Consider the following 57,671-nt stretch of genomic DNA (forward strand, 5'->3'; position numbering starts at 1 on the left):
GGTACCGAGGGCAAGTTGGGTGGTCAGGCCCAGGTGAAGGGCGTTTCCGGTACCTGGCGGGACCTGACCGACAACGTGAACTCGATGGCCTCGAACCTGACCTCGCAGGTGCGGAACATCGCCTCGGTGACCACCGCCGTGGCGAAGGGTGACCTGTCGCAGAAGATCACGGTGGACGCGCGGGGCGAGATCCTGGAACTCAAGTCCACCGTGAACACGATGGTGGACCAGTTGTCGTCGTTCGCGGACGAGGTGACCCGGGTGGCCCGCGAGGTGGGCACCGAGGGCAAGCTCGGCGGCCAGGCCCAGGTACGCGGCGTGGCGGGCACCTGGCGGGACCTCACCGACAACGTCAACTCGATGGCCTCGAACCTCACCGCGCAGGTCCGCAACATCGCCCAGGTCTCCACCGCCGTGGCGAAGGGTGACCTGTCGCAGAAGATCACCGTGGACGCCCGGGGCGAGATCCTGGAACTGAAGAACACCGTGAACACGATGGTGGACCAGCTGTCGTCGTTCGCCGACGAGGTGACCCGGGTGGCCCGCGAGGTCGGTACCGAGGGCAAGCTCGGCGGCCAGGCCCAGGTCAAGGGGGTCTCCGGTACCTGGCGGGACCTGACCGACAACGTCAACTCGATGGGGTCGAACCTGACCTCGCAGGTGCGGAACATCGCCTCGGTCACCACCGCCGTCGCCCGGGGCGACCTGAGCCAGAAGATCACCGTCGACGCGCAGGGCGAGATCCTGGAGCTGAAGAACACCATCAACACGATGGTCGACCAGCTCTCCTCGTTCGCCGACGAGGTGACCCGGGTCGGCCGCGAGGTGGGCATCGAGGGCAAGCTGGGCGGTCAGGCCCAGGTGAAGGGGGTCTCCGGCACCTGGCGGGACCTCACCGAGAACGTCAACCAGCTCGCCTCCACCCTCACCACCCAGCTCCGGGCGATCTCCCAGGTCTCCACCTCGGTGACCCGGGGCGACCTGACCCAGCGGATCTCGGTCAAGGCGCAGGGCGAGGTCGCCGAGCTGAAGGACAACATCAACCAGATGATCGTCACCCTCCGGGAGACGACGAAGAAGAACGCCGAGCAGGGCTGGCTGGACTCCAACCAGGCCCGGATCAGCGGTCTGCTCCAGGGGCAGCGCGACCTGGGCGAGGTCTGCCGCATGATCATGATGGAGGTCACGCCGCTGGTCGACGCCCAGCTCGGCGCGTTCTTCCTGGCCGACAACTCCGACGCGGTGATGCGGCTGCGGCTGACCGCCTCCTACGGGTACGTGGCCCGTGGTCACGACGTCACCTTCGGGCCCGGCGAGGGGCTGGTCGGGCAGGCCGCGCTGTCCCGCCGCACCATCCGGGTCAGTGCGGTACCGGACGGCACGATCACGCTGCGCTCCGGGCTGGCCGAGACCAACCCGGCCGACCTGGTCGTCCTTCCCGTCCTGTTCGAGGGGGAACTGCTCGGGGTGATCGAGTTCGCCAGCGTGGCGACCTTCTCCGAGCTGCACCTGAGCTTCCTGGAACGGCTGGTGCTGACCATCGGCATCGCGGTCAACACCATCCAGGCCAACCGGCGTACCGAGGAACTGCTCGCCCAGTCGCAGCGGCTCGCCCACGAACTTCAGGAACAGTCGGCGGAGTTGCAGCGCACCAACGCCGAACTGGAGGACAAGGCGCAACTGCTGTCGGAGCAGAAGGGCAACATCGAGACCAAGAACCGGGAGATCGAACTGGCCCGGCTCGGCCTGGAGGAGAAGGCCCAGCAGCTCACCCGGGCCTCGGCGTACAAGTCGGAGTTCCTGGCGAACATGAGCCACGAGCTGCGTACGCCGCTGAACTCGCTGCTGCTGCTGGCCCGGCTGCTGGCCGAGAACTCCGAGCAGAACCTCTCCCCGAAGCAGATCGAGTTCGCCCGGACGATCCACAGCGCCGGCTCCGACCTGCTCTCCCTGATCGACGACATCCTCGACCTGTCGAAGATCGAGGCGGGCCGGATGGACATCCAGCCGGTCGAGGTGCGCTTCTCCGACATCCGGGGGTACGTCGAGCAGGCGTTCGCGCCGCAGGCCGAGGAGAAGGGCCTCCAGTTCCAGGTGGAGATCGCCCGGGACCTGCCGCCGGCCCTGGTCACCGATGCCCAGCGGTTGCAGCAGATCCTGCGCAACCTGCTCTCCAACGCGGTCAAGTTCACCGACGGCGGTACGGTCACGCTGCGTATCGCGCCGGCCGCCGAGAACGTGGTCTTCGACGTGCCGGCGTTGACCAACGCCCAGCAGGTCGTCGCCTTCACGGTCACCGACACCGGCATCGGCATCCCGGACGACAAGCTGTCGCTGATCTTCGAGGCGTTCCAGCAGGCCGACGGCACCACCAGCCGGCGGTACGGCGGCACCGGCCTCGGCCTGTCCATCAGCCGGGACCTGGCCCGACTGCTCGGCGGCAGCATCACCGTCAGTTCCACCCCCGGGCAGGGCTCCACGTTCACCCTCTTCGTCCCGGACGTGCTGGCCCCGGACGCGGTGGTCGCGCCGCTGCCGCCGTCCCCGGCGCGGGCCGGGCTGCCGTCGTCCCTGCTGATGCCCCCGCCGGAGCTGCCGAAGCCGCCGGAGACCCCGGCCACCCGCCGGCTGGAGGGTGCCACCGTGCTGATCGTCGACGACGACGTACGCAACGTCTTCGCCCTGACCAGCGCGTTGGAACTGCACGGGATGACCGTGCTGTACTCGGACAATGGCGCAGACGGGGTACGGCAGCTCGCCGAACACCCGGAGGTGGACATCGTGCTGATGGACGCGATGATGCCCGACCAGGACGGTTACGAGACGACCCGGTCGATCCGTCGCAACCACCGCTTCGCCGACCTGCCGATCGTCTTCCTCACCGCCAAGGCGATGCCCGGGGACCGGGAGTCCGCCCTCGCGGCGGGCGGCAGCGACTACATCACCAAGCCGGTCGACCTGGACGAGTTGATCGAGTTGATGGCGTCGTGGATCAGCGGCGGCCGACGGGAGGAGAACCGGTGACCCAGGTGGCCAAGGCGCTGCTGGTGGACGACCGACGGGAGAACCTGATGGCCCTGGAGGCGATCCTCCAGGGTCTCCAGGTGCAGTCCGTCGCCGTCGAGAGCGGTGAGGCGGCGCTGAAGCAGCTCCTGGTGGACGACTTCGCGGTGATCCTGCTCGACGCGCAGATGCCGGACATGGACGGGTTCGAGACGGCCAGCCACATCAAGCGCCGGGAACGGACCCGGCACATCCCGATCATCTTCCTCACCGCCGCCGACCGGGACGCCCAGCTCGCGCTCCGGGGGTACGCGGTCGGCGCGGTCGACTACCTGACCAAGCCGTTCGACCCGTGGGTGCTGCGGGCCAAGGTGTCGGTCTTCGTGGACCTGTGGTCGAAGACCCGGCAGCTCGCCGCCCAGTCCGAGGTGGTCCGCGAGCGGGAGGCGCAGTGGCGGGTGCTCACCGACGCGGTCGACGAGGCCACCACCCTGCTCCGCTCGGACGACCCGGACGGCCGCGACCGCGCGGTGGAGCTCCTCGAACAGGCCCGCTGGGGCAACCCGCTGTAGCCCCGGCGCCCAAGCCGACCGACCGGTCAGGTCCCGGCTGACAGGAGGCCGCCGGTCAGGTGACGGCTGACGGGGCCGCTCAGGGCAGGGACTGGTTGTTGCGGATCATCAGGGCCGAGCGCAGGCCGGTGATGTCCAGCACGCGGAGCAGGAAGTCACCGACCTGGGTGAGGACGAGCAGGCTCTGCGAGTGGCTCGCCTTGCGGCTCAGCACGACGAGCGTGCCGAGCCCCTGCGAGTCGCAGAAGGTGACACCGCCGAGATCGAGGACGATGCGGGGCGGTGGATCGCCGAGGACCTCGTTCACCGTGCTGGAGAGCTGGGCGGCGGTGAGCATGTCGATCTCACCGGCCAGGCGCAACACCACTTCGTCGGCCGTCCGGTGTACCGTGATGGACAGTTCGGCACGATCCACCCGGCCAGCCTAGCGCGATCCGCCCAACCTGGCCCGCCGAGGCCGCACCCGACGGTCCGCCGGTGTCGCCCGCGACGTCCGGACCGGTCGCCCGAGATGGTCGGCCAGGGTCAGCCGCGAGGGTCCGCCGGGGTCCCGCACCACCCGCCGACGCGGCCGGGCAGCGGTCGGTCGAGGGTGAGCCGGGTAACCCCGATCAGGGGTGGTTGTCGATCAGGCCCCCGACGCTGACACAATGGCCCCATCGTGACGGATACGTACCCCGCCGGATCCGGCCGTTACCCGGCCGACGCACCGGCCTCCGAGGCCCTGTTCGACCGCGCCCGTGCCCTGGTGCCGGGCGGGGTGAACTCCCCTGTGCGCGCGTTCCGTGCCGTCGGTGGCACCCCGCGCTTCATGGTCCGGGGGGAGGGTCCCTGGCTGTACGACGCGGACGACCGGCGCTACGTCGACCTGGTCTGCTCGTGGGGGCCGCTGCTGCTCGGGCACGCCCATCCGGAGGTGGTCGCGGCGGTGCAGGCCGCCGCCGCGAAGGGCACCAGCTTCGGCACCCCCACCCCGGGTGAGGTCGAGCTGGCCGCCGAGCTGGTCGACCGGACCCCGGTCGAGCAGATCCGGCTGGTCAACTCCGGTACCGAGGCCACCATGTCGGCGATCCGGCTGGCCCGGGGCTTCACCGGCCGTTCCAAGATCGTCAAGTTCGCCGGCTGCTACCACGGGCACGTCGACGCGCTGCTGGCCGCCGCCGGCTCCGGCGTGGCCACCCTCGGTCTGCCCGACTCGCCCGGCGTCACCGGCGCGGCGGCGAGCGAGACCATCGTGCTGCCGTACAACGACCTGACCGCCGTCGAGGAGGCGTTCGCCGCCGAGGGGCAGCACATCGCCGCGGTCATCACCGAGGCCGCCCCCGGCAACATGGGCGTGGTGGCCCCCCGGGACGGCTTCAACCAGCACCTCGCCCGGATCGCCCACGCGAACGGCGCGCTGCTCATCGTCGACGAGGTGATGACCGGGTTCCGGGTGTCCCGCGCCGGCTGGCACGGGCTCGACCCGGCCGACGCCGACCTGTGGACGTACGGGAAGGTCATGGGCGGTGGGCTGCCGGCCGCGGCGTTCGGCGGGCGCGCGGAGATCATGGCCCGACTGGCCCCGGCCGGCCCGGTCTACCAGGCCGGCACGCTCTCCGGTAACCCGCTCGCCTGCGCCGCCGGCCTGGCCACCCTGCGGCTGGCCGACGAGGCCGTCTACCGCCGGCTCGACGAGACCGCCGCCACCGTGGGCAAGCTGGCGTCCGACGCGCTGGCCGCCGCCGGGGTGCCGCACCGGCTGTCGTACGCGGGCAGCATGTTCTCGATCTTCTTCACCGACGCCGACGTGGTCGACTACGACAGCGCCCGCACCCAGCAGGTGCCCGCGTTCAAGGCGTTCTTCCACGCGATGCTGGCCGGTGGGGTCTACCTCCCGCCGAGCGCGTTCGAGGCGTGGTTCGTGTCGGCGGCGCTGGACGACGCCGCTCTCGATCAGATCGCCGCCGCCCTGCCGACGGCGGCGAACGCGGCGGCAGCGGCAGACCACGGGGGGTAGCGGTGAGCGCGAGGAGTGCGCCGGGTTTGCGAGCCCCGCAGTCGCGAACGAAGGGGGCGGCGGTGAGCGCGAGGAGTGCGCCGGGTCTGCGAGCCCCGCAGTCGCGAACGGAGGGAACACAGCGGTGAGCGGCAAGACGGTGGTCCACGTGCTGCGGCACGGCGAGGTGCACAACCCTGACCAGATCCTGTACGGCCGGCTGCCCGGTTTCCGTCTCTCCGAGCTGGGCGTGCAGATGGCCAAGGCCGCCGCGCAGGGCCTCGCCGACCGGCAGGTCGTGCACGTGGTGGCGAGCCCGCTGGAACGCGCCCAGCAGACCGCCGAGCCGATCGCCGCGCAGTTCGGGCTGCCGGTGGGGGTGGACGAGCGCCTGATCGAGAGCGCCAACTGGTTCGAGGGCAAGAAGGTCAGCCCCGGTGACGGTTCGTTCCGCGACCCGCGTAACTGGTGGGTGCTGCGGGACCCGGTCACCCCGTCCTGGGGCGAGGCGTACCGGACCATCGCCGAGCGGATGTTCGCCGCGCTGCACGCCGCCCGGGTCGCCGCCGAGGGCCGCGAGGCGGTCCTGGTCTCCCACCAGCTGCCGATCTGGACGCTGCGCCGGTACGTCGAGCGCAAGCGGCTCTGGCACGACCCGCGTCGTCGGCAGTGCGGCCTGGCCAGCCTCACCTCGTTCCACTTCGAGGGGGCGAAGGTGGTCGGGATCGGCTACTCCGAGCCGGCCGCGCACCTGATCGCCATGTCGCCGACCGCCAGGACAGCCAAGGGGGCCTGATGAACGCCCGGAGGTGGACCGCCGGTCTGCTCGCCCGCCGGTCCGCCGGTCCGGGGAGCCCGGTCGCGGTTGTGCCCGTCCGCCCGGGACGACCGTCCGCCGGCCCGCCGGTCCGCCGGTCCGCCGGGCCGGGTCGACGGGCGGTGGCCGTGCTCGCCGCCGTCGCGGCGGTGGCGCTGGCCGGTTGTACCGCTGCCGAGGGCGGCGAGCAGCGCTGCACCACCCGGGACGGTTTCCTGGAGTGCGCCCCCGACCAGCGCGGCACCGCACCGAAGATCGCGGGGGAACTCCTCAACGGCGGCAGCTACGACCTCACCCAGGACCGGGGCAAGGTCGTGGTGATCAACTTCTGGGGCTCCTGGTGCAACCCGTGCCGGGCCGAGGCCGACGACCTGGAGAACACCTACCAGGCCACCAAGGGCTCCGGGGTGACCTTCCTCGGCATCAACGTGACCGACAGCCGGGACAAGGCGAAGGCGTTCGAGAAGAGCTACGGGGTCACATACCCGAGCCTGTTCGACCCGCCCGGCCGCACCGCCCTGGACTTCGACATCGCGCCGAACGCCATCCCGGCCACCGTCGTCCTCGACCGGGAGGGCCGGATCGCGGTGGTACGTCGCGGCGCGGTCCTCCAGGACGCGCTCCAGCCGGTCGTCGAGCGGGTCGCCGCCGAAGGCAACCCCTGATGGGCGAGACCTTCCGGACCCTCGCCGAGAGCGGCCCGATCTGGCTGGCCGTCGGCGCGGCGGCCCTCGCCGGCCTGGTCAGCTTCCTCTCGCCCTGCGTGCTTCCGCTGGTCCCCGGCTACCTGTCGTACGTCACCGGCCTGGCCGGGGCCGACCTGGAAGGCCGCCGGCCGGAGCCGACACCGGGTCCGGAGCAGGAGCCTCCGGCCGACAGCGGCAGCAGCGGCGGAACGACGCTCGCGGTACGCCAGCGACGGGCGGCGACCGTCGCGGTGAAGGGCCGGGTACTCGCCGGGACGCTGCTGTTCATCGCCGGGTTCACCGCCGTCTTCACCGCCACCGCGATCCTCTTCGCCAGCATCGGCAAGGTCCTCTTCCGGTACGAGCGGGTGCTGGAAATGGTCATCGGGGCGCTGGTCATCGTGCTGGGCCTCGCCTTCGTCGGCGTGCTACCCGGACTCCAGCGCGAGTTCCGGATCCAGCGGCTCCCGTCGGCCGGCCTGCTCGGCGCGCCGGTCTTCGGCGCGGTGTTCGCGTTGAGCTGGATGCCGTGCACCGGGCCGACCCTGGGGGCGGTGCTCGGGATGGCCACCGCCGGCGGGCAGACCGACCGGGCGGTGCTGCTCGCGGTGGCGTACTGCCTGGGGCTGGGCCTGCCGTTCGTGGTGTTCGGGCTGGCCTTCCAGCGGCTGCTCGGAGTGTTCCGGCTGATCCGGCGCAACAGCCGCTGGGTGACCCGGGTCGGTGGGGTGCTGATGGTGCTGATCGGCCTGGCCCTGCTCACCGGGGGCTGGCGGGGCTTCGTGATCTGGTTGCAGACCACCTTCGGGCTGGGCGAGGTGAGCATCTGATGACCGCCGTCGACGACCGCCCGGCCGCGCCGTCCGCGCCGGCTCCGCGTCGCCGCCCCAATCCGGTACTGGCCCTGCTGCGCAACTCGTGGCGGCAGCTCACCAGCATGCGTACCGCGCTGATCCTGCTCTTCCTGCTCGCGGTCGCCGCGGTGCCCGGTTCGGTGCTGCCGCAGCGCGGGGTCAACCCGGAGGACGTGGACGACTTCTTCGTCGAGTACCCCGACCTGGCCCCGACGCTGGACCGGATCGGCGGGTTCGAGGTGTTCGGCTCGGTCTGGTTCTCCGCGATCTACCTGCTGCTGTTCACCTCGCTGGTCGGCTGCATCGTGCCCCGGCTGCGCGACCACGTGCGCGCGCTGCGCTCGGTACCGCCGGCCGCGCCGCGCCGGTTGGACCGGTTGCCGCAGCACGCGACGGTGACCGGCCACGACGGCGGCCCGGAGGCCATCGCCGCGGTGCTGCGCCGCCGCCGCTGGCGGGTGGTGGTCCGGGGCAACGAGGTGTCCGCCGAGAAGGGGTACCTCAAGGAGACCGGCAACCTGCTCTTCCACACGTCGCTGATCGCGGTGCTGATCGGCGTGGCGGTCGGTTCGTGGTACGGCTGGAGCGGCAACCGGCTGCTGGTGGCCGGCGACGACAAGGGTTTCTGCAACACCCAGTTCCAGTACGCGGAGTCGAAGTTCGGTGCCCGGGTGCAGAGCCCGGACCTGCCGCCGTTCTGCCTGACCCTGGAGGAGTTCCAGGCCCGGTTCCTGGAGTCCGGCCAGCCGGAGTTCTACAACGCCACGGTGACGGTGACCGAGGACGGCAAGGCGGCCCGGCGGGCGGACTTCTCGGTGAACTCGCCGCTGCGGCTGGACGGGGCGAACGTCTACCTGCTCGGGCACGGGTACGCGCCGGTCCTCCGGTACACCGACCGCAACGGTGTCACCCAGACGAGCGCCGAGCCGTTCCTGACCATCGACGGGACCCTCACCGGTGAGGGCGTGGCGATGTTCCCGGACGTCAACGTCGACCCGGCCACCGGGAAGCGGGACCCCGACCTCCAGATCGCGTTCGAGGGGCTGTACCTGCCCACCGCCCCGGACTCGCCGCCGTACGTGCGGTCGGAGCACCCGACCGAGCGGAACCCGGCGGTCTTCCTGGTCGCGTACCGGGGGAACCTCGGGGTGGACGCCGGCATCCCCGGTTCGGTGTACCGCCTCGACCAGCGGCAGGTCGCCAACGGCAAGCTCAAGCAGCTCGGGGAGGCCAAGCTGCTCCGGCCGGGCGAGAAGTGGACCCTGGACGACGGCAGCAGCCTGGAGTTCCTCGGCACCCGGCCGTTCATCACGCTCTCCGTCCGGTACGACCCGGGCTCGACGGTGCTGCTGGTGAGCTGCGGAGTGCTGCTGGTCGGGCTGATGGGGTCGCTGTTCGGCCGCCGTCGCCGGGTCTGGTTCCGGGTGCTGCCGGCCGGCGCCGACGTGCCGGCCGGTGCTCCGGCCGGGGTGGTCGACGTGCCGGCCGGGGCTCCGGCTGACGTTCCGGCGGGTGCGGCTGATGGTGCCGCCGACCCGGACGGAAGATCAACTACGGGCGGTAGTAGCGTGGTGCAGGCCGGTGGGCTGCCGCGCACCGAGTATCCCGGCTTCGCCGCCGAGTTCAGCCAACTCGTGGAGGCGGTGCGGGGTGCCGACCGGGCCACCGAGGGCCCGCGAGAAGGGACCGAGTGATGTCCGCGCTCTCCGATCAGTTGGTGACCTTCGCGACCCTGGCGTACCTGGTCGCGATGATCTGCCACGCCGTCGAGTACGCCCTCGGCAACGCCCGGCCCCGGGTCGCCGCGCCGCCGGCCCGCGAGCTGGTCGGCGCAGGTGTCGGCGGTACGGGCGGCGGTGCCGGCACCGACCCGGCCGAGCCGCCGGCGGTCGGGGCGAAGCGTCCGGCCCACCCGGCCGGACGGGCCCGGCTCGCCGGCCGGATCGCCGTCGTCGCCACCGTGGTCGCCGCGCTGCTGCACCTCGGCGGGCTGATCTCCCGGGGGGTGGCCGCCGACCGGATGCCCTGGGGCAACATGTACGAGTTCGTGCTGACGGTCTCGTTCATCGGGGTGGTCGGCTGGCTGACGGTGCTCTGGAAGCGGCCGTCGCTGCGCCGGCTCGGGCTGTTCCTCACCCTGGTCATGGTGCTGCTGCTGGCCACCGCCGAGCTGGTGCTCTACGTGCCGGTGGTGCCGCTGGTGCCGGCGCTCAACTCGTACTGGTTCGTCATCCACGTCTCCACCGTGGTCTTCGCCTCGGGCATCTTCCTGCTCGGCGCGGTCCCGGCGGTCACCTTCCTGATGCGCAACGGGTACGAGCAGGGCCGGCGGAGCTTCCCGTACACCCTCGCCAAGCGGATGCCGGCGGCGGAGAGCCTGGAGCGGCTCACCTTCGTGCTGCACGCCTTCGCCTTCCCGGTCTTCACCTTCGCGGTGATCGCCGGGGCGATCTGGGCCGAGGCCTCCTGGGGCCGGCCGTGGGGCTGGGACCCGAAGGAGACCTGGTCGTTCATCTCCTGGGTGATCTACGCCGGGTACCTGCACGCCCGTGCCACGCCGAGCGTGAAGCGCAACGTCGCCACCTGGATCGCCGTGCTGGGCTTCCTCACCGTGCTGATGAACCTGTTCGGCGTGAACATCTTCTTCGAGGGCCTGCACTCGTACGGCGGCCTCGACTGATCACCGCTCCGCAGGATGTATAACTACACTTATAAGAAGTGTAGTTATACATCCTGGGGTGGACGATGCTCAGCAAGCCGGCGGAGATCTTCGACCGGGACGTCGAGTGGGCCGAGCTGACCCGGTTCGCCACCGACGACCGGCCGGGAGCAACCCTCGGCGTGGTCAGCGGTCGTCGCCGGCAGGGTAAGACCCTCCTCCTCTACGAGCTGACCCGGGCTACCGGAGGTTTCTACTTCGGCGCCACCGAGGCGACCCCGACGGAGTCGCTGCGCCGGCTCGGCGAGGCCCTCGGCCTGTACACCGACGCCGCCGGGCCGGTGCACCTCACCGACTGGGCGGCGGCCGTGGACGCGCTGCTCGCGCTCGGCCGGCGGCGTCCGGTGACAGTCGTGATCGACGAGTTCCCGTACCTGGCCCGCGCCAGCCGGGACCTGCCGTCGATCATCCAGCACGCACTCACGCCGGGGCGGGCCGAGCGGACCGAGTCCCGTACCCGGCTGTTGCTCTGCGGCTCCGCATTGTCGTTCATGGGCGGGCTGCTCGCCGGTTCGGCCCCGCTCCGCGGACGCGCCGGCCTGGAGTTGCCGGTCGCGCCGCTGGACTACCGGGCGGCGGCGGCATTCTGGGGGATCGACGATCCACTCCTGGCCGCCCGGCTGTTCGCCATCGTCGGGGGCACGCCGGCCTACCGCCGCGAGTACGTCCAGGACGACGCGCCCAGTGGCCCGGACGACTTCGACGACTGGGTGGTACGGGCGGTGCTGAACCCGGCCCGGCCGCTGTTCCGCGAGGCCCGGTACCTGCTCGCCGAGGACCCGGACCTCCGCGATGCCGCGCTCTACCACTCGGTGCTGGCGGCGGTCGCCGAGGGCAACGGCACCCGGGGCGGGATCGCCGGTTACATCGGTCGCAAGGCCACCGACCTCCAGCACCCGCTGACCGTTCTGGAGGACGCCGGACTGCTGGCCCGCGAACCGGACCCGCTGCGCAGCGGTCGGAGCCGCTACCGGATCACCGAGCCGCTGATCACCTTCTACCAGGCGGTGATGCGACCAGCCTGGACCGCCCTCGAACGGCGGCGTGGGACCGACGTCTGGCGACGGTCCCAGCGTCGGTACGCCAGCGCCGTCCTCGGGCCGGGCTTCGAGGAGACCGTCCGGCAGTGGGCGCTCCGGTTCGCCGCCCCGGAGACCTTCGCTGGGATCGTCGCCGAAGCGAGCGCGGCAACCCTCACCGATCCGGCCAGCCGGACCAGCCACGAGCTGGATCTCGTCGCGCTCGGTGAGCCACCACCGGGCGACGGTCCCCGTCCCCTGCTGGCGATCAGCGAGGTCAAGTGGGGCCGTACCCTCGGCCGGCCGGACCTGGACCGGCTGGAACGGGCCCGGGATCTGCTGTCCCGTCGACCCGGGGTGGAGGCTTCCGCCACCCGGCTGCTGCTGGCCAGCGGCGACGGGTTCACCGAGGACCTCCGGGAATCGGCAGCCGGCCGCGACGATGTCGTGCTCGTCGACCCGGAGCGGCTCTACCGGGGCCACTGACGGTGGGTCAGGACCCGCTCGACCTGGCGGGTGATCTGGTACGCCACCTCGGGTACGGCGTCCAGCTCGATCCGCTCAGCGCGTAGCGCGAGCTGGGCGTAAAGCTCGCGGGAGACGGCGTCCCGCAGCTCGACCAGCAGCGGCGACAGCCCGTCCGGATCACCGACCACGTACGCGTCCGACATGTTCCTCAGCCTGCCGCCCGGACACCGGCTCCGGCCAGCGGAAGTGAGATACCCCCGGCGCCCTTGCCGGAACCGCCCACGTCGGACGGCTGACGACCGCACGACGCGGGCTGACTTTCCCGGGGAGGGTCAATGGCAGGTGCCGCTGCCGGAGTCGGTGAAGGTCGCGCCGGCCACCGGCAGGAACTGCCAGGTGTAGCTGCTCGGCGAGAGGGTCAGCTTCAGCACCCCGAAGGTGGTGCCGTTGCGGACCTCGCTGTTCGCCGCCGGCTCCGGGAAGGAGCTCTGGAGCGGACGCCCACCGGTGCCCACCACGAACTCCCGGATGCCCCGGGCCGGGTCGGCGACCCCGCTCGGGTTCTGCGGGGCGAACCGTTCGTACTGGTGGTTGTGGCCGTTGATGACGATCTCGGCCCCGGCGTCGTACAGCGCCTGGAACAGCGGGCGGACGTTCGACGACTCCCGGCCGCCGGAGCTGAACAGCGGATGGTGGTACTGCGCCAGGGTGCAGCGGTTCGGGTGGGCGGCCAGGTCCGCGCGCAGCCACCGCTCCTGGGCCGAGCCCGCCTGGCAGCCGCCCACCTGGGAGCAGTTGGTGTTCAGCACGACGATGTGCCAGCCGGCCTGGTCGAAGGAGTAGTAGCCCTTGCCGGGCGGCAGCACCGGGCCGAAGTAGTCGAAGGTGGGCTTGGCTGCGGCGGTCAGATAGTCGTGGTTGCCGAGGATGGGCTTGGTGCGGTCCTTGAACTTGCCCCAGGTCGGGCCGTAGCAGTTGGCGAGCTGCGCCGCCGTCCCACTGTCGGTGAGGTCCCCGCCGGCCATCACGGTGCCGGGCTCCCGGGCGATGATCGCTGCGGTCTGCGCCGCCCCGGTGGTGGCGCAGGCGGAAATGTCACCGCCGTTGAGCAGCACGTTGTCGCCGGTGCCGGAGCTGCCGGTCAGGACGACCAGCCGGGGGGCGAACGTGCCGGACTCGCGGCTGTCGTAGTACGCGCCGTCGGGGTTGTCGGACGCGACCGAGAACGCGTACGTGCCGTTGCCGTTCACCGCCGAGGTGACGTCGATCTCGTACCAGGTGTTCGGGAGCACCTTGCCCAGCGAGCCGAGGGTGCCGCCGACCGACGCGGGCCGGTTGGCGTAGGTCAGGGTGCTCTCCGCCCAGCCGGTGCCGACCTGCTGCGCGGTACCGCCGGCGGGGCTGGCGGCGTTGCTGACGTTCTGGGTGTGCAGCCGCAGGTGGACGGAGATGACCGGGTCGGTCAGCGTGGTGACGGTGAACTTCAGGTACGAGACCCGGGTGGGTGTCGCGGCGACGGCGAGTGTGTTGGTGCTGTTGTAGTTGGTGGCCGGGCTGCCCGCGTTGACGTAGCTGTCCGCGCTGGCGAGGAAGGCGGTGGTGGTCTGGGCCACCGCCGGAGGTGGACCGACGAGCAGGCTCGCCGTGACGGTGAGGGCGACCAGCGCCGCCCGGGTCGCGCGTCCGCTCATGGGGACCTCCCTCGCGGTGGTCCGCCCGTCGCGGCCCAGCCATCGGGGCAGTGGACACCGGGGCCTGTCAACCGCGCGTCAACGGCAGGGGCAGGCCCGGTGACAGGGGACGTACCTGACGCGGACCGGCTGCGGACATCAGGAGCCGATCCGGGACGGCGATCATGTGGAGAACCGGCTGCGGGTCGACAAGGTGTTCCGGATCTCCGAGTGGCCGACGCATCGGTGCGATCATCTGGTCCGTTGGGCGCTCTGGAGCGGCGGTGCGGGTGTGGTGAGTCGCGCCAGCGCCTCTCCCGGCAGCTCGCCGTACTCGTTGGTCCGGCTCGTCCTTCCGGGGCCGGAGTGCGGATCGACGGGTACGAGCGGAGCGACGCCACGGCGCGGCGAATCCAGTGGGCCGGGCTCCGGCTTGCGCTGCAATCCGCCGTTCCCAGGTAGCCGGGGACCGGGTGGGAAGGTGCTCAGGTTGGTGCGGGAGACTGGGGACATGGCGCGTGGCTTCCCGTACACCGATCTCAAGGACTTCCTCACGGCGCTGGAGCGCGCGGGCGAGCTGCGCCGCGTCGGCGTGCCGGTGGACCCGACGCTGGAGATCAGCGAGGTGGTCACCCGGACGGTCCGGGCCGGCGGGCCGGCGCTGCTGTTCGAGCGGCCGACCCGGGGCGAGATGCCGGTGGCGATCAACCTGTTCGGCACCGAGAAGCGGACCGCGATGGCGCTCGGCGTCGAGTCGCTGAACGAGATCGGCGACCGGATCGGCGCGATGGTCAAGCCGGAGCTGCCGGTCGGCTGGTCCGGCATCCGCGAGGGGCTGGGCAAGGTCATGCAGCTCAAGTCCGTCCCGCCGCGCAAGGTCAAGACCGCGCCCTGCCAGCAGGTCGTCTACCGGGGTGACGACGTCGACCTGAACCGGCTGCCCGGCCTCCAGGTGTGGCCCGGCGACGGTGGGATCTTCCACAACTACGGGCTGACCCACACCAAGCACCCGGAGACCGGCAAGCGCAACCTCGGGCTGTACCGGCTTCAGCAGCACAGCCACAACACGCTCGGCATGCACTGGCAGATCCACAAGGACTCCACCGCGCACCACGCGGTCGCCGAGCGGCTGGGGCAGCGGTTGCCGGTGGCGGTGGCGATCGGCTGCGATCCGGTGGTCAGCTACTCGGCCAGCGCGCCGCTCCCCGGTGACATCGACGAGTACCTGTTCGCCGGGTTCCTGCGCGGGGAGCGGGTGGAGATGGTCGACTGCCTGACCGTCCCGCTCCAGGTGCCGGCGCACGCCCAGGTCGTCCTGGAGGGCTACCTGGAGCCCGGCGAGCGGCTGCCGGAGGGCCCGTTCGGTGACCACACCGGCTTCTACACCCCGGTCGAACCGTTCCCGGTGCTGCACATCGAGGCGATGACCATGCAGCGCGACCCGGTGTACCACTCGATCGTCACCTCGAAGCCGCCGCAGGAGGACCACGGCCTCGGCAAGGCCACCGAGCGGATCTTCCTGCCGCTGCTGCGGCTGCTGATCCCGGACATCGTGGACTACGACCTGCCCGCCGCCGGGGTGTTCCACAACTGCGTGATCGTCTCCATCCGCAAGCGGTACCCCAAGCACGCCCAGAAGATCATGAACGCGATCTGGGGCGCGCACCTGCTGTCGCTGTCCAAGCTGATCGTCGTGGTGGACGACGACTGCGACGTGCACGACTACCACGAGGTCGCGTTCCGGGCCTTCGGCAACGTCGACTACGCCCGCGACCTGCTGCTCACCGAAGGCCCGGTCGACCACCTCGACCACTCCTCGTACCAGCAGTTCTGGGGTGGCAAGGCGGGCATCGACGCCACCCGCAAGCTCCCCACCGAGGGCTACACCCGGGGCTGGCCGGAGGAGATGACCATGTCACCCGAGGTGGTCGCCCTGGTCGACAAGCGCTGGAAGGAGTACGGGATCAGATGACCACGGTCGGCGAGCGGCCCGGCCGGGTCAAGTCCTTCCTCCGGCTCGTCGCCATCGAGCACTCGGTCTTCGCGCTGCCCTTCGCGTACCTGTCCGCGCTGACCGCGATGCAGGTCAACGGCGGTCGGGTCCGCTGGGGCGACCTGCTGCTGATCACCGTGGCGATGGTCGGGGCGCGGACGTTCGCGATGGCCGCCAACCGGATCCTCGACCGGCGGATCGACGCCCGGAACCCGCGTACCGCCGGACGGGAGCTGGTCACCGGGGCGGTCAGCGTGCGCACGGCCTGGACCGGCGCGGCCGTCGCCCTGGTGGTGTTCCTCGCCGCCGCCGCCCTGCTCAACCCGCTCTGCCTGATGCTCGCGCCGCTCGCCGTGGTGCCGCTGGTCGTCTACCCGTACGGCAAGCGGTTCACCGACTGGCCGCACGGCATCCTGGCGGTGGCCCAGGCGGTCGGCCCGGTCGGCGCGTGGCTCGCGGTCACCGGCACCTTCGCCGGCTCCTGGCCGGCCTGGCTGCTCGGTGCCGCCGTCGGCCTGTGGATCGGCGGCTTCGACCTGATCTACGCCTGCCAGGACGCCGAGGTGGACCGCCAGATCGGGGTACGCAGCGTGCCCGCCCGGTACGGGCTGCGGTTCGCGCTGCACGCCTCCACCGTGGCGCACGTGGTGACGTTCGCGTTGTTCGTCTGGTTCGGCGCGCTGGTCGGCTTCGGGTGGCCGTTCTGGATCGGGCTGGCGCTGACCGCGCTCGCCTTCGGCTACCAGCACGTGGTGGTCAGCCCGACCGACCTGAGCAAGGTCAACCGGGCGTTCTTCACCGCCAACGGCTTCGTCGGCATCGCGCTGTTCCTTTTCGCCCTGCTCGACCTGGTGCTCCGACTGGGCCTGCGCGCCTGATCACCGGCCCGCCCCGGGCCGGTCGTGCCGGGCGGCTCGGGCCGGGGCGGTGCCGGATGGCGCAGGCCGGGTCGCTGGGATCGCGCGGCCGGTGATCGGCAGGCGCGGCGGGTCAGGTGGGGTAGCGGGCGGACTCCAGGGACCAGTCGATGGTCCCCCGGACGGAGTTCGCCACGCCGGCCAGGTGCACGGCGACCGCCTCGTCCAGCCCCGGCCCGAACGACGGCACCGCCGCGCACAACTCCATGAAGCGCGCCATCGTCGCCTGCCACTCGTCGACCACCAGGGCCACCGCCGCCTCCGGCGACACCGCGCGCTCGTGGGCCGTCACCAGCACCAGGTTGTGCCCGCCCGAGCCGGCCCGGTCGCGGTCCAGCGAGACCACGTCGTTGAACCAGGAGAGCAGGTCGTTGGCGGTCTCCGCGACCCGGACCAGCAGCGGATGATGGTAGACCGCGTCCGGCAGCACCCGACCGGTGGCGAACTCGATCAACGCGTACGACACGTACGCCGCCGAGGTGGCCCGGCGCAGCGGCACGTACTCGGCGCGGGTCGGCAATCGGCCGGCGGCCTTGTTGGCCGCCTCCCGGCGTACCCCCGACAGGTGGTGGGCCACCGCGTCGCTGAACCGGACCCGCCACCGCTGCGGCATCCGCTGCCGGGGGACGTGCCAGGCGTCGACCAGGATCCGGCGCAGCCGGCCGGTGAGGCCCGGATGGCGGGACGCCGGGCCGACCCGCAGCAGCCGCAGCACCCCCTCCCGCAGCGCGTGGACGTCCTCCGGTGTCGAGCGGCTGTCACAGTGGTCGTCGACCAGGAAGAACCAGGTGAAGAGCGCTGCCAGCGTCCGCAGGTCGGCCTCGGTGGCGTCCGGGTAGAGCCGGCCGGCGTACCGGGCGAAACCGGCCCGGTGCAGCCGGTCCAGGGTGCCCCGCTCCAGCGTCGGGTCGACCCGGGCGAGCCGGTCGGTCAGCCACTCCTGGACGGCATCGGCGTGCGGCGACAGCCGGGGCGGGATCGGGCAGTCGAACCGTTTCGATCCGCCGGTCATCACCGAATCCCTTTGGCAGGTGTACGTTGCGCGGCCACAGCATGCCAGAGGGAAGCGCTCTCCCGGCACCCGGGCCGACCCGGCCGCGACCCCGCCCGGCTGACCAGGCAGTCTTGTCGGATGCGGGAACCATGGGTGGTCGGCGTCTCGGGCGCATCAGGTACGCCGTACGCGGCGGCGGTGCTGCGCGCGCTCCTCGACGCCGGGGCGGCCGTCGACCTGATCGTCTCCCGGGCGGCCCGGCTGACCATCCTCGACGAGACCGGCCGACCGTTCCGGGACGGCCACTGGTCCGACGATCTGGCGGCCTGGCTCGGCCGTGACCTGACCGGAGACGACCTGCGGTACTGGGCGGCCGGTGACCTGGCTGCCGGCCCCAGCAGCGGTTCCTACCGGGCGCGGGGCATGACGGTGGTGCCGGCCAGCACCGCGGCCTGTGCGGGCATCGCCATCGGCCTCTCCAAGGACCTGTTGCAGCGGGCCGCGGAGGTCAACCTCAAGGAGCGCCGACCGGTGGTCGTGGTGCCCCGGGAGACCCCGGTCACCCGGAGCCATCTGGAGCACCTGATCGCGCTGCACGACGCCGGTGCGGTGGTCCTGCCGGCCAATCCGGGTTTCTATGGCGCGGGCGCGTCCGCCTCCGCCCAGCAACTGGTCGACTTCGTGGCCGGCAAGGTGCTGGACGCGATGGGCGTACCGCACACCCTGTTCCACCGCTGGTCCGGAAAGCTCGGCGCGGACCGGCCCTGACGGTCGCGTTGGTGCATACGCCTGCCTGGCGCGGACCGGGTCCACGCCAGGCAGCACGCTCGGATCAGTACATTCCGGCGTTGGCCGGACCAGGCCCGGTGGAGGCAGTCGGACCGGCGTTGCGTGGTCGACCCACGTCCTCCGCCTCGTCGAGCATGCCTTCCCCCTCGAGTAGCGCTCGCACCTCGGATTCCCGAAACCGGCGATGCCCGCCTGGAGTCCGAATGCTGCCGATCCGGCCGGCGGCGGCCCATCTCGTCACAGTTTTCGGGTCCACCCGAAACAGCGCGGCCACCTCGCCCGGTGTCAGCAGGCGATCTCCAGTGTCCACAGCCCCCTCCTCGCATCGACGAAGCCCCCGGCTGAACACACTGCCCCCGGCCGGTGCGAGCCCAGAGCCGTCATGAGGGACGTAGGGCAATTACAGCACCGGCCAACTGGCCTGTCCGCCAAACGCGAAAAAAGCACGGACTGGGAGGTTAGGAATGGTGGCCCGAAGCGCCCTCGACCTGTCCGATATCGCATGGAGACGTGACGTCCGGGTCAATGTGCGACCGTCAATCCGTGTCGTCGCCGTACCGAACTGGACGAACGCTCAGCCGGAGGGCATCACTCCTCGGGGCGGTCGTCGACCGGGGGAAGCGGCGGCAGTTCGCCCGACTGGCTCAAGAGTCGGCGGTCCACCCGACCCGACCGGTACCGCCGACCGACGCGGCACCGGCCGCCCGGCCACCGTTGGCAGAGGGAATCCAGCGTCGGCGCCCGGACGACTAGGGTCTACAGGCCGTGGACGCCATCGACCTGAGACTCGTGGAGTTGCTGCGCGGCAACGCCCGGCTGTCGTACGCCGAGCTGGCCCGCCAGGTGGGCCTTTCCGCACCCGCCGTGCACGAGCGGGTGGGGAAACTGGAGTCGGGCGGGGTCATCCGGGCGTACCGGGCCGAGGTGGAGCCGGAGGCGATCGGGCTCGCCGTCACCGCCCTGATCGGGATCATCGAGGACTCCAGCGCCGACACCGACGAGGTGCTGGAGGCGTTCCGGCAGATGCCGGAGATCGAGTCCTGCTACTTCATGGCCGGCGTGGAGTCCTTTCTGCTCAAGGCCAGGGTCGGCACCATCGCCCAGCTGGAACAGCTCATCGTCCGGCTCAACCGCACCCCGGGGGTGGCTTCCACCCGTACCGGCATCGCCCTGTCGACCAAGTGGGAGAACCGCCCCCAGCCCGGCACCCCGCCCACCCCCTGAACGCCGGTACCCCCGGCCGACCGGACGGGCGCGGTACGGTGCGGCGGTGAGCGGTGTGGTGACTCCGGCGGCCCGTCCCGTGGCGGTGGTGACCGGTGCGGCCGGTGGGCTCGGCCATGCCATCGCCGCCGCGCTGCACGCCGACGGCTGGCAGGTACTCCTCACCGACCTTGACGGTGCCGCGGTGGCCGAAGTCGCCGCGCCGCTCGGCGGCTGGTCGCGCGCCCTCGACGTACGCGACGCGGCGGCCTGCGCGGCCGTCGCTGCCGAGGCCGACGGTGCGGCGGTCGCCATCGAGGCCGACGGTGCGGCGGTCGCCGCCGAAGCTGACCGTGCGGCGGTCGCCATCGAGGCCGGCGGGCGCGGCGACGGGTCCGGTGGCGCCGGCGAGCCGGGTGGCCGGCTCGGGCTGTGGGTGAACAACGCCGGCATCCTGGTCACCGGCCCCTCCTGGGAGCAGGACGAGGCCACCCGGCGGCGGGTGATCGAGGTGAACGCCCTCGGCGCGATGAACGGCACCCTCGCCGCGCTGGAGATCATGCGCGGCCAGGGCCGGGGCCACGTGCTCAACGTCGTCTCGCTCGCCGGGCTGGTTGCCCCGCCCGGCGAGACGGTCTACGCGGCCAGCAAGCACGCCCTGCTCGCCTTCAGCCTCGGCACCCTCGCCGACCTGCGGTCGGCCGGGTACCGGGACGTCCACGTCTCGTGTCTCTGCCCGGACGGCATCTGGACGCCGATGCTGCACGACCGGCTGGACGACCCGGGCGCGGTGGCGTCCTTCACCGGGACGCTGCTGACCCCGCAGCGGGTGGCCCGGCGGGCCGTCCGGCTCGCCCGGCGGCCCCGGCCGGTGGTCACCCTGCCGCGCTGGCGCGGGGCGCAGGTCCGACTGCTCGACGCGCTGCCGGGGCTGGCGCTCCGGCTGGGGCCGCTGGTCCGCGCCGTCGGCCGGGCCGGACAACGCCGCCAACGCCGCCGCACCGCGGGCACCTGAGCCGGTACCGGCTCCCGACGTCGCCGCACCGCAGGTACCTGACCCGGTACCGGCTCCCGACGCCGGCGGGCCGGGTGTCCGCGCCGGCTGACCCGGTACCGGCCGGAGGCGAGGGTTGCTAGCGTGCCGGGGTGACTCATCTCGACCGGTGCGACGAGGCTGTCCGGGCGTGGGTGACCGAGGCGATCGCGGCCGTGGAGGCCGACGCGAACCGGTCCGCGGACACCCACCTGTTGCCGTTCCCGCTGCCCAGGGCATGGGGCGTGGACCTCTACCTCAAGGACGAGTCGGTGCACCCCACCGGCTCGCTGAAGCACCGGTTGGCCCGCTCGCTGTTCCTGTACGGGCTCTGCAACGGCTGGATCGGCCCGGAGACCACGATCGTCGAGGCGTCCTCCGGCTCGACCGCCGTGTCGGAGGCGTACTTCGCCCGGATGCTGGGGCTGCCGTTCATCGCGGTGATGCCCGCCTCCACCTCCCCGGAGAAGATCACCCAGATCGAGTTCCAGGGCGGCCGCTGCCACCTGGTCGACGACCCGGCCAAGGTGGTGGTCGAGGCACGCTGGCTGGCCGAGGACACCGGGGGGCACTTCATGGACCAGTTCACCTACGCCGAACGGGCCACCGACTGGCGGGGCAACAACAACATCGCCGAGTCGATCTACGCGCAGCTCGCCCTGGAGCGGCACCCGGTGCCGGCCTGGGTCGTGGTGGGCGCGGGCACCGGCGGCACCAGCGCCACCATCGGCCGGTACGCCCGGTACCGCCGGCTCTGCACCAAGCTCTGCGTGGTGGACCCGGAGAACTCCGCGTTCTACCCCGCCTGGCTGGCCGCCGACTGGTCGGTACGCACCGGCCGGGGCTCCCGGATCGAGGGGATCGGCCGACCCACCGTCGAGGCGTCCTTCCTGCCCTCGGTGGTCGACCGGATGGTGCAGGTGCCGGACGCCGCCTCACTGGCCGCCATGCGGGCCGGCTCGGCGGTGCTCGGCCGCCGGGTGGGCGGGTCCACCGGCACCAACCTGTGGGGCGCCTTCGGGCTGATCGCCGAGATGCGCGCGGCCGGGCGTACCGGCTCGGTGGTGACCCTGATCTGCGACGCCGGTGACCGGTACGCCGACACGTACTACGCGGACGACTGGGTGGCCGCCCAGGGGCTCGACCTCGCCCCGCACCTCGCCACCATCGAACGGTTCCTGACCACCGGCGACTGGCCCGTCGGTTAGCCGCGCGGCGGGAAGATCCGGTCGGCCAGCCCCGGATAGTGCGTCACGTACCCGTCGGCGTCCACCTCGACCTCGGCCCGGAAGGTGTCGCTGGCGAAGCCGACCCGTCCCGGCCCGAGCGCCGTGTACGTCTGCTCGGCCGGCACCACCATCAGGCTCGGTAGCAACACCCAGGCCACCTCGATCCGGCGCGCGGTGCCGGGTTCCGCGTCGCGCAGCCCGAGTCGACGTACCGGCAGCGTGTTGAACAGCGGCGATCCGCTCAGATCGACGTCGAGCGCGGCGGCCAGCCGCCCGGGGTCGTCGGTGCCGGGCAGTCCGGCCGGGGGGTGCCCGGCGGCGCGGAGCGCGGCGTCGAGGTCACCCTGCTCGTGGGCGACGATCCGCCACCGGTCGGGTTGCCGCTCCAGCCGCACCGTGCGTGACCAGCCCGCCCCCTCGACCTCGACCTCCAGCCGTACCGTCGCCCAGTCGGTGGTCGTGCCCAGGGCGTACCGGCAGGTCCAGGGGATCGGGTCGACGGCCTGGGCGTGGCCGCGGGCGGCGAGCCCGCGTCGGTCGTCGAGCAGGGCGTGCTCGCTCCCGGCACCGTCGGTGCGGATCCAGAACAACGACGTCGGCATGGTCGACATGAACCGGACGTTACGGCAGCGCGGGGGCCGCCGGCACCCGATCGGAGACAAGCCGTCGGACCACCACGGGTCAAAGACGGGCCCTCGGCTCGTCACGGGGTGGAGACGGGCCGTCGGCCCGTTGCGGGGCGGAGACAGCCGTCGGCCCGTTGCGGGGCGGAGAGACGTCGTCTGACCACCACGGGGCGGGAGAAAAGCCGTCGGGCCGTCGCGGAGCACCGGCTCCGCGACGGCCCGACAGGTGGTCGTGCGTTTCGCTGGTCGGCGGAAACTCAGTGGGTACGGGCCGGAGCCCGCCCGCCGAAGCCACGCCGGTCGTCGCCGCGCCCACCGAAGGTGGGTCGGTCGTCGCTCCGTCCGGCGAAGCCACGCCGGTCGTCGGTCGGGCGGCTGTCGTGGCGGAAGCCACCCCGACGGTCCGCCGGCCGCGAGTCGCCGCCACGCTCGGCCCAACCGGCGCGTTCGCCCCGGCTGTCCCGGTCGCCGTAGCGGCGCTCGCCCTGAGAGCGGTCACCGAACCGACGCTCGCCCTGCTGCGGCCGGTCGCCGTAGCGCCGCTCGCCCTGGGGACGGTCGCCGAACCGCTGCTCGCCCTGCTGCGGCCGGTCACCGAACCGGCGGTCGCCCTGCGGCCGGTCGCCGTAACGCCGTTCGCCCTGCGGGCGGTCGCCGTAGCGGCGCTCACCCCGGGGGTCCCGGTCGCCGAACCGGCGCGGGCCGCCCGGACGGTCACCGTGCCGGCGCGGCTCCGGCTGGTCGTTCGACACGGGGACGCCGCTGGGCTCCCGCGCGCCGGTCAGCTCGGTCAGTTCCGGGTCACCGACCCGGACCCGGAGCTGGGCCGGCTCGACACCCGCCTTCTCCAGCATGGCCAGCGTGGTCCGGCGCTGCTTCGGCAGGACCAGCGTCGCGACCGCACCCGACTCGCCGGCCCGTGCGGTACGCCCGGCCCGGTGCAGGTAGTCCTTGGGGTCCTTCGGCGGGTCGATGTGCACGACCAGGGAGACCCCGTCGACGTGGATACCGCGCGCCGCCACGTCGGTAGCGACCAGCACGTTCATCCGGCCCTCACGGAACTCGGCCAGGGTGCGGGTACGCATCCGCTGCGTCTTGCCGCCGTGCAGCCCGCCGGCCCGTACGCCCACCGCGCCGAGCTGCTCCACCAGCCGGTCGACGCCGAGCTGGGTACGGGCGAACATCATGGTCCGGCCGGGCCGGGCCGCGATCGACGCCGCCACCGCGAACTTGTCGTGCGGCGGGATCAGCAGCAGGTGATGGTCCATCGTGGAGACGGCGGCGGTGGCCGGGGCGGTCGAGTGCGTGACCGGGTCGGTCATGAACCGCGTGACCAGCGAGTCGACGTCGTTGTCCAGAGTGGCCGAGAAGAGCAGCCGCTGGGCGTCCGCCGGGGTCTTCGCCAGCAGCTCGGTGACCTCCGGCAGGAAGCCCATGTCGGCCATCTGGTCGGCCTCGTCCAGCACGGTGATCTCGACGTCGTCGAGCTGGCACACCCCGCGCGAGATCAGGTCGCCCAGCCGGCCCGGGGTGGCGACGATGATCTCCACTCCGCGTCGCAGGGCGTCGATTTGGCGGTCGTACGGCACCCCGCCGACGGCGGTCTTGAGGAACACGCCGATCGCCTTGCCGAGCGGCAGGAGCGCGTCGTTGACCTGCATGGCGAGTTCGCGGGTGGGCACCAGGACCAGGGCCCGGGGGCGTAGCGGCCGGGCACGTCCACCGTCGGCGACCCGGGCGAGCAGCGGCAGGCCGAAGGCGAGGGTCTTGCCGGAGCCGGTCTGGCCCCGGCCGAGCACGTCCCGGCCGGCGAGCGCGTCGGGCATGGTGGCCCGCTGGATCTCGAAGGGGGTGGTGATGCCCTGCCGGGCCAGCGCCCGGACCAGCGGCTGGGGGAGGCCCAGCGCGGCGAAGTCGACGTCGTCGGCGGGCGCGGGGTCGGTGCCGGTGTCGGTCACCGGGAGGTCGAGGGCGGACGGGAACGTGCTGGAGTCAGCAAAGATGGTCAAGAAATACCTCTCGAGCGGGGCGCATCTTCGCGATGGCCCGCCGCGATGGTGTCGCTGCCGGTTCGCCCGCAAGATCGCCCAGGGGTACGCGGTGCGCGTACCAGGTCAGTGATCAATAACAGTGTACGGCGGCGCGGCGCGGCAACCACCCTGTCGCCACGCCGTAGTGGGCGGGCTCACCATGCACCCGCCCCCGTCGGCCGTCGTCGGCTGCTGCGCCCCGCGGCCATCGGCTGCTGCGCCCTGCATCCATCGGCTGCTGTGTCCTGCGGCTACTGCGCCCTGCGGGCAGCGGCCACTGCCGTCGTACCGGCGGTGGTCAGCCGCTGATCAGGTTCTCCAGGAGACCGCCCAGGGCGTCGTTCGCCATCGCCACGATCACCAGGCTGACCGCGACCAACAGCCCGAGCGAGGCGGCCAGGACGATCACCACCTTGGTCGTGCTGGACCGCTCGGCCGGGGCGTCGGTCCAGCCCTGGGCGAGGATGTGGCCGGTCAGCGAGCCGGTGTTCTCGACCGGGTTGCCGGCCGGGAAGGACACCGTGGCGAAGCCGGGGCCGTCGGTGACGGAGCCGCCGTAGACCGTACCGGCGCGGCCGGGCGTGGGTTGTCCGGTACCGACGTCCGGCGTGGCACCGGCTGACCGGTCGCCGGTCGCCGCAGCGGTGGCCGGCGTACCGCCGTACAGCGAGCCACCGGCCGGCTTGGCGGTGGCCGGACGTCCGCCCAGCGGGTCGGTACCGGGCGCCGGGACGGCGGAGGCGGGCAGTGGCGTGACGGCGGGCGGCGGCGGGACGGCGGGCGGTGCCGGGGTGCCGGTGGTCGCCGGCGACGGCTTCGCGGCGGGCGGTGCCGCGGTGGCGGTGGCCGGCGGCGGCGGGAACGGCGGAGCCGGCATCGGCCCAGGTGGGGACGGCGGTGCGGGGACCGGAGGGCCGGGCGGCGGAACCGGAGGGCCGGGCGTCGGCGGCACCGGGCCGGGTGGTGTCGGAGCAGGCCGGGGCGGTGCGGGCGGAGCCGGCAACGGCGGGGTCGGCGACGGTACCGGTGGCTCGTGCAGCGGCTCCGGTTCCGGGGTGGGCACCGGGGCCGGTGCCGGTGGTTCGGCAGGTACGGGCGGTGCGGCAGGCTCCGGCGGCTCCGTCGTCCCCCCGGAGCGGTACACCTTCGCGCCACCGGTCCGCACCCCGGCGGCCACTCCGAGGTCCTCGGGCGCGACCCGGCGCAGAGTCGGCACCGAGGCGCTGGCCCGCGCCCAGGAGACCGGAGCGCGTTGGGCCGGTACGACGGGCTCACCGGCCGTACCGGAACCCGGACCGGTACCGGTGGCGGGGGACGCGCTGGCGGGAGGGGCGGCGGCGCTGGGACCGGAGGCGGCGGCAGAGGTGGAACTGGAAGCGGCGGAGATGCTGGCCCGTCCACGGGCCGCCGCCGGACGCTCCGCTCCACCCGGGACCGACCCTGTGCCGGCCGGGTTTCCGCCACCGGTCGGGGACTGATGGGCGGCGGGGCCCGCCGCCGGGCTGCCGGGGCCGCCTGCCGAGGTGCCGCCAGCGCGGCCGGACGTCGGCCCGGCCGGACCGGTCGCCGGGGTGCCCGCGGAGGAACCCTCGACCGGGGTGCCGGTGCGGGAACCCTCGACCGGGGTGGCTGCGGGACCGGCTGGGCTGGTCAACGGGCGGGATCCGGGGGCGGACTCGACGGTCTCAGCCGGAACCACGTGCTCGCCCATGTTCGTCCTCCGCGCTCGCACCCGGACCTGTGGCGTAGAGCCGGGAGTGCCTGGCTCTCACGGTGCCATATTCCGGTCCGGCGGCACAGCCGGAGTGAGGTACCGGTCAGCCGGTCACCCTCGGGTCCGGCTCAGCCGGTCACGTCCGGGCTCGGTGATCCGCTCGTCCCCGTGCTGCCGGTGGGCTCACCGGTGGGCTCGTTGGTGCGACTGGCCGAGGCGCTCGGCGCGCCGCCCTCGTCGCCGCTGGCGCTCGCCGTCGGCGTCGGGGTCGGCTCACCGTCCGTGGGTGGCGGAGGCGTCGTCGGCGGCGTCGTGGTCGGGGGCGTCGTGGTCGGCGGGGTGGTGGTCGGCGGCGTCGTGGTCGGCGTACCGGTGGGCGGCGGGGTGGTGGGGTCGGTCGGCTTGGGCGTCGGGGTGGTGGGCTTCGGGGTGGGGGTGGTCGGCTTCGGCGTGGGGGGCTTCGACGGCGTGGGCGTCGGGGTGGCCCCCGGGGCGGGCACCGCACCGATGACCCGGGTGGCGGCGTACAGGCGCGACCAGCGCACGTTCGAGATCTTCACCACGTCACCGGTGGTCGGCGCGTGCACCATCTTGCCGTTACCGATGTACATCCCCATGTGGTGGATGCTCTGCCAGCTGCTGCCCGAGGCGTAGAAGACCAGGTCGCCGGGGAGCAGGGCGTCCCGGCTCACGGTCCGCTGCTTGGTGGCGTTGTACTGGTCGCGGGAGACCCGGGGCAGGCCGAAGTAGTCGGCGCCCTTCGACCGGTACGCGGCCCAGATCAGGCCGGAGCAGTCGAACCGGTCCGGCCCCTCGGCCGCCCAGAGGTACGGGTCACCGAGCTGGGCCAGGGCGTACCGCACCGCGGCCATCGCCCGGGGGTGCGCGGTGAGCCCGTTCGCGCTGCCACCCTGGACGTACTGCGCGCCGAGCTGCTGCTCGGCGGCCTCCTGCTGCCGTTCGATCTCGGCGAGCTGCGCGGCGTTGTCCCGGCGCAGCTTGAGCAGGGCCGCTTCCTGGATGCGGTAGCTCTTCTGGGTGGTGGTGAACTGCTCGGTGGCGGTCTTCAGGCGGGTGTCCGCCGCCTGGTACGCCTGGTAGGCGGCCTGCTCGGCGGTGCGGGCGCGGTTCAGCTCGCCGGTCGCGGCGGTGGTCTTGCCCTGCACCTCCTCGCCCCGGGAGATCCGCTCCAGCAGGCTCAGCCCGTGCAGGTTGGCCCCGAGGTCGCCGGGCGGCAGGGCGGCGGCGGCCTTCATCGCCGCGGCGGCGGCGGCGTCGGCCACCCGTTGGGCGCTGGCGAGGGCGTCCCGGGCGAGTTTCAGGTCCCGGTCGGCGGTGTCGAGCTGCGTCTTCGCCTCGGTCTTGAGCTGTTCCAGCTTGAGGAGTTCCTGGCCGAGGAGCCCGACCTGGGCCTCGGCGGCGGCGATCTGCGCGGCCAGCGGACCGTTGCCGACGGAGGTGACCGGCGTCGCACCGAGCGGTCCGCCGGTGGGCAGCCCGCTGCCGGGCGTACCGCCGGGCAGCCGGAAGCCGGTGGCCGCGACGGGCCGGGTGCCGGTGTCCGGGACGGTCTGGGGCAGGGCGGGGTCGGCGTAGACCGGGACGGCGACCGCCGCGGCGGCGACCATCCCGAGCAGGGCGGCCCAGAGCTTCGGCCGCAGGACCGGGGAGACCACCGGAGTCCTCCGTCGTGGCCGTCGCCTGCGCTCGCTGTGGGTCATTCCACTCCCCGTCCGGCGTGGTGAAGCCGCGCCTTGGTGGGCGCGGCGTCCGGGATCGCGGCCGGTGTGTTCCGCGTCCTACTTTGTCTTACCTGAATGTTTCGACTGTGTCGATGGGCTGGGGGTAACGACAGCCTGAGAGTCCGGTGAAGTGTGTCGCTGCGGCGGCCCGTCCTGAACGGACCGTCGACCCCGCGACGTAGGCTCGACCCCGGGACCAGGTGAAGGGACGGGCTTTTGATGGACGCCGGACTCAAGCGCGAGCTCGAAGCCAAGGTGTACGCGGGTGAGCGGCTGACCCGGGAGGACGGCATCGCCCTCTACGACAGCGACGATCTCGCCTGGCTGGGCCGGTTGGCCCACCACCGCCGTACCGAGCTCAACGGCGACCGGGTGATGTTCAACGTCAACCGGCACCTCAACCTGACCAACGTGTGCAGCGCGAGTTGCGCGTACTGCTCTTTCCAGCGCAAGCCGGGCGAGAAGGACGCGTACACGATGCGGATCGACGAGGCGGTCCGCAAGGCCAAGGAGATGGAGGACGAGCAGCTCACCGAGCTGCACATCGTCAACGGCCTGCACCCGACGCTGCCCTGGCGCTACTACCCGAAGGTGCTGCGCGAGCTGAAGGCGGCGCTGCCGAACGTCAAGCTGAAGGCGTTCACCGCGACCGAGGTGCAGTGGTTCGAGAAGATCAGCGGGCTGCCCGCCGACGCGATCCTGGACGAGCTGATGGACGCCGGCCTGGAGTCGCTGACCGGCGGCGGCGCGGAGATCTTCGACTGGGAGGTCCGGCAGCACATCGTGGACCACGCCTGCCACTGGGAGGACTGGTCCCGGATCCACCGGCTGGCCCACAGCAAGGGCATGAAGACCCCGTCGACCATGCTCTACGGCCACATCGAGGAGCCCCGGCACCGGGTCGACCACGTGCTGCGGCTGCGCGAACTCCAGGACGAGACCGGCGGTTTCATGGTCTTCATCCCGCTGCGCTACCAGCACGACTTCGTCGACTCGGCGGACGGCAAGATCCGTAACCGGATCCAGGCGCGGACCACGATGGCGTCGCCGGCCGAGTCGCTGAAGACCTTCGCGGTCTCCCGGCTGCTGTTCGACAACGTGCCGCACATGAAGTGCTTCTGGGTGATGCACGGCCTGTCGGTGGCCCAGCTCTCGCTGAACTTCGGCGTGGACGACCTGGACGGCTCGGTCGTCGAATACAAGATCACCCACGACGCGGACGCGTACGGCACCCCGAACACCATGCACCGCGACGACCTGCTGCACCTGATCTGGGACGCCGGTTTCCGCCCGGTCGAGCGGAACACCCGCTACGAGGTCGTCAAGGAGTACGACCCGGCCCCGTCGCTGGCGGAGCGGCGGGCCGAGCCGCAGCAGGTGTGGGCCTGACCGGCACCGGGCGGGCGGCCGGCGCGGGACGGTCGGCCTGCTCACGTACCCTTGCCGTGTCATGAGTGAACGCGACGGGGCCCGGGGCGGTTTCCCCCGGCGGGACGCCGAGGGCCGGGTGGTCGCCCTGGGTGACCTGCTCGGGGTGAGTCTGGCCGGGGTGGTCATCGGCGTGCTGGCGCTGGTCCTCTTCGACTGGGCCTTCGACCTGGTCGGGTCCGGCGAGTTCGGCCGGGCGAACGGCTGGCTCGCGGTGATCCTGCCGGCCTGGCTGTTCCTGGAGGACTTCCGGGCCTGGAGCTTCGGCGCGGCCCGGGTGGTCGCCGCCGGACTGGCGGCGGTGTTCGGGGTGGCCGGTGGGCTGCTGCTGGCCGGGCTCACCGACGGACTGCCGCCGCTGCTCTCCGGGGCGCTCGCGGCGACCGTCTTCACGGTGGTCTACGCGACGGTGTGGTTCCACGGGGTGCACTGGTTGGCCCGGCGCACGGGCTGAGACACCCGCCGGGCGGGCCGCCCGGCGGTGGAGAGAGTCGGGCGAGTGGTCCGGCGGTGGTGAGAGTCGGCCGGGTGGTCCGGCGGCGGATCGGCCGGGTGGCCCGGCGGGGCGAGGAACGGAGTGCGAACGTGAGCGCGGCGGTGAAGTACACGTTGGGCCGGATCGGGCTGTTCGCCGTCGTGCTGCTCGGCCTCTGGCCGGTCGAGATGAACATCTTCCTCAAGCTGATGGTGGCGCTGGCGTTCTCCGCCGCGCTCTCGTTCTTCCTGCTGCGGGGCTGGCGGGACGAGATGGCCGGGGAGATGGCCGAGGCGACCGAGCGGCGTCGTGACGAGAAGGAGCGGCTGCGGTCCGCCCTGGCCGGCGACGACGAGGCCGACCGTGGCACTGACGCCGACCGTGGCACCGACGCCCCGCCCGCCGACGACTCCCGTCGCTGACCGCCCGACGGACGCCTCGATCCGCCCCGGCGGAAACCCCTGCTGATCCGCCTCGGCGGAACCCCCGCTGATCCGTCCCGACGGAAACCCGCACCGACCCGGCCCGGCGGAAACCTTCACCATGCGGCATCGATGCGTAAAAGTTTGTCGATGTGAGGATGCGCTTGGCATGAAAGAGAAGGCCATCGATATTGATATGACCATGTGAGGGGTGGTGGAGTGTGATCCACACAGCGGAGACTGTCCGCACCCTCAGGAGGTTGGCATGGCCTTCCGAAAATCCGTCGCACTCCGTCGTGGCGTGGTGCTCGCCGTCAGCGCCGCGGTGGGACTCGCCACCGTGGTCACCGGACCGGTCTCGGCCGAGCCGCGCGGCGACCGGTCCGAGCCGGCCGCCGCGCAGTACGAGGTGCACGGCCCGCGTACCGTCGACGACCGCAACGCGGTCGCCCGGACCGGTGCCGCCATCGACTTCGTCGAGCACGGCCGGCTGAACATCTCGGCCACCCCGGCCGAGGCCGCCGCCATCCGGAAGCTCGGCTTCCGGCTGGAGCCGGTCACCGACACGCACGACCACTCGGCGGAATCCGGTGACGTCGGCACCAACGCCTTCCCGCCGGCCGACTCGAACTACCACGACTACGCCGAGCTGACCGCCGTGGTGAACAAGGTGGTCGCCGACCACCCGACCCTCGCCCGCAAGATCAGCATCGGCCGGTCGTACGAGGGCCGGGACCTGATGGCGGTGAAGATCTCCGACAACGTCGCCACCGACGAGAACGAGCCGGAGATCCTGATCAACGCCCAGCAGCACGCCCGCGAGCACCTGACCGTCGAGATGGCGATCTACCTGCTCAACCTCTTCACCGACAGCTACGGCAGCGACTCCCGGGTCACCAACGTGGTGAACACCCGGGAGATCTGGATCGTGCCGACGGTGAACCCGGACGGCAGCGAGTACGACATCGCCACCGGCTCGTACCGCTCCTGGCGGAAGAACCGGCAGCCGAACAGCGGCTCCACCGCGGTCGGCACCGACCTGAACCGGAACTGGAGCTTCCAGTGGGGCTGCTGCGGTGGCTCGTCCGGCACGCCGTCGTCGGACACCTACCGGGGCCCGTCGGCGTTCTCCGCCCCGGAGACCGCCGCGCTGCGGGACTTCGTCAACAGCCGGGTCGTCGGTGGCGTGCAGCAGATCAAGGCGAACATCGACTTCCACACGTACTCGCAGCTGGTGCTCTGGCCGTTCGGGTACACGTACAACAACACCGCCCCGGGCATGACCACCGACCAGTACAACACCTTCGCCACCATCGGCCAGCAGATGGCGTCCAGCAACGGCTACACCCCGCAGCAGTCCAGCGACCTCTACATCACCGACGGTGACAGCATCGACTGGATGTGGGGCCAGCACAAGATCTGGGCGTACACCTTCGAGATGTACCCCGGCTCGGCCGTCGGCGGCGGCTTCTACCCGCCCGACGAGGTGATCCCGCGCGAGACCAGCCGGAACAAGGACGCCGTGCTGCTGCTCAGCGAGTACGCGGACTGCCCGTACCGGGCGATCGGCAAGGGCTCCACCTACTGCGGCGGTGGCACCGACCCGGACCCGGAGCCGCCGGCCGGCTGCACCGGCACCAACGGCACCGACGTCACCATCCCGGACGCCGGCGCGGCGGTCACCAGCTCGATCACCATCTCCGGCTGCGCCCGGGCCGCCTCGGCGACCTCCACCGTGGCCGTGGACATCCCGCACACCTACCGGGGTGACCTGGTCGTCGATCTGCTCGCGCCGGACGGCACCGCGTACCGGCTGAAGAACAGCAGCACGTCGGACAGCGCCGACAACGTCAGCACGACGTACACGGTCGACGTGTCGAGCGAGACGGCCGACGGCACCTGGCGGTTGCAGGTGCGCGACCTGTACCGCTCCGACACCGGCTACGTCAACAGCTGGACCCTGACGGTCTGACCAGGCACGACGGGGGTGGGCCGGGGACACCGGTCCGCCCCCGTCGGCCGTGGTGCGCTACGGTTCCCCCGGACCACCCCGCAGCGAAGCCGGTCAGAACCCGGCGCTGTCCCGCAACTGTGACGCCTCCCGCCCCGGCCCCGTGCCGGCCGGCGGCGAGGACAAGCCAGGTCGCCTGCGGTGGTGGTCGCGACACGCGCTCTCGAGGAAGGGCGCCTCGCAGACGGTCGGGCACCTCGAACAGCCCCTGTCGGCGAAGCACCAGCGTCCTCGGCCGACAGGAGGTCAGATGTTCCGCCGTACCACCCGACTCGCCACCGTGGCGCTCGCGGTCACCGCGCTCGCGCTCGGTGCCTGCGCCGAATCGACAACCGACGAGCCGACCGCCGGCACCGGCAGCGGCACCGGGCAGTTCCCGGTCACCGTCGGCAAACTCACCCTGGAGAAGCGGCCCGAGAAGATCGTCTCGCTCTCCGCCACCGCCACCGAGATGCTCTTCGCCATCGGTGCCGGCAAGCAGGTCACCGCCGTGGACGACCAGTCGAACTTCCCGGCGGACGCGCCGAAGACCGACCTGTCCGGCTTCCAGCCGAACGCCGAGGCGATCGCCGCCAAGGGCCCCGACCTGGTCGTGCTCTCCGACGACATGAACAAGATCGTCGAACAGCTCGGCGCGCTGAAGATCCCGGTGCACCAGACCCCGGCGGCGAAGACCCTGGACGACTCGTACCGGCAGATCACCGAGCTGGGCCAGCTCACCGGGCACGTCGACGAGGCGGCCGACGTGACCCGGCGGATGAAGGACGACATCACCAAGCTGGTCGAGGGCCTGCCGCAGCGCGCCGAGAAGCTGACCTACTACCACGAGCTGGGGCCGGAGCTGTACACCGCGACCAGCAAGACCTTCATCGGCTCGCTGTACACCCTCGCCGGGCTGGAGAACATCGCCGACGCGTCCGACGCCGACGGCTCCAGCGGCGGCTACCCGCAGCTCTCCCAGGAAGTGATCGTCAAGGCCGACCCGGACTTCGTCTTCCTGGCCGACACCAAGTGCTGCCAGCAGACCCCGGAGACGGTCCAGGCCCGCAGCGGCTGGGCCGGGCTCACCGCGGTCAAGAACAACCAGGTCGTCCCGCTCGACGACGACATCGCCTCGCGCTGGGGACCGCGCGTGGTCGACCTGCTCCGCGCCATCGTGGCCGCCGTCGCCAAGGCGCCGGCCGCGTGACACCGACCCGGCAGAGCTGGTGACGGGACCACCCCCGTGCACAGGGCGTTGAGCGCGGTCCCCACCCTGCACCCGGCCGGTCGGGGCGTTCCCCGGCCGGCCCGGCTGCGGCTGCGCTGGCTGGCGGCCGGGATCGTGGCGGTCCTCGTCGCGCTGGTCGCCGGAGTGTCGTTCGGGCCGGTCAGCCTGCCGCCGGGCAGCGTCGCCGCCGAACTGCTCAACCTGATCCCCGGGGTACGCCTCGACAGCGGTCTCACCGAACGCGAGATCGCCATCGTCACCGAGCTGCGCCTGCCCCGGGCCGTGCTCGGGCTGCTCGTCGGCGGGCTGCTCGCCCTGGCCGGCGCCTGCTACCAGGGCGTCTTCCGTAACCCGCTGGCCGACCCGTACCTGCTCGGGGTGGCGGCCGGCGCGGGCCTGGCGGTGACCGCGGTGATCGCGCTGCGCGGGACCGGCGACGCGCTGAGCGGCCTGCCGCTCACCGTGCCGCTGGCCGCGTTCGTCGGCGCGCTCGGCGCGGTGGCGATGACGTACCTGCTGGGGGCGGCCGGCGGGCGGGACCGGTCCCCGGCCACCCTGATCCTGGCCGGGGTGGCGGTCTCCGCGTTTCTCTCCGCCGGGCAGACCTACCTGCTGCAACGCAACTCCGACAGCATCCAGCAGGTCTACTCGTGGCTGCTCGGCCGGCTCGCCACCGCCGGCTGGCACGACGTGCTGCTGGTGCTGCCGTACTTCGTGCTGACCGCCGTGGTGGTGCTGCTGCACCGGCGGGAACTGGACGTGCTGGCGCTCGGTGACGCCGAGGCCGCCAGCCTGGGCCTGCACCCGCAGCGGTCCCGCTACCTGCTGATCGTCGCCGCGTCGTTGGGCACCGCCGCCGCGGTCTCCGCCTCCGGCCTGATCGGCTTCGTCGGGATCATCGTGCCGCACACCGTACGGCTGCTCGCCGGGTCCAGCCACCGGGTGGTGCTGCCGCTGTCGATGCTGTTCGGCGCGGCCTTCCTGGCGCTGACCGACGTGGTCGCCCGGACCGCCGCCGCCCCCGCCGAGGTGCCGATCGGCGTGGTCACCGCCCTGCTCGGCGGCCCCTTCTTCGTCCTGGTGCTGCGGACCGCCCGCCGGATGATCACATGAGCCCTGCGGTCGAGGTGCGGGGGCTGCACGTCAGCCTGGACCGGGTGCCGATCCTGACCGGGGTGGACCTGACCGTCGCCGCCGGGGAGTGGGTCACCGTGATCGGCCCGAACGGCGCGGGCAAGTCGACCCTGCTGCGCGCCGTCGGCGGCCTGCTGCCCGCCACCGGTGACATCACCCTCTTCGGTACGCCGTCGGTGTCGCTGCGCCGCCGGGAGCGGGCCCGGGTGGTCGCCACCGTCGCCCAGTCCCCGGTCGTCCCGGTCGGCATGTCGGTGCTGGACTACGTGCTGCTCGGCCGGACCCCGTACATTCCGCCGCTGGGCCGGGAGTCCGCCGCCGACCTGGCCACCGTGCACGAGGTGCTGGACCGGCTCGACCTGGCCGGCTTCGCCCACCGCGAACTGGCCACCCTGTCCGGGGGCGAGCGGCAGCGGGTCTTCCTGGCCCGGGCGCTGGCCCAGGGCGCGACGCTGCTGCTGCTCGACGAACCGACCAGCGCGCTGGACATCGGCCACCAGCAGGAGGTCCTCGAACTGGTCGACCAGCTGCGGCACGCACACGGCCTGACCGTGCTGGCCACCATGCACGACCTGTCGGTGGCCGGCGAGTACGCCGACCGGCTGGTGCTGCTCGCCGAGGGCCGGGTGGCCGCCGCCGGTACGCCCCGCGAGGTGCTCACCGAGGACCTGCTCGCCACCCACTACCGGGCCCGGGTGCGGGTCGTCGACGGCGATCACGGCCCGCTGGTGGTCCCGGTCCGGCCGTCCCCCCGGGCCGGCCCCACCGGCCCGGACGGCCCCGGGTCCGGCGGGCCGGGCCGCTCGGTCGGCTCCGGTCGACCGGTCAGCGGGGGTGGAGCGCGATGACGGAGAACAGCGCGCCCTGCGGATCACGCAGGGCGGCCCAGCGGCCGGGCTCGCTGTCCCGGGCCGGCACCAGGACCTCCCCGCCCAGCCGGACGGCGTGCGCGGCGGTGGCGTCGGCGTCGTCCACCGCGAAGTACACCGCCCAGTAGGCGGGCAGGTCGGCCGGGAACCCGTCGCCGAGCGGCGGCATCATCCCGCCGACGATCCGGTCCCCGAGCCGCCATTCGGTGTACGGGGACCCGTCGACGACCCGGTTCTCCGGCTGCCAGCCGAAGACCAGCTCGTAGAAGACCTTCGCCCGCTCCGGGTCGGGGGTGACCAGCTCGTTCCAGCACATCGCGCCCGGTACGTCGAACAGTTCCGCGCCGGGCATCGCCATCGGCTGCCAGACCGACAGCGCCGCGCCCGACGGGTCGGAGAAGACCGCCATCCGCCCCTGGTCGAAGACCTCGAAGGGCGGTACGAACACCTGGCCGCCGGCTGCGGTGACCCGGCCGGCGGCCAGGTCCGCGTCGTCCGTGGCGACGTACGTGGACCAGATGGGCACCTGGTCCGGGGCGGCCGGCGGGCCGGCGGCGGCGACCGCCCGGCCGTCCTTGCGGAAGATGGTGTACCCGTTGGCCTCGGGCTGCGGCATGACGTGCGACGTCCAGCCGAACAGTTCCGGGTAGAACCGTCTCGCGTCCGCCAGGTCGGGCGTGGCCAGGTCGGTCCAGCAGGGCGTACCGGATGGAACGGTGTCCTGCACGCTGCCCCCTCTCGGCCCGGGGCGCCCCGGCGGCACACCCTGCCGGCATCCTGACACCGCAACTACCGGCATGTCCGGCAGATCGGGACAAAGAGGGGCGGTGTGCGGTGCTGCCGGCGGGAGTGCTCAGTGGTAGCGGCGGCCCTCGTCCCGCCGGTACGCCCAGGCGGCCACCGCGCCGAACAGCACCACCCAGACCACCAGCATGACCAGCGAGAGCGGGTCGGGGCGGAAGTCACCGACCGCCGCCCACATCAGCTCGACCGCGCCCCGGGTCGGCAGGAACGGCGCCACCGCCTCCACGAAACCGGGCGCCTGCCCGGGGGCCGACAGCAGCCCACCACCGAAGGCCAGCGGGAAGAAGACCACCTGGGCCACCACGATCGCCGCCTTGCTCGGCAGCGCGTACCCGATGGCCAGCCCGAGCAGCGCGAACGGCACCGCGACCACACCGACCGTGGCGACCGCCGTGGCGAACCCGGCCACGCTCACCCGGGCCTCGGTGGCGACCGCCGCGATCAGCACCACCGGCAGCAGCGACAGCAGGGTCATCAGCAGCCCGGTCAGCACCCGGCCGGCGAAGCGGGGCAGCGGCCCGGCCGGCAGCGTCCGGGTGTACGGCTCCCACGGCTGGGCCCGGTCCTCGGCCACCCCGATGCCGTACTGGAAGATGTTGGCGCTCATCACCGCGAAGGTCACCATCGACGCGGTGGCGAACGTGGCCGCCTGCGGGTCGTCCCCGGCGAACGGCACCACGAAGAACAGCATGGCGGCGGCCGGGAAGAACGCGTTGCCGACCACCGCCACCGGAATCCGGATGATCTCCAGAAGCTGGTAGCGGGCGTGCACCAGGGCGAGTCGCACCGGTCCTCCTCAGCTGGTGGCCGGTCGGCCGTCGACGGCGGTGATGGTGAGGAACGCCTCCTCCAGCGAGGTGGGCCGGACCTCCAGGTCCCGGAACGGCACCCCGGATCCGACGAGGTCCCGGACGAGCTGGTCGGCGTCGGTGGTGAGCAGGTGGATCCGCCCGTCGGCGCGTTCCGTGCCGACCACGTTCGGCAGGGCGGGCAGGTCACCGGCGACCACGCTGACCCGACGGATGCCGACCACGCCCCGGACCGCCACCACGGTGTCGTCGGCCAGCACCCGACCCTGCCCGATCACCACCACCCGCTGCGCCAGCGCCTCGATCTCCTCCAGGTAGTGGCTGGTCAGCAGGACCGTGCCGCCCGCGTCGTGGAAGTGCCGGATGCCGTCCCAGAGGGTGCGGCGGGCCTCCACGTCCAGGCCGGTGGTGGGCTCGTCGAGCAGCACCAGCCGGGGCCGGCCGACGAACGCCAACGCCACCGCGAGCCGACGCCGTTGCCCACCGGAGAGGCCGCCGGTCTGCCGCCGGTCCAGGTCGGCCAGGCCGAACCGGTCGAGCAACTCACCCCGGGGCAGCGGGTCGGGGTAGTGCGCGGCGACGAAGTCGACCACCTCGCCGACCCGCAGCGTGCCGGGCAGCCCGGTCTCCTGCGGGGTCACCCCGACCGCGCGCCGGTTCGCCGGGACCCGGGGGTCGCCGCCGAGCAGCTCCACCCGGCCGGACGTCGGCCGGCGCAGCCCCACCAGCAGGTTCAGCAGGGTGCTCTTGCCCGCGCCGTTGGGGCCGAGTAGACCGACCAGCTCCCCGGCGCGCACGGCCAGGTCCACCCGGTCCAGCGCGAGCACGTCCCCGTACCGGCGGGTGACCTGGTCGGTACGGGCGACGATCATGAGCACTCCTCGGACGGGCCTCCTGTTCTACCCCATCCGGGCCAGCCGGCCGCCGGATCGCCCCCGGTCGGCGCGGCGGGCCGGCGGCTGCCCGGCGGCTACCCCGCGTCCGCCAGCGGAGCCGGCAGCGGCACGGTGTGCAGGACGGTCAGCCGGGACACCGCCCGGGTCAGCACCACGTAGAGACGGTGCAGGCCACGCGGCTCGGCGGCCACGATCGCCGACGGCTCCACCACCACCACGTGGTCGTACTCCAGTCCCTTGACCCCGGTGGCCGGGACCACGGTGACCCGGGCGGCGGCCTCGACGTCCTCGGGGTCACCGGTCGGCACCCCGGCGGTCGCCAACGCGGCACGCAGCTCGTCGACCGCGTCGTCCGCCGCGATCACCCCGACCGAGCCGGCGTGGCCGAGCGCCGCCCGCACCTCGGCCACCGTCGCCGCCGCCAGGTCGGTCACCGCACGCACGTCCAGCGTGCCGTCGTGGCGCAGCGACACCGCCGGCGGTACGTCCACCGCGAGCAGCGGCAACAGCCGGTTCGCGAAGGCCACCACGGCGGCCGGTACCCGGAACCCGACGGTCAACGGCACCACCACCGCGTCCGGTTTGCCCAGGTGGGCCAGGGTCTCCCGCCAGTCGGTGGCGGCCCACGGGGCGGTGCCCTGGGCCAGGTCCCCGAGGAGCGTGAGCGAGCCGTGCTCACTGCGTCGGGCGATGGCCCGGCACTGCATCGGCGACAGGTCCTGCGCCTCGTCCACCACCACGTGCCCGAACCCGGTCGGCCGTTCGATCAGCCCGGCCGCCTCGTCGACCAGGACCGCGTCGGCGGCCGTCCACCTGGTCGCCTTCGGGGTACGGGCCGGCTTCGCCCAGGTGAGCGCGGCCTGCTCGGCCGGGGTGAGCAGGCCGTCGGCCGCCGTGGCGAGCAGTTCCGGATCGGCGAGCAGCCGGTGCACCAGCCCCTCCGGGGTGAGCGCCGGCCAGACCGCGTCCAGGAAGTCGGTCACCGGACGGGACCGGCCCATCCGGCGCAACCAGGCGTCGCCCGGTGACTCCGCCCGCCGGGCCTCGGCCTGCCGTTGCAGCAGCCCGACCACCCGGGCCCGGACCCGGTCCCGGCCGGTGGCGTACGGCAACCTCTCCCGACGGGTTTCGGTGACCAGCCGGTGCAGCGGGTCGAGCCCGATCCGCCAGCGGAACGACCCGTCCGACACGGTGATCGGCTCGGTGGGTTCGGTGACATGCCAGTCGACCGCCCGCCGGAGCACCTCCGCCATCCGGGGGTCGTGCTTGAGTGCCGTCACCGCCGGCTCGTCGACCGCGCGGACCTCCACCCGGCCGACCAGGTCCGCCACGGTGGCCTGGGCCACCTCGACCTCGCCGAGCGCCGGCAGCACCGCCGCGATGTACGACAGGAACACCCGGTTCGGCCCGACGATCAGCACCCCGGAGCGGCGGAGCCGTTCCCGGTGCAGGTAGAGCAGGTACGCGGCCCGGTGCAGCCCGACCGCCGTCTTGCCGGTGCCCGGTGCGCCCTGTACGCAGATCGAGTCGGCCAGGTCGGCGCGGACCAGTTCGTCCTGCTCGGGCTGGATGGTGGCGACGATGTCCCGCATCGGGCCGACGCGCGGCCGTTCGATCTCGGCGGTGAGGATCCGGCTGGCCGTGCCGAGTTCCTCACCCCGGTCGAGGTGCTCGTCCTCGAAGCTGGTCAGGGTGCCGCTGCTGAACCCGAAGCGGCGGCGGACCGCCACCCCCTGCGGGTCGCGGGCGCTGGCCCGGTAGAACGAGCGGGACACCGGGGCCCGCCAGTCCAGCACCAGCGGCTCGCCGGCGGAGTCGGTGACGTGCCGCCGCCCCACGTGGTACGCCCGGCCGGCATGGTCGGCTGCCGGGTCCGTACCGGGTAGGCCGGCGGGGTCACCGTGGTCGGGTCGGCCCGCGGCGTCGGCTGCGGCCTCCGGTGCGCTGGCGCCGAAGTCCAGGCGGCCGAAGAAGAGCGGGGTGGACGGGTCGTCGGCCAGCTCGGCGACCCGGCGGGCCATGTGCCGGCCGAGCTGCTCGGCGGTGTACGCGTCCCCGGCGACCTTGTCGCCGGTGGCGAAGAGCGCCTCGGCGCGTTCCCGCATCCGGCGTAACGCCTGCCGGGAGGCGTCCAGATGGGCCTGTTCGGCGGCGAGTTCGTCCTCGAGCGGGACAGGGGCGTGCAGGATCATCGAAAACCTCCGTGGAAACCCCTGGCTTTAGCCGTGGGGAGGAAACGGAACCCCTGGGGCGCAGGAGAAGGAAAGTAGTTCCGCCGCCAAGGCGGATAGACGTCTACCCGCACACCCCGGCAGGTCTTACTAACTGGCCTGATAAACTGTGAGTCATGTCCAGGGCGGTGAAGCGGGCGTTCAAGTACCGCTTCTACCCGACCGCGGAACAGGCTGCCGAGCTTGCCCGGACGTTCGGGTGTGTCCGTCTGGTCTACAACATGGCCCTGGCGGCCCGGACCGAGGCGTGGACGCTGCGCCAGGAACGGGTCAACTACAACGCCACCAGTACGATGCTGACCGGGTGGAAGAAGACCGACGAGCTGGCGTTCCTCAACGACGTGTCGTCGGTCCCGCTCCAACAGACGTTGCGGCACCTGCAAGTCGCGTTCACGAACTTCTTTGCCAAACGCGCCCGATACCCGACGTTCAAGAGCAAGAAGAAGTCCCGCCGGTCGGCGGAGTACACCACCAGCGGGTTCCGGTACCGCGACGGCCGGCTGACCCTGGCGAAGATGACCGCGCCGTTGGACATCGTGTGGTCGCGTCCGCTGCCGCGGGGTGCGACACCGTCCACGGTGACCGTTTCCCAGGACAGTGCGGGACGCTGGTTCGTGTCCCTGCTCTGCGACGACGTGATCGAGCAGACCCCGGCCACCGGGCAGGTCGGGGTCGACGCCGGCCTCGACAGTCTGCTCACCCTTTCCACCGGCGAGAAGATCACCAACCCGAGGCATGAGCGGCGGGACCGGGCCGCCCTCGCCAAAGCGCAACGGAACCTGGCGAAGAAGGAGACGGGATCCGCGAACCGCGCCAAGGCCCGGCTCAAGGTCGCCCGCGTCCACGCCCGGATCACCGACCGTAGGCGGGACCACCTGCACAAACTGACCACTCGACTCGTTCGTGAGAACCAAACGATCGTGATCGAGGACCTGACCGTGCGCAACATGGTCAAGAATCACTCTCTGGCCCGCGCTATCAGCGACGCCGCGTGGCGACAGTTCCGCACCCTGCTGGAGTACAAGGCCGACTGGCATGGCCGCGACGTGGTGGTCGTGGACCGCTGGTTCCCGTCGTCCAAGGTGTGCTCGGCCTGTGGCGCGCTCGCGCAGCGGATGCCGCTGAATGTCCGGTCGTGGACGTGCCCGTGCGGCATGAGCCACGACCGGGACGTCAACGCGGCCCGCACCATTCTCGCGGAGGGGCTCTCCGTGATTGCCTGTGGAGGCGGTGTAAGACCCCAACGGGTGGATGCCCGGACGGGGCGGTCGTCGGTGAAGCAGGAAACCCAGCGGGTGACCGCTGGAATCCCCCGCCTTTAGGCGTGGGGAGGAAGTCAAGCGACGTGCTCCTCGACGCGTGCGTGTGGGGAGGACTCTGCCGCTCGCGTGTCCGACCGGACCGGTCGGCGCGGGACGTCCGCTGCGGTGCTCGACACCGCGGCCGTCAGCGGGAACGAAGAGTGTATGTCGCCCCCGAGGACAAGCCCACCGAATTTCGCCATAACCGCCGGCCATCCGTCACCCGGACGGACGGGTGCGGGGTGGGCCACTCCACTCCCGCCCGCCGGGCCGGCCCGAGGGGGACGGGGATACGGTCGGGGCATGGACGACCGCGTCGCACGGCCCCGGGTCGGGCACATCCAGTTCCTGAACTGCCTGCCGATCTACTGGGGGCTGATGCGCTCCGGCGCGCTGATCGACGTCGACCTGCACAAGGACTCGCCGGACCGGCTCAGCGCCGCCCTGGTCGCCGGTGACCTGGACATCGGCCCCATCTCGCACGTGGAGTACCTGCGGCACGCCGACGAGCTGCTGCTCCTGCCCGACCTGGCGGTGGGTAGCGACGGGCCGGTGCTCTCGGTCAACGTGGTCTCCACCCGGCCGCTGCGCGAACTGGACGGCCGGCGGGTGGCGCTCGGCTCCACCTCGCGTACCGGGGTGCTGCTGGCGCAGTTGCTGCTCGCCGAGCGGTACGGGGTACGGCCGGACTACTTCCGTTGCCCGCCGGACCTGACCCAGATGCTGCTGGAGGCGGACGCCGGGGTGCTGATCGGCGACGTGGCGCTGCGCGCCCTGCACGAGGCTCCCCGGCGAGGGCTGGCGGTCACCGACCTGGGGCAGGCGTGGCGGGAGTGGACCGGCCTGCCCATGGTCTTCGCCGTCTGGGCGGTCCGGCGGGAGTTCGCCGCCGCCCACCCCGGCCTGGTCAAGGGGGTACACGAGGCGTTCCTGCGGTCCCGGGACCTCTGCCTGGCCGAGCTGGACGAGGTGGCCGCGTCGGCGGCCCGCTGGGAGCCGTTCGACGCGGCCACCCTGGCGTCGTACTTCCGGGTGCTGGACTTCTCGCTCGGCGAGCGCCAGGTGGCGGGGCTGCGCGAGTTCGCCCGGCGGGCCGCCGCCGCCGGCGAGGCCCCGGCCCTGCCGGCGGGCGGCCCGGAGTTCTTCGCCGGCTGACCGGCGACGCCGGCCGGACCGGGCTGTCCGTCCGGCGGGCCGGGCGTGGCGACGCCGCCGGTGCCGGCACGACGGTGGCCCCGGGGCGATGGTCAGGAGGTGGCCGCCGCCATGAGCTGCTCGGTGATCTCCTGGCAGTTCTCCATGCCGTACTCGTAGCCGAGGTTGATCGGGTAGCGGACCATCACGCCCATCGTCCAGCCGTCCCCGACGGCCAGGCAGTTGACGTGGATCTCCTGCTCCCGGGTCCGGTCGACCCAGCCGTTCTTGATCGCGATCTGCTTCTGCTGGGCGGCCGGGAACGCCTTGCGGATACCGAAGTCACCGGTGCCCCGGACCAGCTTCATCTCGTTGAGCAGCCAGTCGGTCCACTCGGGGCCGGCGGCCGTACCGTCGGCGATACAGGCGCCCATCCGGGCGGTGTCCCGGGCGGAGAGGTTGGTCCGGCTCCAGCCGCCGTCGTCGGCCGGGCTGCTGTCGGTGAGCTTGCACATCTTGACCAGGCGCTTGATCGAGGCCTCGCCACCGAGGGTGTTGTAGAACTGCTGGGTCCGGGTGTTGTCGCTGTCCCGGATGATCAGCGTGGCGTCGGCGAGTTTGGCGTCGCTCGGGGTACGACCGTCCTCGTCGGCCCGCCGGAGGTAGTCCGCGACGATCCATGCCTTGATCAGCGAGGCGGTGGTGCTGGTCTGGTTCATGTTCTTCGAACCGGAGAACTCGCCGGTACGGGTGTCCAGCAGGCTCCAGCTCCACCAGCCCTCCGCGTCCAGCTGTACCTCGGTGGCGCGCAGCGGAAGCGGCTCCAGCGTCGGCGAGGGTGACGGCGTCGGACTCGGCGCGGTCCGGGCACTACGGTCGGGCGAACCGGTGTCCCGGTCGGCCGCGCCGGCGTCCTTGTCGGCCCGGGTGTCGGCGCCCCAGCGGGCGACGGCCTGGGACTCGAACGGCGAACCGGGCAGCAGCCGCAACGAGACCAGCACCAGCCCGATCAGGACGACGGCGATGCCGATGAACCGGAGCGGGGAGGGGTCGCCACCGGGGCGGGTGGCCCGCCGGTTGCCGGCCATCAGGGTTTCACCAGCGGCTGGGGGACCTTCAGCGCGGCACCCGGCTGCGGGGTGACGAGCTGCCGGGTCACGCTCGCACAGACCTGGGCGCCGTAGTCGAGGCCGTGGTCCTTCGGGTACCGCATCATCACCGCGAGACTCCACTTGTCGGTCACGGCCAGACAGTTGAGGTGCCACTGGAGGTCCGCCCAGAGCATCGTCCAGCCGTTCTTGATGCTGACGGGCCCCTGGGCGGTCACCTGTTCGGGCAGGCCGTCGATGATGCCCCACCGACCACCGCCCTGCTTGAGTTGCTGGTCCTTGGCGGCCGTGGTGCCCTGGACCTTGCTCATCTCGTCCAACAGGTACGGCGTCCACGTCGGGCCGGCGGCGGTGCCGTCGGCGATGCAGTCGCCCATCCGGACGGCGTCGCGGGGCGACATCTGGGTGTACGCCCACCGCGCCCTGCGGTCCGGTTTCGTGTCGGTCAGCTTGCACACACTGATCAGCCGGGTCAGGACGTCCCCGCGACCCGCGGCGTTCCAGAGCGACTGGGCGGCGTCGTCGTTGCTGTCCCGGATGGCCGCGCTGATCTGCCTCTTCCGGGCGGTGCTGAGTGGCTTGTCCCCGAGTTCGCGCAGGTAGTCGGCGGCGATCCACGCTTTGATCATCGACTCGGTGGAGTTCGTGGTGGTGAGGTTCTTCGCGCCGGAGATCTCACCGGTGGCCCGGTCCATCAGGGCCCAGGAGAAGTAGGCGCCGTCGAACGGTACGGACACCGGGGCCGGGGCCAGGGTGGGCGGTGCGGGTGCGGTCGGCGGCGGCGCCGCGACGCTCTCCGTGCCGCCGCCACTGCCGCCGTCGTCGGCCAGCCGGGCGTACGCGGCGGGGACCAACATGCCGCCGCCGAGCAGGATCGCCACGATGGCGAGCGCCAGGGTCACGCGGGGACGCATGAGCGGGGGAACTCCCAGAGGTCAGGGGCCGGGGGACCAGGCTTTTCCGATGTCGACCGGCGGGTCGCCGAGGCCGGGGGAAGTGGCCTGTCGCGGACGGCGATCACCATGAGCCGATCGGTGTGACCGGCAAAGTCTACGTCCGACGGGGCGCGGCGCCACGATCCGAGGCCCGGAACCACGCCGGAAAACCAGGACATACGGAGCATTGGACCATTTTGCCCCGGTTGATCCGTGTGATGTCGCCCACTCCTCGAAGGTTGTCCGGCGGGAACCTCCTGACGGTGCTTACCCGGTCGTACCCCGCGCCGTGATCCTGGCTGTTACACCCTCTAGCGCCCGGCAAGCTGAGCTGTAACACTTGGTCCGTGTACGGCAACGATTTCCCGAACCCGGACGAAGCCCCCGGCGGCGGCCTGCTCGGCCAGGTCGAGGCGGCGGAGGCGGCCCTGCGGGAGGCCGCGGCACAGGGGCGGCCCGACGGTGGGCCGGCCCCCGGATCCGACCTGGAGGCGTACTTCGCCGAGGTGGTCGGGGCCGACCAGAAGATCGAGCCACGCGACTGGATGCCCGAGGCGTACCGCAAGACGCTGATCCGGCAGATCGCCCAGCACGCCCACTCCGAGATCATCGGCATGCAGCCGGAGGGGAACTGGATCAGCCGCGCACCCTCGCTCAAGCGCAAGGCGATCCTGCTCGCCAAGGTGCAGGACGAGGCGGGGCACGGCCTCTACCTCTACGCCGCCGCCGAGACGCTCGGCGTCAGCCGGGACGAACTCGTCCAGTTGCTGCTCGACGGCCGGCAGAAGTACAGCTCGATCTTCAACTACCCCACGCTGACCTGGGCCGACGTCGGTGCGATCGGCTGGCTGGTCGACGGCGCGGCGATCGTCAACCAGGTCCCGCTGTGCCGCTGCTCCTACGGCCCGTACGCGCGGGCGATGATCCGGGTCTGCAAGGAGGAGTCCTTCCACCAGCGGCAGGGCTACGAGATCCTGCACACCCTGGCGCACGGCACCGGGGCGCAGAAGGCGATGGCCCAGGACGCGGTGGACCGCTGGTGGTACCCGTCGCTGGCGATGTTCGGCCCGCCGGACGGCGACTCCACCCACTCCGCCCAGTCGATGGCCTGGAAGATCAAACGGTTCTCCAACGACGAGCTGCGACAGCGTTTCGTCGACATGTGCGTCGGCCAGGCGGAGATTCTCGGCCTCACCCTGCCCGACCCCGACCTGCGCTGGAACGACGAGCGCCAGGCGTACGACTACACCCAGCCGGACTACGCCGAGCTGATGCGGGTGATCAAGGGGCAGGGCCCGTGCAACCGGCAGCGGATCGAACACCGCCGTCGCGCCCACGCCGAGGGGGCCTGGGTCCGCGAGGCCGCCGCCGCATATGCCGCCAAGCAGGCCCAGCGAGAGAAGGTGGCAGCATGAGCGGTCAGGAACTGTCGCCGCTGTGGGAGGTCTTCGTGCGGGCCCGGCGCGGGCTGTCGCACACGCACGTCGGCAGCCTGCACGCACCCGACGCCGAGTTGGCCCTCCGTAACGCCCGGGACCTCTACACCCGCCGCCAGGAGGGGGTGTCGATCTGGGTGGTGCCGGCCGGCGCGATCACCGCGTCCAGCCCGGACGAGAAGGACGCCTTCTTCGACCCGGCCGCCGACAAGGTCTACCGCCATCCCACCTTCTACGACGTACCGGACGGGGTGGCCCACCTGTGAACGACGACCTCTTCGGGTACGTGCTCCGGCTCGGCGACGACGCCCTGGTGGCCGCCCAGCGGCTCGCCGAGTGGACCACCCGCGCGCCGGAGATGGAAGAGGACATCGCGCTGGCGAACATCGCCCTCGACCAGCTCGGCGCGGCCCGCCTGCTGCTGTCGTACGCGGGTGAGCTGGAGGGCGCCGGCCGGGACGAGGACGCGCTGGCGTACCTGCGCGACGACCGCCAGTTCCGTAACTGTCTGCTGGTGGAGCTGCCCAACGGGGACTTCGCGGTGACCATGGCGAAGCTGCTCTTCCTGGCCGCCTACCAGCGCCTTACCTACGAATGGCTGGTCGGGTCCACCGACGAGCGGCTGTCCGCGATCGGGAAGAAGACCCGCAAGGAGGTCGCGTACCACCTCGACCACGCCGCCCTCTGGGTGCGTCGGCTCGGCGACGGCACCGAGGAGTCGCACCGGCGGATGCAGGCGGCGGTGGACGAGGTCTGGCCGTACACGCACGAGCTGTTCGCCGCCGACGAGCTGACCGCCCGGCTGGACGCGGCAGGGCTGGCCGCCGCCCCGGTCACGTACCGGGGGCAGTGGCTGGAGACGGTGGAGGAGGTGCTCGCCGACGCGACGCTGACCCGCCCCGCCGACGGCTGGGGGCCTGGCGGGGGCCGGGACGGCGTGCACACCGAGCACCTGTCGTACCTGCTGGCCGAGATGCAGGTGCTGCACCGCGCCCACCCGGGGGCACGCTGGTGAGCGCGAGGAGTGCAGCGCAGCGGAGCCCCGCAGTCGCGAGCGGAGGGCGGGTCCGGTGAGCGCGAGGAGTGCAGCGCAGCGGAGCCCCGCAGTCGCGAACGGAGGGCGGGTCCGGTGAGCGTGAGGAGTGCAGCGCAGCGGAGCCCCGCAGTCGCGAGCGGAGGGCGACACCGGTGAGCGCGAGGGCGGCGGTGGCGACGGTGGTGGATCCGGAGATCCGGGTGCTCACCATCGACGACCTGGGCATCCTGCGCGCGGTCGACGAGGATCCGGCCACCGGGCGGGTCGTGGTCACCATCACCCCCACCTACACCGGCTGCCCGGCGATGGACGTGATCCGTGCCGACATCCGTCGGGCGCTGGCCGCCGCCGGTCACCCCGACGCGGAGGTCCGTACCGTCCTCGACCCGGCCTGGAGCACCGACTGGATCTCCGACGCCGGGCGGGCCAAGCTGGCCGCCGCCGGCATCGCCCCGCCGACCCCGACCGCCGGCCCCGGCCGGGTCGTTCCGTTGACCCTCGGCGTCCGCTGCCCGCGCTGCGGGTCACCGGAGTCCGAGCAGATCAGCCGGTTCGGTTCGACCGCCTGCAAGGCGCTGTGGCGGTGCCGGTCCTGCCGTGAACCCTTCGACCACCTGAAGGCGCTGTGACTGTCACGATCACCCGGCCGGTCCGTCGGCGTCCGGTCTTCCACCCGCTGCCGGTCGCCACCGTCGACCGGCTCACCGACGACGCGGTGGCGGTCACCTTCGCCGTACCGGAGGAGCTGCGCGATACTTTCGCGTTCCGGGCGGGCCAGCACCTCACCGTACGGCGACTCACCGACGAGGGCGTGGAGGTGCGCCGGTCGTACTCGATCTGCTCGACGCCGGACGACCTGGCCCGGCACGGGCGGCTGCGGATCGGCGTGCGCGAGGTGCCCGGCGGCGCGTTCTCCAGCTTCGCCTGCGCGGCGCTGCGCTTCGGGGACACCGTCGAGGTGCTGCCGCCGCTGGGCCACTTCACCTCGGCGTTCGCCCCGGACCGGGCCCGCCGCTACGGGGCGGTGGTGGCCGGGTCGGGCATCACCCCGGTGCTGGCGCTGGTCGCCACGGCCCTGGCCGTCGAGCCGGCCAGCACGGTGACCCTGGTGTACGGCAACCGCACGGTGAACACGGTCATGTTCGCCGAGGAACTGGCCGACCTGAAGGACCGGTACCCGACGCGGCTGCACCTGGTGCACGTGCTGTCCCGGGAGCCGGGGGAGTCACCGCTGCTGTCCGGGCGGATCGACGCCGACCGGCTGGGCCGGCTGCTGGACACCATCGTGCCCGGCGACCGGATCGACGAGTGGTTCCTGTGCGGCCCGTACGGCATGGTGGTCGACGCGCAGGCGGTGCTCGCCGAGCGGGGCGTACCGGAGTCGGCGGTGCACACCGAGCTGTTCTTCGTGGACGCGCCGCCGGAGCCGGTGCGCCGGCCGGCGGACGCGCCGGGGGCCGGGGCCGAGGTGACCATCGTGCTGGACGGCCGGGCGTCGACCTTCACCATGCGCTCCGACGAGCGGGTGCTGGACGCCGCGCTGAAGGTCCGGGGCGAACTGCCGTACGCGTGCAAGGGCGGGGTGTGCTCGACGTGCCGGGCGAAGGTGGTGGCCGGCGAGGTGACGATGGCCCGCAACTACGCCCTGGAGCCGGACGAGTTGGCCGCCGGGTACGTGCTGACCTGCCAGTCCAGCCCGACCACCGACACCCTGACCGTCGACTACGACGCCTGACCCCTCTCAGGTCAGATAGCAAAGCTCTGACCTGCGCAAATTCGCTTCGGCTGGCCGGCTCGACCACACTGTCCACCGTGTCCGAGCAGGTGTCGCCCAACGAGACCACCGTGCCGGTGCTGCCCTGTACGACCCCGACCGAGACCCTGGAGTTCTTCCAGGCGCTCGGCTTCCGGGCCACGTACCGGCAGACCCGGCCCTACCTCTACCTCGCGTTGACCTGGAGTGGCTTCGACCTGCACTTCGGCGATCCACCGAAGCGTCTGGAACCGGGCCAGGAGACCGGTATCACCTGCCTGGTGATGGTCGACGCCGTCGCGCCGTACCACGCCGCGTTCACCGAGGCGATGCGCCGCGCGTACGGGAAGGTGCTGGTCCGGGACCGTCCCCGGCTGACCCGGTGCCGGCCGGGTGCGTCCCGGTTCACGCTCGTCGACCCGTCGGGCAACTCGATCGTGTTCATCCGGCGGGACGAGGAGCAGGACCTGGAGTACGGCGGGTCGAAGCGGCTGAAGGGCATCGCGCGGGCGCTGGACAACGCCCGCATCCTCCGCGAGTTCAAGAACGACGACCGCGCTGCGGAACGGGCGCTGACCCTGGCGCTGCGCCGGTACGGCGACACCGCCCCGGCGGTCGACCGGGTGCTGGCCCTGGCGGCCCTGCTCGAGTTGGCCGTCGCGTTGGACGAGCCCGACCGGGCCGAGGAGTGGACCGCGCAGCTCCGCGCGATCGACCTCTCCGACGCCGACCGGCAGCGGGTGGAGGGCGAGGTCGCCAACGTCGACCGGCTCCGCCGGTGGTTGGCCTGACCCGCTGCCCGACGCGGACCCGCCTCGACGGTGACACCAGTACGACGGTGTAGCGGGCCGCTTCGATCTCGGCCTCGGTGAGCTGTGGTTCGTCGACGTGGTTGCCGCGTCGGAAGCGGTCGACCACGGACGGGATCGGGCCGGGGGAGTCGGCCGGGTCGTACGGCTGCAACCAGGCGGGCTGGTACCGGTACCGGGTTGTTGCGTCCATGGATCCTCCCTGCAGGTTGGTTTGTCGACTCTGGAGCAACGTTGCTGGCGACTCTTGCGGATCCGAGAGATCAAGTCAGTACTGTGCGCAGTTGAGCCGTCACGTTTCGGATGGGAGTGGGGATGGCCAAGGCGAGTCAGCCGACCGTGGTCGGTCGTGGTCTCGGCGGTGAGCTGCGTGACCTGCGGGAGTCGCGGAAGCTGGCCCAGCGCGGGGTCGCGATCCGGCTCGGCTGGCAGCCGTCGAAACTGTCCCGGATGGAGGCCGGCATCCAGGGCATCCAGGGCATCCGGGCCGAGGACGTCGCCTCGCTGCTGGTGATCTACGGGGTGACCGGCGACGAGCGCGAACGCCTGCTCGGCATGGCCGGGCGTTCGGCCGAGTCGGGCTGGTGGGAGACGGTCGGCGGGCTCTCCGAGGAGTCCCGGACCCTGATCCGGCTGGAGGGCGAGGCGACCAGCATCGTCAACTGGCAGCCGCTACTGGTGCCCGGCCTGCTCCAGATCCCCGACTACATGCAGGCGTTGACGCGTGACGGGGGCATCCCGGAGGAGGATTCTCAGGCCCGGGTCGCCAGCCGGCTCGGGCGGCGGTGCTGAGTCGGGCCACGCCGCCGGAGCTGCTCGCGCTGGTCGACGAGGCCGCGCTGCGCCGGGTGGTGGGCGACCCCCGGGTGATGGCCCGCCAGCTCCGGCACCTGGTCGACGCGGCCGACCGGCCCTGCGTGACCCTGCGGGTGGTGCCGTTGGCAGTCGGCGCGCACCCCGGCCTGGACGGCGCGTTCGCGCTGCTCGACTTTCCCCGGAACCGCTCGGTGGTCTACCTGGACCACAAGATCTCCGGTCTCTTCCTCGAAGAGGCGCCGCAGGTGGCCCGGTTCCGCCGGGAGGCGGATAGGCTGGCCGAGATAGCGTTGAGCACCGTCGATTCGATGGAGTTCGTCGCCGGGTTGGCGGCGGAACACGACCGGAGGTGATCCCCTCATGCGACACCCCGAATTGGCCGACGTGTGGAGGTGGCGAAGCTGCCCCGACTGGTCGCCGTACGCGACTCCAAGGACCCGGACGGCCCGGTGCGCACCGTCGACCCGGCCGCCTGGTCCGCGTTCGTCCGAAAGTTCCGCTCCGGCGGCTGAACCGGCGGAAGGCCGCTGCTGAGTCTTTCCACGGCGTCGTTGTCACTCGCTCAGTTGGGGCGGCTCGTGACCGGTCGATCAGTCGTCGTGTCCACTACCCCCGTTTCCTCCTCCACCGCCAGTCGGACGCGGATCTCGTCGGCCAGCGGCGAGCTGAGAGCCTGGTACAGCGCCAGGGCCTGTTGGTAGTGGAACCGTGCGCGCGCCCTCTCGTGCCGGTCGCGGTACACGTCTCCCAGGCCGGCGTGCGCGCGGGCCTGCTGCTCCCTGCCTCCGATATCGGTCGCGATAGCAAGGGAGTGCGTGTGGTGAACGAGAGCTTCGGCCGGTCGGCCTGAGGCGCGGGCGACTTCTCCGAGCCCGTTGAGCGCGGTGGCTTCGCCGTCCCGGTCGCTGATCTCGCGGAAGATCCTGATCGCCTGCTCAATGTGCTCGGCCGCCCGTCGCGGCTGCCCCAGGTGCAGGTGGGCGGCACCGAGGTTGTCCAGCGCGTGCGCTTCGCTGTGGGTTCTACCGAGCCGCCGGAACCCGGCCAACGCCTGTTCGTGGTGATCGACGGCCTGAGCGTAGTGACCCAACCGCTGTTCCGTGAGACCAAGCCGGTTGAGTGTCCCGGCCTCTCCCGCCAGGTCCGCTGCCTGGCGATGCAGAATCAGCGCACGCTCATGGGATTCGACAGCCTCCGCGTACCGCCCCAACTGCCGCATGACGACACCGAGATTGCATACCAGGTACGCCTCCGCAGTCAGGTCGCCGAGTTGCCGGAACAAACCGGTGGCCCGCTTGAAGCAGTCGGCGGCCCGGACGTAGTCGCCGCGCCGACGTTCGACGTTGCCGATCGCGCTCAGTGTGCGGGCTTCACCGGTGCGATCCCCGGCCGCCCGGAACAGAGCCAGTGCCTGCTGGTAGTAGGCGGTGGCCGGGTCGTACCGCGCCATTCCCTGATGTGCGGTGCCGATGCCGCGGAGCGCATACGCCTGCGCCGACAGGTCGCCGGACTGGCGGGCGGCGTCGTAGGCGAAGCCGTGAATGGCCAGCGCCTCGGAGTAGCGGCCACCATCGAGGTATTCGGCGAGAATGCCGGACAGTTCGATGGCGTGAGCGGGCCAGCCGTGGGTGGCGGCGTGCGCGGCGACGGCGACGAGATTGGTCCGTTCCCGGTCGAGCCATCCACGGGCGGCATCCGGGTGGGACAGATCCGGTACCGGGGTCGAGGATGGCGTGATGTACGGCCGGTATCGGCCACCGGCAGGATACAAATGGTCCATTGCGGTGGCTGCGGTACCGAGATAATGGCCGAACAGACGGTTCACCGCGTCACGACGGTCGGTGTCGGAATCTTCGTCCATGGCCAGTTGGATCGCGTAGACGTGAAGCAGATCATGCATTTCGAATCTGTCCGTCCTGACCATGGTGACCAGATGGGCGCGGGCGAGCAGATCAAGGGTCCGGCGGGACTGCGTCAGGCTGGAGGCGGTGAGCGCAGCGGTGACGTGGCCGTCGAAATCCGGGCCGGGGTGCAGGCCGAGGAGCCGGAACGTTCGGGTGGCATCGGGTGGCAGGTGTTGCAGGGACCACGAGAACACCGCGGTGACCGCTGCCCGGGGATCGCCTCCGGCGTCGAGCAGATCCAGGCGCTGCTGCTGGTCGGCCAGTTCGTCCACAAGTTCCGATAGCGGGCTGGTGGCCCGGGAGACGGCCAGTTCGGCGGCGACGCGCAGGGCCAGTGGTAGCTGCGCGCACAGCCTCATCAGCGTCAGCGCGGCATCGGGCTCGGCCTCGATGCGGGGGCCGACCAGCCGACGGAGCAGCGCCATCGCCTCCCCGCTGGGAAGCAGTCTGAGGCTGACCCGCTGGGCGCCGTGTGCGGCGACGAGCGCGGCGAGACTGTCGCGGCTGGTGATCACCACCGCGCAGAGGGGCGTACCGGGGAGCAACGGACGCACCTGCTCGACGGTGGCGGCGTTGTCCAGCAGGACCAGGATCCGCCGCTCGGACATCCTGGTCCGGTAGTAGGCGGCGCGTTCCTCCACGTCGACCGGGATGTCCGTGCCGGGTACGGCCAGCGCCCGCAGGAACCTGGTCAACGCGTCAGCGGCGCTCGTCGGCTGTTCCGGGTCGTAGCCGCGCAGGTTGACGTACAACTGGCCGTCCGGGAAACGGTGGCGGACCCGGTGGGCCCAGTGCACCGCCAGGGCGGTCTTACCGACCCCGGCGGTGCCGCACACCGCCGAGATGGCCACCGCGGTCGGTTGGACGGCCGTACCGTCCAGCACCGCGTCGAGTTGCCTCAGCTCGTCCGCCCGTCCGGTGAACGCGGGCACGTCGGGAGGCAGTTGGGCGGGGACGACCAGGGCGGCCGGTGGATCGTCGAGGGTCATCGAAGGCCCGGCCTGAGGGGTGGCCGCAGCCGAGTAGAAACGTTCCCGGTCCGCGTCGATCAGCGCGAATGCGTCGGCCAGCAGGCGAAGGGTGGCGGCTCGTGGGCTCCCCGTTCGTCCCGCTTCGATCTTGCCAATGCTGCGGGCGCTCAGACCTGTCCTCGCCGCCAGATCTTCCTGCGTGAGACCTGTCTGCTGCCGGTACCTGCGCACGACGTCCCCGAACACCCGCGCCCCCCTCCAGGGATCCGACGATCCTGATTATCCGGATCTCTGGTGGCAGGTGAAAGCAAAGTTCCGACAAAGTTCCGGCGGAGGCCCTGGGCGTCGATCGTTGCAACGACGATAGTCATCTCAGAAGTTGGCGCTTCTCGGGCCAACTCTTTGAGGAACACCCTCTCGATCCGTTCCTGCCTCGCAAAAGGAGAGCACATGCAGAAGATGAAGCGGGGGGCACTCGCCATAGGCACCGCCATCGCGTTCGGCGTCGCGCTGGGTGCGGCACCGGCCAGCGCCGCACCATCCACCCGCAGCCCAGCGGTCTCCTTCTCCGACGCCCCCGGGATCACGGCCGACTGTTGGACGCCAAGAGAGCGGACCCACAATCAGCACGCCCACACAGGTGGGGCCGGGCAGGCTGTCTCCCACAACGGACCATACGGCGCCTGCGACAGCTACGAAGTCCCGGTCGCCTGGGTCTCCGTGAGCTGCAAGTACACCAACTCGTACGGCAACCAGTGGTACTACACCGACTGGGGATGGATCTACGCGAATTACCTGTCGTTCCCGTACGGCGGCGTGACGAAAACCTGCACCCGGTGAGCGGCTGACCAGGGCCGCCGCGGGACCCAATCCTTGGTGAGCGTCCGCACCAAGCAGAAAGTGTCAGCGACCCTGGCCATGGCTGTTGCGGCGGGGGTTCGCCACCTGGACATGGAGGTACTGTGAACTTCAGAAGCATTCTCGCGTCGTCTGCCGCCGCCGTCGCCCTGCTGGCGGCCCTACCGTCCCCGGCGCAGGCCGCACCCGACTGCGACATGGACTGGGTGTGCGTGTGGACCGGTACGAACTACACCGGCAGTAAGTACCAGTACAGTAGCGTCGGTTACTGGCAGAACTTTCCGGGCGAGGTGACTGTCCGCTCGGTCTACAACAAGTTCCTCGACCGAGACGCCGCCGTGGCCAATGGGCTCAACGGGGGCGGCGCGAAGTACTGCATCGACAGCAACAACGGTAACGGCAACATCCAGTCGAAGTCGCTATACATCGCGTACACCAACAGCAACTGCTGATCGGGGCCGTACCGCCGCTGCGCGGTTTCCAGTTGGTGAGCCGCCCTGGCCGGGAACCGCGCTTCGACAAAGAACTGCTTCGTTAGCCCGACGGCACCGAGAGCGACCTCGGCTGCGGCGAGTAGAAGTGGTCAGGAGTCGCCCGCGGGTCGCGCCAGGTCAAGGGCTCCACCTATCAAACAAGAGGGCAGGAGATGACGGAAACTGTTTGTCGCTGGATCCTCGCGTTCGATGCCTCCTGCGCCCTGTGCCGGAAGGTGTCGCGGAGGGTCGAGTGGGCATCGGCTGGACGCCTGGAAGTCCTACCGCTCGGGCATCGAGACGTACAGCAATGGCGTCGTCAAGCCTTGGGCCCAGACGCTTCGTGGGCGCCTACCCTGATCATGGTTGAAGAAACGCGGGTCCGGGCTTGGACCGGTGTCCGCATGGGCTCCCGTCTCGCAATGCGGCTGGGGCCTCGTCGGACGGTATCGGTACTGCGTGCTCTTGCTGATCTGGACCGGGAAGGGCAGTCGGACGAGAATCAGGCCGACTCCGGCATCGGTCGGCGGGGGGTGCTCCGATTGAGCGCCGGCGCCGGGATCGCAGCGGCGCTGTTGGTGGCCGGCAAGGTGCCGGCGTTCGCGGCTCAGGAGTCCAGGGTGCTGGCAGCCGGCCGGAACTGGGCTCAGCTCAATCAGTCGCCGCGTGTGGGCCAGTACGACGAGTTGGCGCGGTTTCCGGTGGCCTACCGGCCGGCCATCTTCGCTGCCCTGTCCCCGAGCGTCCGGAGCAGCCTGTGGGTCGAACAGGTGAAGCGCTACCGGTCCGCGCATCGGGAACTGACGGCCGAGCAGGCCCGCGTGCTGGACGGCTTCGAGGCGATCGTTGCCAATGTTGATACCTACACCTACGAGAGTTCGGCGGTCCAGGCTCGGGTGAAGGCGATCGAGGCGGCGGGGATTGCGGCGTTCGGGCAGAGCGAGGCATGCCGCCTGATGTCGACGCTCGGCCCTGTCGATACTGCTGAAACCTTCGGTAGCTCCGGCAACAGCGCTGAACCTGCGCCCGCCGTGGCGTGCAATTGCAACCGAGGAAGTGGATGCCAACCGAGTTGCAGCTGCGTGGGCTGTAGCTCGTCCTGGCCTGGGTGCGGCTGTGCGGGGATTTGGACCTGTGACGGCCTGATCTGCGCCTGACGGCGTCCCGGCGCGTTGCGGCGACCCGAGGCAGGGTCCGTGTCCGATCCGGGATGACACGGGGCATCTTGTGTGCCGGGACGGCGACTGATCCACACGAGGTTGGCGATACGGCGGTCTCCTGGGGTCCGGGACGCCGCCGTATTGCCGATTCTATGTTGATCAAGGGTGACGGCCTGCGGCAGCGTTGCCCGTTGGGCTGCCCGGGGGGCTCTTGTGCGACACGACTCAGTCGTGCGGTGCCGGCGGGAGGGGACGCCGGGGCCGACGTAGGCTCGGGGCGTGACGACGGTGAGCCGGGAGATCGACGACATCCTGCAGCGCGGCGCGGACGGCGGGCGGATCACGCCCGAGGAGGCGCTGCTGCTCTACACCGAGGCGCCCTTCCACGCCATCGGTGAGGCGGCCGACGCGGTGCGCCGCCGGCGGTACCCGGACAACATCGTCACGTACCTGATCGACCGCAACATCAACTACACCAACGTCTGCGTCACGGCGTGCAAGTTCTGCGCGTTCTACCGCGCGCCGAAGCACAAGGAGGGCTGGACCCACCCGACCGAGGAGATCCTGCGCCGCTGCGGCGAGGCGCTCGAGCTGGGCGCGACCCAGGTGATGCTCCAGGGCGGGCACCACCCGGACTACGGGGTCGAGTACTACGAGGAGCTGTTCTCCTCGGTCAAGAAGGCGTACCCGCAGCTCGCCATCCACTCGATCGGCCCGAGCGAGATCCTGCACATGGCGAAGGTCTCCGGGGTGAGCCTGGACGAGGCCATCGCCCGGATCAAGGCGGCCGGGCTGGACTCGATCGCCGGGGCCGGGGCCGAGATGCTGCCGGCGCGCCCCCGGAAGGCGATCGCGCCGCTGAAGGAGTCCGGCGAGCGCTGGCTGGAGGTCATGGAGCTGGCGCACCGGCAGGGTGTCGAGTCGACCGCCACCATGATGATGGGCACCGGCGAGACCGCCGCCGAGCGGATCGAGCACCTGCGGATGATCCGGGACGTCCAGGACCGGACGCGGGGGTTCCGGGCCTTCATCCCGTGGACGTACCAGCCGGAGAACAACCACCTCAAGGGGCGTACCCAGGCCACCACGCTGGAGTACCTGCGGCTGGTCGCGGTGGCCCGGCTGTTCTTCGAGACCGTGCCGCACCTCCAGGCGTCCTGGCTGACCACCGGCAAGGACGTCGGCCAGCTGGCCCTGCACATGGGGGTGGACGACCTCGGTTCGATCATGCTGGAGGAGAACGTCATCTCCTCGGCCGGCGCCCGGCACCGGTCCAACCTGCACGAGCTGATCGGGATGATCCGATCGGCCGGACGGATTCCGGCGCAGCGCGACACCCTTTACCGTCGGTTGGCGGTCCATCACACTCCGGCCGATGATCCGACCGACGACCGGGTGGTTTCGCACTTCTCGTCGATCGCGATCCCGGGCGGCGGGGTGGCGAAATCACTGCCATTGGTGGACGTCAGATAAACGCTCCGTAATCGGTCCGGGCTGTGCATTGATCGACCGAACGGGCAATGGTTGCCCGGCGACAAGGCTGATCGGAGTGCCCGTTGGGGCCAGTGTGACGTGGGCGCGGGCCGGCAAGCTCCATCAATTCGGACAATCCTTAAGTGATTCTTAGGCCG

General features: G+C 71.8%; 51 protein-coding genes and 1 pseudogene (1 of these 52 cut by a window edge). 36 read left to right on the plus strand and 16 right to left on the minus strand.

Features of this window, described 5'->3' with window-relative positions; genetic code table 11:
* Positions 1-3,024 carry the 3' portion of a hybrid sensor histidine kinase/response regulator gene (locus PVK37_RS07705; RefSeq protein WP_275033082.1) on the plus strand. The gene continues 1,344 nt to the left of window position 1, outside the view, so the window shows 3,024 of its 4,368 coding nt (coding positions 1,345-4,368); its start codon lies beyond the left edge, outside the window; its stop codon occupies positions 3,022-3,024.
* A complete protein-coding gene (locus PVK37_RS07710; protein WP_275033083.1) occupies positions 3,021-3,575 on the plus strand; it encodes a response regulator in 555 nt (184 codons plus the stop codon). Before PVK37_RS07705 ends, PVK37_RS07710 begins: the two co-directional genes overlap by 4 nt.
* 79 nt (positions 3,576-3,654) lie before the next feature.
* Here the strand turns inward: PVK37_RS07710 and PVK37_RS07715 are convergent, their stop codons facing one another.
* The gene (locus PVK37_RS07715) at positions 3,655-3,990 is read right to left on the minus strand and encodes an STAS domain-containing protein (RefSeq protein WP_275033084.1); all 336 of its coding nucleotides are present in this window, start codon (positions 3,988-3,990) and stop codon (positions 3,655-3,657) included.
* Between the two features lie 246 nt (positions 3,991-4,236).
* On the opposite strand from PVK37_RS07715, the gene hemL reads away from it, so the two are divergent.
* The 7 genes from hemL to PVK37_RS07750 all read left to right on the plus strand — a co-directional run bounded on the left by hemL (position 4,237) and on the right by PVK37_RS07750 (position 12,134).
* Complete coding sequence (gene hemL / locus PVK37_RS07720) at positions 4,237-5,574, plus strand: glutamate-1-semialdehyde 2,1-aminomutase (protein ID WP_275033086.1); 1,338 nt, start codon at positions 4,237-4,239, stop codon at positions 5,572-5,574.
* Positions 5,575-5,713: 139 nt separating this feature from the next.
* Entirely contained in the window at positions 5,714-6,349 is a 636-nt protein-coding gene (locus tag PVK37_RS07725; RefSeq protein ID WP_275035007.1) for a histidine phosphatase family protein, read from the plus strand.
* Positions 6,349-7,035: a TlpA family protein disulfide reductase gene (locus tag PVK37_RS07730; RefSeq protein ID WP_275033087.1), complete on the plus strand. Its 687-nt coding sequence runs from the start codon at positions 6,349-6,351 to the stop codon at positions 7,033-7,035. Before PVK37_RS07725 ends, PVK37_RS07730 begins: the two co-directional genes overlap by 1 nt.
* On the plus strand, positions 7,035-7,886 hold the full coding sequence (locus PVK37_RS07735; protein WP_275033088.1) for a cytochrome c biogenesis CcdA family protein: 852 nt from the start codon (positions 7,035-7,037) through the stop codon (positions 7,884-7,886). The genes PVK37_RS07730 and PVK37_RS07735 overlap by 1 nt, the downstream gene beginning before the upstream one ends.
* Positions 7,886-9,604, plus strand: a complete 1,719-nt coding sequence (resB, locus tag PVK37_RS07740; protein WP_275033089.1) for a cytochrome c biogenesis protein ResB — start codon at positions 7,886-7,888, stop codon at positions 9,602-9,604. Before PVK37_RS07735 ends, resB begins: the two co-directional genes overlap by 1 nt.
* Positions 9,604-10,590, plus strand: a complete 987-nt coding sequence (gene ccsB, locus PVK37_RS07745) for a c-type cytochrome biogenesis protein CcsB (RefSeq protein WP_275033090.1) — start codon at positions 9,604-9,606, stop codon at positions 10,588-10,590. Before resB ends, ccsB begins: the two co-directional genes overlap by 1 nt.
* 65 nt (positions 10,591-10,655) lie before the next feature.
* Positions 10,656-12,134, plus strand: coding sequence for an AAA family ATPase (locus PVK37_RS07750; RefSeq protein WP_275033091.1), 1,479 nt, complete (start codon positions 10,656-10,658; stop codon positions 12,132-12,134).
* Here the strand turns inward: PVK37_RS07750 and PVK37_RS07755 are convergent.
* Entirely contained in the window at positions 12,119-12,319 is a 201-nt protein-coding gene (locus PVK37_RS07755; RefSeq protein WP_275033092.1) for a hypothetical protein, read from the minus strand. The genes PVK37_RS07750 and PVK37_RS07755 overlap by 16 nt on opposite strands.
* Positions 12,320-12,448: 129 nt before the next feature.
* Complete coding sequence (locus PVK37_RS07760; RefSeq protein ID WP_275033093.1) at positions 12,449-13,807, minus strand: CBM96 family carbohydrate-binding protein; 1,359 nt, start codon at positions 13,805-13,807, stop codon at positions 12,449-12,451.
* 490 nt (positions 13,808-14,297) lie between these two features.
* On the opposite strand from PVK37_RS07760, the gene PVK37_RS07765 reads away from it, so the two are divergent.
* Positions 14,298-15,758, plus strand: a complete 1,461-nt coding sequence (locus PVK37_RS07765; RefSeq protein ID WP_275033094.1) for a menaquinone biosynthesis decarboxylase — start codon at positions 14,298-14,300, stop codon at positions 15,756-15,758.
* Complete coding sequence (mqnP, locus tag PVK37_RS07770; RefSeq protein ID WP_275033095.1) at positions 15,755-16,657, plus strand: menaquinone biosynthesis prenyltransferase MqnP; 903 nt, start codon at positions 15,755-15,757, stop codon at positions 16,655-16,657. The genes PVK37_RS07765 and mqnP overlap by 4 nt, the downstream gene beginning before the upstream one ends.
* Positions 16,658-16,769: 112 nt before the next feature.
* On the opposite strand, the gene PVK37_RS07775 is transcribed toward mqnP, so the two are convergent.
* Positions 16,770-17,708, minus strand: coding sequence for a terpene synthase family protein (locus tag PVK37_RS07775; protein ID WP_275033096.1), 939 nt, complete (start codon positions 17,706-17,708; stop codon positions 16,770-16,772).
* A gap of 120 nt (positions 17,709-17,828) precedes the next feature.
* On the opposite strand from PVK37_RS07775, the gene PVK37_RS07780 reads away from it, so the two are divergent.
* Positions 17,829-18,458: a UbiX family flavin prenyltransferase gene (locus PVK37_RS07780; RefSeq protein WP_275033097.1), complete on the plus strand. Its 630-nt coding sequence runs from the start codon at positions 17,829-17,831 to the stop codon at positions 18,456-18,458.
* Between the two features lie 64 nt (positions 18,459-18,522).
* Here PVK37_RS07780 and PVK37_RS07785 read toward each other — a convergent pair whose 3' ends face one another.
* Positions 18,523-18,789, minus strand: coding sequence for a BldC family transcriptional regulator (locus tag PVK37_RS07785; RefSeq protein ID WP_275033098.1), 267 nt, complete (start codon positions 18,787-18,789; stop codon positions 18,523-18,525).
* A 455-nt stretch (positions 18,790-19,244) separates the two neighbouring features.
* Here PVK37_RS07785 and PVK37_RS07790 point away from each other — a divergent pair, with 455 nt between their 5' ends.
* From PVK37_RS07790 to cds1, 3 genes are all read left to right on the plus strand, one after another.
* The gene (locus tag PVK37_RS07790; protein ID WP_275033099.1) at positions 19,245-19,703 is read left to right on the plus strand and encodes an Lrp/AsnC family transcriptional regulator; all 459 of its coding nucleotides are present in this window, start codon (positions 19,245-19,247) and stop codon (positions 19,701-19,703) included.
* 46 nt (positions 19,704-19,749) lie between these two features.
* Positions 19,750-20,697, plus strand: a complete 948-nt coding sequence (locus tag PVK37_RS07795; RefSeq protein ID WP_275033100.1) for an SDR family NAD(P)-dependent oxidoreductase — start codon at positions 19,750-19,752, stop codon at positions 20,695-20,697.
* Between the two features lie 131 nt (positions 20,698-20,828).
* The gene (gene cds1, locus PVK37_RS07800; protein ID WP_275033101.1) at positions 20,829-21,923 is read left to right on the plus strand and encodes an L-cysteine desulfhydrase Cds1; all 1,095 of its coding nucleotides are present in this window, start codon (positions 20,829-20,831) and stop codon (positions 21,921-21,923) included.
* Here cds1 and PVK37_RS07805 read toward each other — a convergent pair.
* From PVK37_RS07805 to PVK37_RS07820, 4 genes are all read right to left on the minus strand, one after another.
* The gene (locus tag PVK37_RS07805; RefSeq protein ID WP_275035009.1) at positions 21,920-22,546 is read right to left on the minus strand and encodes a putative glycolipid-binding domain-containing protein; all 627 of its coding nucleotides are present in this window, start codon (positions 22,544-22,546) and stop codon (positions 21,920-21,922) included. The genes cds1 and PVK37_RS07805 overlap by 4 nt on opposite strands.
* 281 nt (positions 22,547-22,827) lie before the next feature.
* Positions 22,828-24,579, minus strand: a complete 1,752-nt coding sequence (locus PVK37_RS07810; RefSeq protein WP_423791014.1) for a DEAD/DEAH box helicase — start codon at positions 24,577-24,579, stop codon at positions 22,828-22,830.
* Between the two features lie 319 nt (positions 24,580-24,898).
* On the minus strand, positions 24,899-25,477 hold the full coding sequence (locus PVK37_RS07815) for a hypothetical protein (RefSeq protein ID WP_275033102.1): 579 nt from the start codon (positions 25,475-25,477) through the stop codon (positions 24,899-24,901).
* 965 nt (positions 25,478-26,442) lie between these two features.
* Positions 26,443-28,035: a C40 family peptidase gene (locus PVK37_RS07820; RefSeq protein WP_275033103.1), complete on the minus strand. Its 1,593-nt coding sequence runs from the start codon at positions 28,033-28,035 to the stop codon at positions 26,443-26,445.
* Between the two features lie 240 nt (positions 28,036-28,275).
* Between PVK37_RS07820 and mqnE the strand changes: the two genes are divergently transcribed.
* The 7 genes from mqnE to PVK37_RS07855 all read left to right on the plus strand — a co-directional run bounded on the left by mqnE (position 28,276) and on the right by PVK37_RS07855 (position 35,584).
* The gene (gene mqnE, locus PVK37_RS07825) at positions 28,276-29,445 is read left to right on the plus strand and encodes an aminofutalosine synthase MqnE (protein ID WP_275033104.1); all 1,170 of its coding nucleotides are present in this window, start codon (positions 28,276-28,278) and stop codon (positions 29,443-29,445) included.
* Between the two features lie 61 nt (positions 29,446-29,506).
* Positions 29,507-29,938, plus strand: a complete 432-nt coding sequence (locus PVK37_RS07830; RefSeq protein WP_275033105.1) for a hypothetical protein — start codon at positions 29,507-29,509, stop codon at positions 29,936-29,938.
* A gap of 131 nt (positions 29,939-30,069) precedes the next feature.
* The gene (locus PVK37_RS07835) at positions 30,070-30,381 is read left to right on the plus strand and encodes a DUF4229 domain-containing protein (RefSeq protein WP_275035013.1); all 312 of its coding nucleotides are present in this window, start codon (positions 30,070-30,072) and stop codon (positions 30,379-30,381) included.
* 265 nt (positions 30,382-30,646) lie between these two features.
* Positions 30,647-32,353 (plus strand): M14 family metallopeptidase, encoded by a 1,707-nt coding sequence (locus PVK37_RS07840; protein ID WP_275033106.1) that lies wholly within the window; start codon positions 30,647-30,649, stop codon positions 32,351-32,353.
* A gap of 289 nt (positions 32,354-32,642) precedes the next feature.
* On the plus strand, positions 32,643-33,581 hold the full coding sequence (locus PVK37_RS07845; RefSeq protein ID WP_275033107.1) for an ABC transporter substrate-binding protein: 939 nt from the start codon (positions 32,643-32,645) through the stop codon (positions 33,579-33,581).
* A gap of 36 nt (positions 33,582-33,617) precedes the next feature.
* Positions 33,618-34,715: a FecCD family ABC transporter permease gene (locus PVK37_RS07850; protein ID WP_275033108.1), complete on the plus strand. Its 1,098-nt coding sequence runs from the start codon at positions 33,618-33,620 to the stop codon at positions 34,713-34,715.
* The gene (locus PVK37_RS07855) at positions 34,712-35,584 is read left to right on the plus strand and encodes an ABC transporter ATP-binding protein (protein WP_275033109.1); all 873 of its coding nucleotides are present in this window, start codon (positions 34,712-34,714) and stop codon (positions 35,582-35,584) included. Before PVK37_RS07850 ends, PVK37_RS07855 begins: the two co-directional genes overlap by 4 nt.
* Here PVK37_RS07855 and PVK37_RS07860 read toward each other — a convergent pair.
* From PVK37_RS07860 to PVK37_RS07875, 4 genes are all read right to left on the minus strand, one after another.
* A complete protein-coding gene (locus PVK37_RS07860) occupies positions 35,562-36,332 on the minus strand; it encodes a VOC family protein (protein ID WP_275033110.1) in 771 nt (256 codons plus the stop codon). The genes PVK37_RS07855 and PVK37_RS07860 overlap by 23 nt on opposite strands.
* A 126-nt stretch (positions 36,333-36,458) precedes the next feature.
* Positions 36,459-37,196: an ABC transporter permease gene (locus tag PVK37_RS07865; RefSeq protein WP_275033111.1), complete on the minus strand. Its 738-nt coding sequence runs from the start codon at positions 37,194-37,196 to the stop codon at positions 36,459-36,461.
* Positions 37,197-37,205: 9 nt separating this feature from the next.
* Positions 37,206-38,090 (minus strand): ABC transporter ATP-binding protein, encoded by an 885-nt coding sequence (locus PVK37_RS07870; protein WP_275033112.1) that lies wholly within the window; start codon positions 38,088-38,090, stop codon positions 37,206-37,208.
* A gap of 98 nt (positions 38,091-38,188) precedes the next feature.
* Positions 38,189-40,306 carry a HelD family protein gene (locus PVK37_RS07875; RefSeq protein ID WP_275033113.1) on the minus strand — a complete coding sequence of 706 codons (2,118 nt, stop codon included), beginning with the start codon at positions 40,304-40,306 and terminating at the stop codon, positions 38,189-38,191.
* Between the two features lie 155 nt (positions 40,307-40,461).
* Here PVK37_RS07875 and PVK37_RS07880 point away from each other — a divergent pair, with 155 nt between their 5' ends.
* Both PVK37_RS07880 and PVK37_RS07885 read left to right on the plus strand, forming a co-directional pair.
* A complete protein-coding gene (locus tag PVK37_RS07880; RefSeq protein ID WP_275033114.1) occupies positions 40,462-41,667 on the plus strand; it encodes an RNA-guided endonuclease InsQ/TnpB family protein in 1,206 nt (401 codons plus the stop codon).
* Between the two features lie 282 nt (positions 41,668-41,949).
* Positions 41,950-42,801 carry a menaquinone biosynthetic enzyme MqnA/MqnD family protein gene (locus PVK37_RS07885; protein ID WP_275033115.1) on the plus strand — a complete coding sequence of 284 codons (852 nt, stop codon included), beginning with the start codon at positions 41,950-41,952 and terminating at the stop codon, positions 42,799-42,801.
* A gap of 92 nt (positions 42,802-42,893) precedes the next feature.
* Here the strand turns inward: PVK37_RS07885 and PVK37_RS07890 are convergent, their stop codons facing one another.
* Together PVK37_RS07890 and PVK37_RS07895 are read right to left on the minus strand one after the other, a co-directional pair.
* On the minus strand, positions 42,894-43,868 hold the full coding sequence (locus PVK37_RS07890; protein WP_275033116.1) for a serine hydrolase family protein: 975 nt from the start codon (positions 43,866-43,868) through the stop codon (positions 42,894-42,896).
* Entirely contained in the window at positions 43,868-44,803 is a 936-nt protein-coding gene (locus tag PVK37_RS07895; protein WP_275033117.1) for a hypothetical protein, read from the minus strand. Before PVK37_RS07895 ends, PVK37_RS07890 begins: the two co-directional genes overlap by 1 nt.
* A gap of 368 nt (positions 44,804-45,171) precedes the next feature.
* Between PVK37_RS07895 and paaA the strand changes: the two genes are divergently transcribed.
* From paaA to PVK37_RS07935, 8 genes and pseudogenes are all read left to right on the plus strand, one after another.
* Complete coding sequence (gene paaA / locus PVK37_RS07900; protein ID WP_275033118.1) at positions 45,172-46,239, plus strand: 1,2-phenylacetyl-CoA epoxidase subunit PaaA; 1,068 nt, start codon at positions 45,172-45,174, stop codon at positions 46,237-46,239.
* Entirely contained in the window at positions 46,236-46,526 is a 291-nt protein-coding gene (gene paaB, locus PVK37_RS07905) for a 1,2-phenylacetyl-CoA epoxidase subunit PaaB (protein ID WP_275033119.1), read from the plus strand. The genes paaA and paaB overlap by 4 nt, the downstream gene beginning before the upstream one ends.
* Positions 46,523-47,275 carry a 1,2-phenylacetyl-CoA epoxidase subunit PaaC gene (gene paaC / locus PVK37_RS07910; RefSeq protein ID WP_275033120.1) on the plus strand — a complete coding sequence of 251 codons (753 nt, stop codon included), beginning with the start codon at positions 46,523-46,525 and terminating at the stop codon, positions 47,273-47,275. Before paaB ends, paaC begins: the two co-directional genes overlap by 4 nt.
* Positions 47,276-47,448: 173 nt before the next feature.
* Complete coding sequence (gene paaD, locus PVK37_RS07915) at positions 47,449-47,925, plus strand: 1,2-phenylacetyl-CoA epoxidase subunit PaaD (RefSeq protein ID WP_275033121.1); 477 nt, start codon at positions 47,449-47,451, stop codon at positions 47,923-47,925.
* Positions 47,922-49,031 (plus strand): 1,2-phenylacetyl-CoA epoxidase subunit PaaE, encoded by a 1,110-nt coding sequence (gene paaE, locus PVK37_RS07920; RefSeq protein ID WP_275033122.1) that lies wholly within the window; start codon positions 47,922-47,924, stop codon positions 49,029-49,031. Before paaD ends, paaE begins: the two co-directional genes overlap by 4 nt.
* A gap of 77 nt (positions 49,032-49,108) precedes the next feature.
* Complete coding sequence (locus tag PVK37_RS07925; RefSeq protein ID WP_275033123.1) at positions 49,109-49,840, plus strand: VOC family protein; 732 nt, start codon at positions 49,109-49,111, stop codon at positions 49,838-49,840.
* Positions 49,841-50,173: 333 nt separating this feature from the next.
* A pseudogene (locus PVK37_RS07930) lies at positions 50,174-51,027 on the plus strand (helix-turn-helix domain-containing protein).
* 39 nt (positions 51,028-51,066) lie between these two features.
* Positions 51,067-51,186: a DUF397 domain-containing protein gene (locus PVK37_RS07935; RefSeq protein ID WP_423791015.1), complete on the plus strand. Its 120-nt coding sequence runs from the start codon at positions 51,067-51,069 to the stop codon at positions 51,184-51,186.
* A gap of 50 nt (positions 51,187-51,236) precedes the next feature.
* Here the strand turns inward: PVK37_RS07935 and PVK37_RS07940 are convergent, their stop codons facing one another.
* Positions 51,237-53,795 carry a tetratricopeptide repeat protein gene (locus PVK37_RS07940; RefSeq protein ID WP_275033124.1) on the minus strand — a complete coding sequence of 853 codons (2,559 nt, stop codon included), beginning with the start codon at positions 53,793-53,795 and terminating at the stop codon, positions 51,237-51,239.
* A 204-nt stretch (positions 53,796-53,999) separates the two neighbouring features.
* On the opposite strand from PVK37_RS07940, the gene PVK37_RS07945 reads away from it, so the two are divergent.
* The 4 genes from PVK37_RS07945 (at position 54,000) to mqnC (ending at position 57,513) form a co-directional block, all read left to right on the plus strand.
* Positions 54,000-54,389 (plus strand): hypothetical protein, encoded by a 390-nt coding sequence (locus tag PVK37_RS07945; RefSeq protein WP_275033125.1) that lies wholly within the window; start codon positions 54,000-54,002, stop codon positions 54,387-54,389.
* Positions 54,390-54,511: 122 nt separating this feature from the next.
* The gene (locus PVK37_RS07950) at positions 54,512-54,859 is read left to right on the plus strand and encodes a peptidase inhibitor family I36 protein (protein ID WP_275033126.1); all 348 of its coding nucleotides are present in this window, start codon (positions 54,512-54,514) and stop codon (positions 54,857-54,859) included.
* Between the two features lie 383 nt (positions 54,860-55,242).
* Positions 55,243-56,037, plus strand: coding sequence for a bacteriocin fulvocin C-related protein (locus PVK37_RS07955; RefSeq protein WP_275033127.1), 795 nt, complete (start codon positions 55,243-55,245; stop codon positions 56,035-56,037).
* 282 nt (positions 56,038-56,319) lie between these two features.
* Positions 56,320-57,513, plus strand: coding sequence for a cyclic dehypoxanthinyl futalosine synthase (gene mqnC, locus PVK37_RS07960; protein ID WP_275033128.1), 1,194 nt, complete (start codon positions 56,320-56,322; stop codon positions 57,511-57,513).
* The last annotated feature ends 158 nt before the right edge of the window (positions 57,514-57,671 follow it).

Source organism: Micromonospora cathayae (assembly GCF_028993575.1).
Lineage (GTDB): Bacteria > Actinomycetota > Actinomycetes > Mycobacteriales > Micromonosporaceae > Micromonospora > Micromonospora cathayae.

Bases quoted from the DNA above. Each gene is read 5' to 3' on its own strand.
- PVK37_RS07730 (WP_275033087.1), top strand. From the start codon at position 6,349: ATGAACGCCCGGAGGTGGACCGCCGGTCTGCTCGCCCGCCGGTCCGCC.
- PVK37_RS07735 (WP_275033088.1), top strand. From the start codon at position 7,035: ATGGGCGAGACCTTCCGGACCCTCGCCGAGAGCGGCCCGATCTGGCTG.
- resB (WP_275033089.1), top strand. From the start codon at position 7,886: ATGACCGCCGTCGACGACCGCCCGGCCGCGCCGTCCGCGCCGGCTCCG.
- ccsB (WP_275033090.1), top strand. From the start codon at position 9,604: ATGTCCGCGCTCTCCGATCAGTTGGTGACCTTCGCGACCCTGGCGTAC.
- PVK37_RS07750 (WP_275033091.1), top strand. From the start codon at position 10,656: ATGCTCAGCAAGCCGGCGGAGATCTTCGACCGGGACGTCGAGTGGGCC.
- PVK37_RS07755 (WP_275033092.1), bottom strand. From the start codon at position 12,319: ATGTCGGACGCGTACGTGGTCGGTGATCCGGACGGGCTGTCGCCGCTG.
- PVK37_RS07760 (WP_275033093.1), bottom strand. From the start codon at position 13,807: ATGAGCGGACGCGCGACCCGGGCGGCGCTGGTCGCCCTCACCGTCACG.
- PVK37_RS07765 (WP_275033094.1), top strand. From the start codon at position 14,298: ATGGCGCGTGGCTTCCCGTACACCGATCTCAAGGACTTCCTCACGGCG.
- mqnP (WP_275033095.1), top strand. From the start codon at position 15,755: ATGACCACGGTCGGCGAGCGGCCCGGCCGGGTCAAGTCCTTCCTCCGG.
- PVK37_RS07775 (WP_275033096.1), bottom strand. From the start codon at position 17,708: ATGACCGGCGGATCGAAACGGTTCGACTGCCCGATCCCGCCCCGGCTG.
- PVK37_RS07780 (WP_275033097.1), top strand. From the start codon at position 17,829: ATGCGGGAACCATGGGTGGTCGGCGTCTCGGGCGCATCAGGTACGCCG.
- PVK37_RS07805 (WP_275035009.1), bottom strand. From the start codon at position 22,546: ATGCCGACGTCGTTGTTCTGGATCCGCACCGACGGTGCCGGGAGCGAG.
- PVK37_RS07815 (WP_275033102.1), bottom strand. From the start codon at position 25,477: ATGCCGGCTCCGCCGTTCCCGCCGCCGCCGGCCACCGCCACCGCGGCA.
- PVK37_RS07820 (WP_275033103.1), bottom strand. From the start codon at position 28,035: ATGACCCACAGCGAGCGCAGGCGACGGCCACGACGGAGGACTCCGGTG.
- mqnE (WP_275033104.1), top strand. From the start codon at position 28,276: ATGGACGCCGGACTCAAGCGCGAGCTCGAAGCCAAGGTGTACGCGGGT.
- PVK37_RS07830 (WP_275033105.1), top strand. From the start codon at position 29,507: ATGAGTGAACGCGACGGGGCCCGGGGCGGTTTCCCCCGGCGGGACGCC.
- PVK37_RS07840 (WP_275033106.1), top strand. From the start codon at position 30,647: ATGGCCTTCCGAAAATCCGTCGCACTCCGTCGTGGCGTGGTGCTCGCC.
- PVK37_RS07845 (WP_275033107.1), top strand. From the start codon at position 32,643: ATGTTCCGCCGTACCACCCGACTCGCCACCGTGGCGCTCGCGGTCACC.
- PVK37_RS07855 (WP_275033109.1), top strand. From the start codon at position 34,712: ATGAGCCCTGCGGTCGAGGTGCGGGGGCTGCACGTCAGCCTGGACCGG.
- PVK37_RS07870 (WP_275033112.1), bottom strand. From the start codon at position 38,090: ATGATCGTCGCCCGTACCGACCAGGTCACCCGCCGGTACGGGGACGTG.
- PVK37_RS07875 (WP_275033113.1), bottom strand. From the start codon at position 40,306: ATGATCCTGCACGCCCCTGTCCCGCTCGAGGACGAACTCGCCGCCGAA.
- PVK37_RS07880 (WP_275033114.1), top strand. From the start codon at position 40,462: ATGTCCAGGGCGGTGAAGCGGGCGTTCAAGTACCGCTTCTACCCGACC.
- PVK37_RS07885 (WP_275033115.1), top strand. From the start codon at position 41,950: ATGGACGACCGCGTCGCACGGCCCCGGGTCGGGCACATCCAGTTCCTG.
- PVK37_RS07890 (WP_275033116.1), bottom strand. From the start codon at position 43,868: ATGGCCGGCAACCGGCGGGCCACCCGCCCCGGTGGCGACCCCTCCCCG.
- PVK37_RS07895 (WP_275033117.1), bottom strand. From the start codon at position 44,803: ATGCGTCCCCGCGTGACCCTGGCGCTCGCCATCGTGGCGATCCTGCTC.
- paaB (WP_275033119.1), top strand. From the start codon at position 46,236: ATGAGCGGTCAGGAACTGTCGCCGCTGTGGGAGGTCTTCGTGCGGGCC.
- PVK37_RS07945 (WP_275033125.1), top strand. From the start codon at position 54,000: ATGCAGAAGATGAAGCGGGGGGCACTCGCCATAGGCACCGCCATCGCG.
- PVK37_RS07955 (WP_275033127.1), top strand. From the start codon at position 55,243: ATGGTTGAAGAAACGCGGGTCCGGGCTTGGACCGGTGTCCGCATGGGC.